The 56,472-nt window shown below is 39.5% G+C and carries 70 protein-coding genes; 38 read left to right on the plus strand and 32 right to left on the minus strand.

Annotated features, from left to right (window positions below; translation table 11 throughout):
• Window positions 1–41 precede the first annotated feature (41 nt).
• The 4 genes from PR833_RS12540 to PR833_RS12555 form a co-directional block, all read right to left on the minus strand.
• Entirely contained in the window at window positions 42–494 is a 453-nt protein-coding gene (locus tag PR833_RS12540; protein ID WP_419179810.1) for a lysis protein, read from the minus strand.
• Window positions 491–1,066 (minus strand): phage antirepressor N-terminal domain-containing protein, encoded by a 576-nt coding sequence (locus PR833_RS12545; RefSeq protein ID WP_150376629.1) that lies wholly within the window; start codon window positions 1,064–1,066, stop codon window positions 491–493. The genes PR833_RS12540 and PR833_RS12545 overlap by 4 nt, the downstream gene beginning before the upstream one ends.
• 195 nt (window positions 1,067–1,261) lie before the next feature.
• A complete protein-coding gene (locus PR833_RS12550) occupies window positions 1,262–1,678 on the minus strand; it encodes a structural protein (protein ID WP_150376627.1) in 417 nt (138 codons plus the stop codon).
• Window positions 1,671–1,988, minus strand: a complete 318-nt coding sequence (locus PR833_RS12555; protein WP_004916437.1) for a phage holin, lambda family — start codon at window positions 1,986–1,988, stop codon at window positions 1,671–1,673. The genes PR833_RS12550 and PR833_RS12555 overlap by 8 nt, the downstream gene beginning before the upstream one ends.
• Window positions 1,989–2,146: 158 nt before the next feature.
• On the opposite strand from PR833_RS12555, the gene PR833_RS12560 reads away from it, so the two are divergent.
• The gene (locus PR833_RS12560) at window positions 2,147–2,389 is read left to right on the plus strand and encodes a hypothetical protein (RefSeq protein ID WP_150376625.1); all 243 of its coding nucleotides are present in this window, start codon (window positions 2,147–2,149) and stop codon (window positions 2,387–2,389) included.
• Window positions 2,390–2,392: 3 nt separating this feature from the next.
• On the opposite strand, the gene PR833_RS12565 is transcribed toward PR833_RS12560, so the two are convergent.
• The 6 genes from PR833_RS12565 to PR833_RS12590 form a co-directional block, all read right to left on the minus strand.
• Window positions 2,393–2,608 carry a hypothetical protein gene (locus PR833_RS12565; protein WP_150376623.1) on the minus strand — a complete coding sequence of 72 codons (216 nt, stop codon included), beginning with the start codon at window positions 2,606–2,608 and terminating at the stop codon, window positions 2,393–2,395.
• Window positions 2,609–3,385: 777 nt separating this feature from the next.
• A complete protein-coding gene (locus tag PR833_RS12570; RefSeq protein ID WP_150376621.1) occupies window positions 3,386–3,883 on the minus strand; it encodes a hypothetical protein in 498 nt (165 codons plus the stop codon).
• A 170-nt stretch (window positions 3,884–4,053) separates the two neighbouring features.
• Window positions 4,054–4,833 carry an antitermination protein Q gene (locus PR833_RS12575; protein WP_150376619.1) on the minus strand — a complete coding sequence of 260 codons (780 nt, stop codon included), beginning with the start codon at window positions 4,831–4,833 and terminating at the stop codon, window positions 4,054–4,056.
• Window positions 4,834–4,844: 11 nt separating this feature from the next.
• The gene (locus PR833_RS12580) at window positions 4,845–6,737 is read right to left on the minus strand and encodes a toprim domain-containing protein (protein WP_150376617.1); all 1,893 of its coding nucleotides are present in this window, start codon (window positions 6,735–6,737) and stop codon (window positions 4,845–4,847) included.
• Window positions 6,738–6,782: 45 nt separating this feature from the next.
• Window positions 6,783–7,715 carry a replication protein gene (locus PR833_RS12585; protein ID WP_150376615.1) on the minus strand — a complete coding sequence of 311 codons (933 nt, stop codon included), beginning with the start codon at window positions 7,713–7,715 and terminating at the stop codon, window positions 6,783–6,785.
• 21 nt (window positions 7,716–7,736) lie between these two features.
• Window positions 7,737–7,991, minus strand: coding sequence for a transcriptional regulator (locus PR833_RS12590; protein ID WP_150376613.1), 255 nt, complete (start codon window positions 7,989–7,991; stop codon window positions 7,737–7,739).
• A gap of 110 nt (window positions 7,992–8,101) precedes the next feature.
• On the opposite strand from PR833_RS12590, the gene PR833_RS12595 reads away from it, so the two are divergent.
• From PR833_RS12595 to xis, 20 genes are all read left to right on the plus strand, one after another.
• A complete protein-coding gene (locus PR833_RS12595) occupies window positions 8,102–8,695 on the plus strand; it encodes a helix-turn-helix domain-containing protein (protein ID WP_223854723.1) in 594 nt (197 codons plus the stop codon).
• Between the two features lie 219 nt (window positions 8,696–8,914).
• On the plus strand, window positions 8,915–9,436 hold the full coding sequence (locus tag PR833_RS12600) for a helix-turn-helix domain-containing protein (protein WP_223854721.1): 522 nt from the start codon (window positions 8,915–8,917) through the stop codon (window positions 9,434–9,436).
• A gap of 10 nt (window positions 9,437–9,446) precedes the next feature.
• Window positions 9,447–9,686 (plus strand): host cell division inhibitor Icd-like protein, encoded by a 240-nt coding sequence (locus PR833_RS12605; RefSeq protein ID WP_150376609.1) that lies wholly within the window; start codon window positions 9,447–9,449, stop codon window positions 9,684–9,686.
• Window positions 9,665–9,859: a hypothetical protein gene (locus PR833_RS12610; protein ID WP_196712763.1), complete on the plus strand. Its 195-nt coding sequence runs from the start codon at window positions 9,665–9,667 to the stop codon at window positions 9,857–9,859. Before PR833_RS12605 ends, PR833_RS12610 begins: the two co-directional genes overlap by 22 nt.
• Window positions 9,852–10,028, plus strand: a complete 177-nt coding sequence (locus tag PR833_RS12615) for a hypothetical protein (protein ID WP_157849589.1) — start codon at window positions 9,852–9,854, stop codon at window positions 10,026–10,028. Before PR833_RS12610 ends, PR833_RS12615 begins: the two co-directional genes overlap by 8 nt.
• Window positions 10,028–10,213 (plus strand): hypothetical protein, encoded by a 186-nt coding sequence (locus PR833_RS12620; protein ID WP_060560726.1) that lies wholly within the window; start codon window positions 10,028–10,030, stop codon window positions 10,211–10,213. Before PR833_RS12615 ends, PR833_RS12620 begins: the two co-directional genes overlap by 1 nt.
• A gap of 2 nt (window positions 10,214–10,215) precedes the next feature.
• The gene (locus tag PR833_RS12625) at window positions 10,216–10,512 is read left to right on the plus strand and encodes a hypothetical protein (RefSeq protein WP_060560725.1); all 297 of its coding nucleotides are present in this window, start codon (window positions 10,216–10,218) and stop codon (window positions 10,510–10,512) included.
• 194 nt (window positions 10,513–10,706) lie between these two features.
• Complete coding sequence (locus PR833_RS12630; protein WP_060560724.1) at window positions 10,707–11,129, plus strand: hypothetical protein; 423 nt, start codon at window positions 10,707–10,709, stop codon at window positions 11,127–11,129.
• Between the two features lie 74 nt (window positions 11,130–11,203).
• The gene (locus PR833_RS12635; protein ID WP_060560723.1) at window positions 11,204–11,554 is read left to right on the plus strand and encodes a hypothetical protein; all 351 of its coding nucleotides are present in this window, start codon (window positions 11,204–11,206) and stop codon (window positions 11,552–11,554) included.
• On the plus strand, window positions 11,541–11,750 hold the full coding sequence (locus PR833_RS12640) for a hypothetical protein (protein ID WP_060560736.1): 210 nt from the start codon (window positions 11,541–11,543) through the stop codon (window positions 11,748–11,750). Before PR833_RS12635 ends, PR833_RS12640 begins: the two co-directional genes overlap by 14 nt.
• A complete protein-coding gene (locus tag PR833_RS12645; protein WP_053110952.1) occupies window positions 11,747–12,232 on the plus strand; it encodes a hypothetical protein in 486 nt (161 codons plus the stop codon). Before PR833_RS12640 ends, PR833_RS12645 begins: the two co-directional genes overlap by 4 nt.
• Before the next feature lie 9 nt (window positions 12,233–12,241).
• A complete protein-coding gene (locus PR833_RS12650; protein ID WP_060560722.1) occupies window positions 12,242–12,994 on the plus strand; it encodes an ORF6N domain-containing protein in 753 nt (250 codons plus the stop codon).
• The gene (locus PR833_RS12655) at window positions 12,994–13,605 is read left to right on the plus strand and encodes a hypothetical protein (protein WP_053110950.1); all 612 of its coding nucleotides are present in this window, start codon (window positions 12,994–12,996) and stop codon (window positions 13,603–13,605) included. Before PR833_RS12650 ends, PR833_RS12655 begins: the two co-directional genes overlap by 1 nt.
• Window positions 13,602–13,829 carry a hypothetical protein gene (locus tag PR833_RS12660; protein ID WP_150376605.1) on the plus strand — a complete coding sequence of 76 codons (228 nt, stop codon included), beginning with the start codon at window positions 13,602–13,604 and terminating at the stop codon, window positions 13,827–13,829. Before PR833_RS12655 ends, PR833_RS12660 begins: the two co-directional genes overlap by 4 nt.
• Window positions 13,826–14,074, plus strand: coding sequence for a hypothetical protein (locus tag PR833_RS12665; protein WP_150376603.1), 249 nt, complete (start codon window positions 13,826–13,828; stop codon window positions 14,072–14,074). Before PR833_RS12660 ends, PR833_RS12665 begins: the two co-directional genes overlap by 4 nt.
• Window positions 14,067–14,804: a hypothetical protein gene (locus PR833_RS12670; protein ID WP_150376601.1), complete on the plus strand. Its 738-nt coding sequence runs from the start codon at window positions 14,067–14,069 to the stop codon at window positions 14,802–14,804. Before PR833_RS12665 ends, PR833_RS12670 begins: the two co-directional genes overlap by 8 nt.
• Window positions 14,794–14,946, plus strand: a complete 153-nt coding sequence (locus PR833_RS12675; protein ID WP_004918367.1) for a hypothetical protein — start codon at window positions 14,794–14,796, stop codon at window positions 14,944–14,946. Before PR833_RS12670 ends, PR833_RS12675 begins: the two co-directional genes overlap by 11 nt.
• A gap of 1 nt (window position 14,947) precedes the next feature.
• On the plus strand, window positions 14,948–15,127 hold the full coding sequence (locus PR833_RS12680; protein WP_150376599.1) for a hypothetical protein: 180 nt from the start codon (window positions 14,948–14,950) through the stop codon (window positions 15,125–15,127).
• Window positions 15,124–15,441 (plus strand): hypothetical protein, encoded by a 318-nt coding sequence (locus PR833_RS12685; RefSeq protein ID WP_150376597.1) that lies wholly within the window; start codon window positions 15,124–15,126, stop codon window positions 15,439–15,441. Before PR833_RS12680 ends, PR833_RS12685 begins: the two co-directional genes overlap by 4 nt.
• A 17-nt stretch (window positions 15,442–15,458) precedes the next feature.
• A complete protein-coding gene (gene xis, locus PR833_RS20455; protein ID WP_223854887.1) occupies window positions 15,459–15,650 on the plus strand; it encodes an excisionase Xis in 192 nt (63 codons plus the stop codon).
• 11 nt (window positions 15,651–15,661) lie between these two features.
• Here xis and PR833_RS12690 read toward each other — a convergent pair whose 3' ends face one another.
• The gene (locus PR833_RS12690) at window positions 15,662–16,864 is read right to left on the minus strand and encodes a tyrosine-type recombinase/integrase (protein WP_150376595.1); all 1,203 of its coding nucleotides are present in this window, start codon (window positions 16,862–16,864) and stop codon (window positions 15,662–15,664) included.
• Window positions 16,865–17,362: 498 nt separating this feature from the next.
• On the opposite strand from PR833_RS12690, the gene PR833_RS12695 reads away from it, so the two are divergent.
• The 6 genes from PR833_RS12695 (at window position 17,363) to PR833_RS12720 (ending at window position 22,704) form a co-directional block, all read left to right on the plus strand.
• Window positions 17,363–17,818 (plus strand): DUF1097 domain-containing protein, encoded by a 456-nt coding sequence (locus PR833_RS12695; protein WP_014658006.1) that lies wholly within the window; start codon window positions 17,363–17,365, stop codon window positions 17,816–17,818.
• A 435-nt stretch (window positions 17,819–18,253) separates the two neighbouring features.
• A complete protein-coding gene (locus tag PR833_RS12700; RefSeq protein WP_004918358.1) occupies window positions 18,254–19,300 on the plus strand; it encodes an aliphatic amidase in 1,047 nt (348 codons plus the stop codon).
• Window positions 19,301–19,445: 145 nt separating this feature from the next.
• Window positions 19,446–20,459, plus strand: coding sequence for an AAA family ATPase (locus PR833_RS12705; protein WP_272526188.1), 1,014 nt, complete (start codon window positions 19,446–19,448; stop codon window positions 20,457–20,459).
• Window positions 20,460–20,462: 3 nt separating this feature from the next.
• Entirely contained in the window at window positions 20,463–20,948 is a 486-nt protein-coding gene (locus PR833_RS12710; RefSeq protein WP_004918354.1) for an AmiS/UreI family transporter, read from the plus strand.
• Window positions 20,949–21,512: 564 nt separating this feature from the next.
• Window positions 21,513–22,079 (plus strand): tetratricopeptide repeat protein, encoded by a 567-nt coding sequence (locus PR833_RS12715; RefSeq protein WP_004918352.1) that lies wholly within the window; start codon window positions 21,513–21,515, stop codon window positions 22,077–22,079.
• A 187-nt stretch (window positions 22,080–22,266) separates the two neighbouring features.
• The gene (locus tag PR833_RS12720) at window positions 22,267–22,704 is read left to right on the plus strand and encodes a universal stress protein (protein ID WP_004918350.1); all 438 of its coding nucleotides are present in this window, start codon (window positions 22,267–22,269) and stop codon (window positions 22,702–22,704) included.
• Between the two features lie 183 nt (window positions 22,705–22,887).
• Here the strand turns inward: PR833_RS12720 and PR833_RS12725 are convergent, their stop codons facing one another.
• Together PR833_RS12725 and agp are read right to left on the minus strand one after the other, a co-directional pair.
• The gene (locus PR833_RS12725) at window positions 22,888–23,427 is read right to left on the minus strand and encodes a GNAT family N-acetyltransferase (RefSeq protein ID WP_227698422.1); all 540 of its coding nucleotides are present in this window, start codon (window positions 23,425–23,427) and stop codon (window positions 22,888–22,890) included.
• A gap of 104 nt (window positions 23,428–23,531) precedes the next feature.
• Complete coding sequence (gene agp, locus PR833_RS12730; protein ID WP_004918346.1) at window positions 23,532–24,791, minus strand: bifunctional glucose-1-phosphatase/inositol phosphatase; 1,260 nt, start codon at window positions 24,789–24,791, stop codon at window positions 23,532–23,534.
• 289 nt (window positions 24,792–25,080) lie between these two features.
• Between agp and PR833_RS12735 the strand changes: the two genes are divergently transcribed.
• Window positions 25,081–25,521 carry a GNAT family N-acetyltransferase gene (locus PR833_RS12735; protein WP_004918344.1) on the plus strand — a complete coding sequence of 147 codons (441 nt, stop codon included), beginning with the start codon at window positions 25,081–25,083 and terminating at the stop codon, window positions 25,519–25,521.
• Between the two features lie 13 nt (window positions 25,522–25,534).
• Window positions 25,535–26,083 (plus strand): GNAT family N-acetyltransferase, encoded by a 549-nt coding sequence (locus tag PR833_RS12740; protein ID WP_080998005.1) that lies wholly within the window; start codon window positions 25,535–25,537, stop codon window positions 26,081–26,083.
• Between the two features lie 10 nt (window positions 26,084–26,093).
• Here the strand turns inward: PR833_RS12740 and PR833_RS12745 are convergent, their stop codons facing one another.
• The 7 genes from PR833_RS12745 to PR833_RS12775 all read right to left on the minus strand — a co-directional run bounded on the left by PR833_RS12745 (window position 26,094) and on the right by PR833_RS12775 (window position 33,843).
• On the minus strand, window positions 26,094–26,552 hold the full coding sequence (locus PR833_RS12745) for a YbaK/EbsC family protein (RefSeq protein WP_036943686.1): 459 nt from the start codon (window positions 26,550–26,552) through the stop codon (window positions 26,094–26,096).
• Between the two features lie 127 nt (window positions 26,553–26,679).
• The gene (locus PR833_RS12750; RefSeq protein WP_272526189.1) at window positions 26,680–27,360 is read right to left on the minus strand and encodes a hypothetical protein; all 681 of its coding nucleotides are present in this window, start codon (window positions 27,358–27,360) and stop codon (window positions 26,680–26,682) included.
• A 104-nt stretch (window positions 27,361–27,464) separates the two neighbouring features.
• The gene (gene fdnI, locus PR833_RS12755; protein WP_004918336.1) at window positions 27,465–28,118 is read right to left on the minus strand and encodes a formate dehydrogenase-N subunit gamma; all 654 of its coding nucleotides are present in this window, start codon (window positions 28,116–28,118) and stop codon (window positions 27,465–27,467) included.
• Window positions 28,111–28,992, minus strand: coding sequence for a formate dehydrogenase subunit beta (gene fdxH, locus PR833_RS12760; RefSeq protein WP_004918334.1), 882 nt, complete (start codon window positions 28,990–28,992; stop codon window positions 28,111–28,113). The genes fdnI and fdxH overlap by 8 nt, the downstream gene beginning before the upstream one ends.
• 12 nt (window positions 28,993–29,004) lie before the next feature.
• The gene (fdnG, locus tag PR833_RS12765; RefSeq protein ID WP_102780659.1) at window positions 29,005–32,052 is read right to left on the minus strand and encodes a formate dehydrogenase-N subunit alpha; all 3,048 of its coding nucleotides are present in this window, start codon (window positions 32,050–32,052) and stop codon (window positions 29,005–29,007) included.
• A gap of 533 nt (window positions 32,053–32,585) precedes the next feature.
• Window positions 32,586–32,909 carry a YnfA family protein gene (locus PR833_RS12770; protein WP_014657996.1) on the minus strand — a complete coding sequence of 108 codons (324 nt, stop codon included), beginning with the start codon at window positions 32,907–32,909 and terminating at the stop codon, window positions 32,586–32,588.
• A gap of 28 nt (window positions 32,910–32,937) precedes the next feature.
• On the minus strand, window positions 32,938–33,843 hold the full coding sequence (locus PR833_RS12775) for a LysR family transcriptional regulator (RefSeq protein WP_004918324.1): 906 nt from the start codon (window positions 33,841–33,843) through the stop codon (window positions 32,938–32,940).
• Between the two features lie 97 nt (window positions 33,844–33,940).
• Here PR833_RS12775 and PR833_RS12780 point away from each other — a divergent pair, with 97 nt between their 5' ends.
• Window positions 33,941–34,381 (plus strand): PACE efflux transporter, encoded by a 441-nt coding sequence (locus PR833_RS12780; protein ID WP_004918323.1) that lies wholly within the window; start codon window positions 33,941–33,943, stop codon window positions 34,379–34,381.
• Between the two features lie 78 nt (window positions 34,382–34,459).
• On the opposite strand, the gene PR833_RS12785 is transcribed toward PR833_RS12780, so the two are convergent.
• The 3 genes from PR833_RS12785 to ascF form a co-directional block, all read right to left on the minus strand.
• Window positions 34,460–34,627: a hypothetical protein gene (locus PR833_RS12785; RefSeq protein WP_154611539.1), complete on the minus strand. Its 168-nt coding sequence runs from the start codon at window positions 34,625–34,627 to the stop codon at window positions 34,460–34,462.
• 218 nt (window positions 34,628–34,845) lie between these two features.
• Complete coding sequence (locus tag PR833_RS12790) at window positions 34,846–36,276, minus strand: 6-phospho-beta-glucosidase (RefSeq protein WP_272526190.1); 1,431 nt, start codon at window positions 36,274–36,276, stop codon at window positions 34,846–34,848.
• 43 nt (window positions 36,277–36,319) lie between these two features.
• Window positions 36,320–37,759, minus strand: coding sequence for a PTS cellobiose/arbutin/salicin transporter subunit IIBC (gene ascF, locus PR833_RS12795; protein ID WP_036943678.1), 1,440 nt, complete (start codon window positions 37,757–37,759; stop codon window positions 36,320–36,322).
• A gap of 356 nt (window positions 37,760–38,115) precedes the next feature.
• Between ascF and PR833_RS12800 the strand changes: the two genes are divergently transcribed.
• Window positions 38,116–39,129, plus strand: coding sequence for a LacI family DNA-binding transcriptional regulator (locus PR833_RS12800; RefSeq protein ID WP_061064183.1), 1,014 nt, complete (start codon window positions 38,116–38,118; stop codon window positions 39,127–39,129).
• A gap of 220 nt (window positions 39,130–39,349) precedes the next feature.
• On the opposite strand, the gene PR833_RS12805 is transcribed toward PR833_RS12800, so the two are convergent.
• From PR833_RS12805 to PR833_RS12825, 5 genes are all read right to left on the minus strand, one after another.
• On the minus strand, window positions 39,350–39,613 hold the full coding sequence (locus PR833_RS12805; RefSeq protein WP_014657992.1) for a DUF2798 domain-containing protein: 264 nt from the start codon (window positions 39,611–39,613) through the stop codon (window positions 39,350–39,352).
• Window positions 39,614–39,855: 242 nt separating this feature from the next.
• Window positions 39,856–40,392, minus strand: coding sequence for an aminoglycoside N-acetyltransferase AAC(2')-Ia (gene aac(2')-Ia / locus PR833_RS12810; RefSeq protein ID WP_004918308.1), 537 nt, complete (start codon window positions 40,390–40,392; stop codon window positions 39,856–39,858).
• 102 nt (window positions 40,393–40,494) lie between these two features.
• Entirely contained in the window at window positions 40,495–41,082 is a 588-nt protein-coding gene (locus PR833_RS12815) for a YcxB family protein (RefSeq protein ID WP_230089751.1), read from the minus strand.
• A 166-nt stretch (window positions 41,083–41,248) separates the two neighbouring features.
• The gene (locus PR833_RS12820; RefSeq protein WP_004918303.1) at window positions 41,249–42,262 is read right to left on the minus strand and encodes a LacI family DNA-binding transcriptional regulator; all 1,014 of its coding nucleotides are present in this window, start codon (window positions 42,260–42,262) and stop codon (window positions 41,249–41,251) included.
• A 75-nt stretch (window positions 42,263–42,337) separates the two neighbouring features.
• Window positions 42,338–42,889 (minus strand): D-lyxose/D-mannose family sugar isomerase, encoded by a 552-nt coding sequence (locus PR833_RS12825; protein ID WP_014657989.1) that lies wholly within the window; start codon window positions 42,887–42,889, stop codon window positions 42,338–42,340.
• Between the two features lie 211 nt (window positions 42,890–43,100).
• On the opposite strand from PR833_RS12825, the gene PR833_RS12830 reads away from it, so the two are divergent.
• The 5 genes from PR833_RS12830 (at window position 43,101) to PR833_RS12850 (ending at window position 49,278) form a co-directional block, all read left to right on the plus strand.
• Window positions 43,101–44,138, plus strand: coding sequence for an NAD(P)-dependent alcohol dehydrogenase (locus PR833_RS12830; protein WP_014657988.1), 1,038 nt, complete (start codon window positions 43,101–43,103; stop codon window positions 44,136–44,138).
• Between the two features lie 3 nt (window positions 44,139–44,141).
• The gene (gene xylB / locus PR833_RS12835) at window positions 44,142–45,653 is read left to right on the plus strand and encodes a xylulokinase (RefSeq protein ID WP_171830838.1); all 1,512 of its coding nucleotides are present in this window, start codon (window positions 44,142–44,144) and stop codon (window positions 45,651–45,653) included.
• The gene (locus PR833_RS12840) at window positions 45,650–47,152 is read left to right on the plus strand and encodes a sugar ABC transporter ATP-binding protein (RefSeq protein WP_004918294.1); all 1,503 of its coding nucleotides are present in this window, start codon (window positions 45,650–45,652) and stop codon (window positions 47,150–47,152) included. Before xylB ends, PR833_RS12840 begins: the two co-directional genes overlap by 4 nt.
• 42 nt (window positions 47,153–47,194) lie before the next feature.
• On the plus strand, window positions 47,195–48,235 hold the full coding sequence (locus tag PR833_RS12845; RefSeq protein WP_272526191.1) for an ABC transporter permease: 1,041 nt from the start codon (window positions 47,195–47,197) through the stop codon (window positions 48,233–48,235).
• 83 nt (window positions 48,236–48,318) lie between these two features.
• Window positions 48,319–49,278, plus strand: coding sequence for a substrate-binding domain-containing protein (locus tag PR833_RS12850; RefSeq protein ID WP_376738367.1), 960 nt, complete (start codon window positions 48,319–48,321; stop codon window positions 49,276–49,278).
• A gap of 38 nt (window positions 49,279–49,316) precedes the next feature.
• Here the strand turns inward: PR833_RS12850 and PR833_RS12855 are convergent, their stop codons facing one another.
• The gene (locus PR833_RS12855; RefSeq protein WP_004918288.1) at window positions 49,317–49,682 is read right to left on the minus strand and encodes a hypothetical protein; all 366 of its coding nucleotides are present in this window, start codon (window positions 49,680–49,682) and stop codon (window positions 49,317–49,319) included.
• 284 nt (window positions 49,683–49,966) lie between these two features.
• On the minus strand, window positions 49,967–51,328 hold the full coding sequence (locus PR833_RS12860) for an alanine/glycine:cation symporter family protein (protein ID WP_004918286.1): 1,362 nt from the start codon (window positions 51,326–51,328) through the stop codon (window positions 49,967–49,969).
• Between the two features lie 462 nt (window positions 51,329–51,790).
• On the opposite strand from PR833_RS12860, the gene PR833_RS12865 reads away from it, so the two are divergent.
• Window positions 51,791–52,981: a TPM domain-containing protein gene (locus tag PR833_RS12865; RefSeq protein ID WP_042116439.1), complete on the plus strand. Its 1,191-nt coding sequence runs from the start codon at window positions 51,791–51,793 to the stop codon at window positions 52,979–52,981.
• 184 nt (window positions 52,982–53,165) lie between these two features.
• Here PR833_RS12865 and PR833_RS12870 read toward each other — a convergent pair whose 3' ends face one another.
• Window positions 53,166–53,924 (minus strand): YnfC family lipoprotein, encoded by a 759-nt coding sequence (locus PR833_RS12870; protein WP_004918281.1) that lies wholly within the window; start codon window positions 53,922–53,924, stop codon window positions 53,166–53,168.
• 955 nt (window positions 53,925–54,879) lie between these two features.
• Here PR833_RS12870 and PR833_RS12875 point away from each other — a divergent pair.
• Window positions 54,880–55,260 (plus strand): nitrogen fixation protein NifS, encoded by a 381-nt coding sequence (locus PR833_RS12875; RefSeq protein ID WP_230089752.1) that lies wholly within the window; start codon window positions 54,880–54,882, stop codon window positions 55,258–55,260.
• Between the two features lie 166 nt (window positions 55,261–55,426).
• On the opposite strand, the gene PR833_RS12880 is transcribed toward PR833_RS12875, so the two are convergent.
• Window positions 55,427–55,879, minus strand: coding sequence for a hypothetical protein (locus PR833_RS12880; RefSeq protein WP_230088470.1), 453 nt, complete (start codon window positions 55,877–55,879; stop codon window positions 55,427–55,429).
• Between the last annotated feature and the right edge of the window lie 593 nt (window positions 55,880–56,472).

The following is a 56,472-nucleotide window of genomic DNA, read 5'->3' on the forward strand; positions in this document are numbered from 1 at the left end:
GGCTATCTCTAAATAAGCACCTTTAATCAGTTCAGAGTAGGTCATCGTAAACACTCCGTTCTAATGTAGTCTTGCAACCCTTTAATCATCTGTTCTGACTCTGCAATTCGCTCTCTGAGTAACCAATAATTTCTGACAGCGGAGTCAGTAGGTCTGGCGGTGGTTGCATCATCCATGCCGGAGGTTGAATTGGTTTCGCCTTTCGGACAACTGGCTCTGATGTACACCCGCTCAGGATTGCGCTCAGCAGCAATACGCAACTGGTCAATTTCAGCTTTTGCATTTGTGAGTTCCGTTGTGTGTTTGGTGTCGAGTTCGTGAAGGGAGTTAATGCGCTTTTCGTAGTCTTCATTAATGGCAACTTGTTCTGATAACTGCTTGGTTAACTCATCATTTGAAGCTTTTAACTTGTCAATTTTTCCACTTTGCCAACCAATGAAGACGCACAGAGCAAAGGCAATTACCGCACTAGCAATCATTACCTTGAGCTTCACAACTCCCCCCTTGTTATTTTACCCCTGCCTGTTTCCATCAAAATGAACTCAAGCACCATTTCACCCGCTTTTTCTTTTAAAGTCTGAATCCTTCTTTCATGCTGGGGCTTTATCCCCTTCCAAGCATTCAGCCCTTTTCCAAACTTACTGGCGATCGCTTCATCCCGTTTATAATCCGCACAAGCCTCGTTAAGTTGCTCCATGACGCTAAGTTTTCGAGGATTGATGGCTTGCCCTGTTGTCCAGTATTGATAAAGTACATCATCACACTCTTCTTGATACTGAATGACTTTATCGCGGATTTCAGATTTAACTTTGTTAGGGTTGATAGTGTGAAGCCAGCCAGCAAGTTTGCGTAGAGCCAAGCAAAGCATTGATTGCTCACCGCCTTTTGTAGGAATGGTGATTTCCACCATTCCTTTGGAAAATCTCGATTTTATCTTGCTAAACTGACTTTTCCAGTCTAACCCCATCCCTTCAACAATAGGCTTCATAGGAACATACGGCTCATTGTTATACTCAACAACATAAAGCTCGTTATCATAAAACGGAACAGTAATCGTATTTGTCATAGTGTCTACCTTATTTAATAATGAGCCCTGCCACATAGGAAATCAGTCCACCAAAGCGACACCAGCTATAACTGATTGCCTCAGGACTCATTTCTAAATATGGGCTTGGTGTTTGTGATAATGCGCATGTGGTACGCAAACATAAAAAAGGCCTCGCGATTGCGAAGCCCATTTAGTCAGTAGAATTTAAAACTTTTACAGCAAGCTCCACGCCTTTTCGAACGTAGTATCATCATATGGCTGCGAGCCGTTTTCATGACGAATGATTGCCTTGGCCAGTTTAATTGCGGTTGACTTATCATCAAGACTGATAACATCAGCAGTCGATACACCCAACTCTTTAGCTACACCGTTAATATATGCTCGGGTATTGTTTTCATTTGTCGGCGCCCATCGGTTAATCAAGCCTGATACGGTTTTTAATCCGTATTTACGCTGGTAGGTACGAAGTAGTGCCATCAATGCACGAATACCATAAACAGGGCTTTCAAATCGACAGAAGCGAGGTTCAATACTTGGGTCATGCGGCAATTGCCCTTTCCAATTATTGGCTTTGTTGTAATCAATGTTACCAGGGTTGTTATTGCGAATGCCTCGCGCTTGCTTAGTCATTGTTCACCCCCGCCCTGCCTTTAATAATTTTACTCAGACCATCCACGCCGACATACCCAATGAAGACACTCGCTAGGTAAGCCAACTCATGGTTAAGACCAAGCAGTGTTAGAAGGTCTTTTACAAACCATGCAAATAGTGCACACATAGCGCCATCAAATAGCGTCTTCTTCCAACCGCCGCCGTTGTACTTGCCGCGTAGAATCGCCATGCCTGTTGCTAGTGATGCGCTAATACCTTGCTCCTTATGAGCAGCAATAATTTGAAATACGTTATCCCAGAACTCGGGGTTTTCTTTCATATGATCCATACTCACCCCCTTTACTGGAGGAATTGGTTAATAGAAAGCCACCATTAGATGACCGGATTTGGATTAATGAATTTAATCAGCATTTGAGATAAGTTAAATGTTCAGCCCTATGTAACTTACCGAAGCGATGGCTGATTAACTTCGGTGTGAGGACTTTTATGACGATTACTGAAAAAGATAAAACACTTAGAGAAATACAAGATGAAGTTGCAGCACTTCGAATTGCATTCGGATATCTCGGATGTGTAATTCCACGTGATAATGCAGTTACGCTCGCCGATTTAATTGTGGCAATGGCTGATCATCAAGGGTTTGATGATAGCGTAAAAGAAAAACTAAAATTCCTTGCTGAGCAATTAAAAGGGAATGCTCAAGAACAAGGTAAGTTTGTTCAATTGTAATTACTAAGAACGGAGCTTCATTGGAGGTGCTGTTAATTTATCTACAAAAATAACATCATCTCCACCTTCTGGCGATTTACCCATTCTATCGATTAAGGTGGAGATAACCTCGCCTTGTTGATGTGATGCAAGCTCTAATGCTGCCACCCGTTCTTCTAGGCTTAAATTACCATTAGTAACAATAACGCCTAAAAATTCACCTTCATTTTGATTGCTCATAACTACCTCTCTTAAATAGAAAGCCGCGCACAGTTCATTAGCGAGGGTAAAGGTTAGCAGTCGAGTCTGTGGCGGCTGTATACGAAAAAGGCCGCACTAGGCGACCTCTTGAATGTGAAACTTGCAAGCAATCCTTACAGCTTTAATTGGCGATATGGGAATTCCCATAACGGAACAATATCAACCAGTTATAAATAGAACATCAGATAAAACCTGTTTCTTTTTTTAAATTGGTTGGTTAAAATAACTGCGACTAAGTATTTTGGCTGTTCTTGCTCATCGGGCGTTGCTCTCAACGATCCTTTGCCACCATCCTAAAAAGTTGGTGGCTTTTTTTATAATCCCGTTTTCTTAACACTCTTCATCTGACAGCTTATCGCGCTCGGTGTAAGGGCTGGCTTTTTGTCCAGTACGGCAAACGACCAGCAAGTACGCGAAAAAGGTTGCAGTAGCTGGTCAATGGCTTTACGTCTACGCCTATCATTTCAGGCAACAAAAAACCCCGCCGAAGCGAGGTCTTGAATTTGTTTAATGCGACTAGGTATAGAATGTCCATTATTAGAAGATGATAAGCCAATTTTATGCAAAAAACAATTCCTAAATAGAAAAATTTGGCTTTATTCTAACTCCCTGTATATCTCCTCGTATTTTGGCCAAATATCCAATATGTTGATTGAACAATTTCTAAACTGATTTAAATTGTAAGTAAAACCCATGAATTCCGCGCATTGAACGTTAGTGTTTTATAGAAATATTATGGATGATAAACTTAACAATCTACATGTTGAATACATGACCGTATTTTTTACATATATCTTCTTTTAGTTTAATCGCATCCCCTTTTATTTCTCCATACAATTTTTTTGCGTAGTCAAAGAGTTCCTCGGTCTCATAAAGAGAATAATTATCCTGCGCATCAGATAGTTCTCTTTTTATTTCAATCAACTTGACTGAAATAGTTTTAAGCCTGACGGCAAAGTTAATACCCATCAAACTAAAATCCGTATCTTTATTTAAACTAAATGCAGGATAATCTTTTACATTGATATAATAACGATCATCGCCTTGTTTCTGGTATATATCAGAGCTCATATATCTATCACAAGAACGAATAAACGACGATAACTCCACTATTATATCAATGACTAAGTTATGTTCAGCTGCTTTTCTTTTTTGTCGCTCTATTCTTCCTGAGATCCAAAGCATAATAAACTGGCCAATAATTGTTATGAATGCACCTAACGCTGTATTTGCCAAACCAACCCAAATATCCATACCTGTCCCTCGCAATAAATTTAAGATTTATATTAATCATTAACAGGAATAATATCTACACCTTAAAAATATGCTTGACAGATTGCTAATTTAGTTCGATTTTTACACAAAAACATAACTAATTATTACATTAAATGTTAATAGTTCAAGAGCACCACCTCTTGTTATGTTTATTTGGTTACTTTGTTAAATGCCTGTTCAGCGATGCTCTCTTCAATAATGCATTTACTTATAAGTTTTTCATAAAATGGTTTCCAATTGCGTGACCACGATGATTGAGTCAAATCAGGTACTAAGTGCTTTATCGCATTAAATGCCACCGACGACGGTACACGCTTAAAGCCCCGGCCAGCACACCGAGGGCAATCTTTAAACACTGGCACACCTTGTAACTCGGTTTGTGCTTCATCTAATACCTTTCCCCGCCCTTTGCAGCGACAACGGTTAGTTAGCTGACCTTTTCCGTTACAGTCCTGACATAGCTCACCAACTAGCTCCTCTCTGATATTTGGATCAACAATCGTTTCGCCTTCAAGAGTAGTGATGCCGGGATGTTTGACAACATCTTTCATTTTGTAGATCAACCCTTTCCCGTTACATACTGAACACTGACAAACTGAACCAGCTGAACGGGCATAATCTTCAAATGCCATCTTGGCCAGAACTATTAAACAGTGACCTAATTTCTTTCCAGCTGCTTTGCGAACTAATTTAGGCGCTACTTTAAGTGCATATTGGGTCAAGGCTTCCACAGTCGAAAATTTATCCTCTTCGCTGATGTCATTTTTAGCCAGAAAGGCTGTCATGCCGAACTTAGCTTGTGATTCAGTCATCCCCATAGCAGCCATGATATCCGTTCCCGTTATTCGGTCAGGGGAGGTGCAACCTGCTACATTGCCAAATGTCGGTGACTTAGGGTGAAAGTTTTTCAGTGCATTTTCGAGTTTCATTAAGCCACCTCTCAGCGCTCAGTTACATACATCGCTCGCCAATCCTCATCATAGTGAGAGGCAGGCATGTTGCTAATGTAGTTATAAGGGTCAGCATCCTCTTGAGTTAAAAATTGGTGTGAACGTTTGTTTAAATACAACCCAATTGCCCCCTCCCATCCCTCGCCATTTCGTTGTTTTTCAATAAATAGCGTTGAGGCTGACATCTCTAGTTTTTCAAGATCTTTGTCTGTGAGCATGACGCCAGACTCTTTTTTTTGAACTACTCGCTCACGAGCCTTGTTGCGCCAAATAATCATCAAATTATCCGTGAGGTCAGTAATTGCCCCTGTGCCTTTGACGTCCATCTTTCCTGTGGGCTTTTCTTCGCTATCAGATTTACGGCTATGAGTGACTAAAATGACATGGCTGTTAGTTTTGTTTTTAAAATCACACAGCGCATCAACAAAGGCTTTTTGCCCGTTGTAGTCTTCTTCCCCAATACCGCACTTCATCAAACTGTCAATGACAAACAGTTTTACACCGTATCGACGATGAGCATATTCGAATATCTCAAGTAAGCGCTCCGCTTTGGCTGTACCAGTTAAACCAAACACCCAAAGACGATCATCATAAAACCCAAACGAGGAATCTATTTCCATTATCGGCGGCTTTTCAGAGCACGTGGTTTGTCTTATTAACCGCTTTAATAACTGACCTGGCTTAAGCTCTAAAGATGCTACGCAGACACGAGTTTGCTGGCGCATAGCCTCAAGCATAATATGCCCAACAACTTCCGTTTTGCCATGACCATTTACCCCGTTGATAACAGTTAACTCAGCCTCTCGGAAGCTAAAGTTATAATTGAGCGGCTCCCACGGCGTTCTGAACAAGTATTGTTCTTTTCCGTAAAACGCATCAACAGCATCTTGATAAAACTCCCGAGCGCTATAGAGTTCCTCGGGATCGAAATATGCCGCTGTTTCAATGTAGCGAAATAACTCATCTTCGGTCATGCCTGCCTGTAGGCATTCATTGATGTCCTTTTTCGGCAATTTAAGCATGCGACAACGATGCTCACCCAATCGACTGGCGATTTCTTTTGCGGCGATCTGCCCAACTTCGTCATTATCGAGTGATAACCAAATTTCGGTAAAGCGATCTAGGTTGTGGTATTCAAATTCAATCCACTGCTGTTTTGCGCCCCTTCCGCCTCCGAATGGCACCGACAGGGCTGGTAGTCCGTACTGGTGATAGCTCATGCAATCAATTTCACCTTCGCACAAAATCAAAACTCTGGCATTATTTGGCATTGCCTGCCAACCAAATAGGCAAGGCTCACAGTTAGCCTCAGCCGTGATGACTTTTTTCCCATTCGGACGCTCAATACCGATGCGCTTTACTTGCAATAACTCACCGTCTCGCTTGTACGGGAATGCAATTGCAGGAAGCTCGCGATTTTCATCATGCGACCAGACGACAGCATCACAGACGCCAAAAGCTTCTGCGGTTGCCTTGCTAATGCCTCGCCCTTCTAGATATTCGAAACAGTTCGTTGTCTTACGAACATGCTTTGCGAGCACCTTGCGATCAGGTTTTGAAAATGCCTTTTTTTGCTTGGCTGCAAAATGGTGATTTGTATCGTGAATACCGAGAAATTGTTTAGCTTCCGCCATCGCTTGATGCAAACTGCAATTACGAACAAGCACCCACAAATCGAGCAGGTCACCACCCTCCCCTGTAGCAAAATCAGACCAAACTCTTTTGCCTGCTAAGTTGATCTTTAAACTTTTCCCTGCTTCACCGTGGACATTTCCAGCAACCCACTCCTGCCCATCTAAACGCGCATTAGGTGGTGGCAGCAAATACTTAGCCACCCGTTCAACATTGTCCCATAATTTCTCTGATAACTCATTCAATGTCATATCAAAATCCTTAAAACCAAGCCTGCAAATCCGTACCAACCCCTGCTATTCGTCGCGGATATAGATCCCATCCCCAAGATGAATTAATCCACCTGCAGGGCGTCGAGGCTGTGTTTTCGTGCTTTGCTGACCTCGCTGGAAAGTTTTGGCATTACGAAGCCATGTATTTAACGCTAAACTCCAATTAGCGTAGGTGGATCCCTTACTGCCGTGATGGTCGCGGAATTTCAAAAATTCTTCCTGCAAGTCAACACCTAACTCACGAGCCAGCTCCTGATGCTTTTCCGTTGGGGCAAAGCCCTCTGGCATGGTGTGTTTTTTGGTTTTGGTTTTTTTGGGTGACGGCTGAGATTTTTTGTTAGCCGCGTTTTCGCGGTTATAAATATTCTCTGTAGTAATCTCTGTAGTAATCTCTGTATATGTATCACTTTTCAACGTAGGTGCACTTACGTCAGAACGTAATAGGGGTTCCGTTTCAACGTAAGAGGTGTTACGTTCAGATGTAACAGGTATTCCATTTTTTGCATCTTCATCCACCAGCTTTGGAGCATCATTCGTGATGGCATAAATAGCTTCGGGAACAACTTCAACGTACAGAACATTATTCAGCGTCGTTCCTTCTGGAGTGGTAACTGTTCGCAATTCCAGTGTAATTAATCCTGCTGCTCGCAGTCTCTTCAGAGCATCCGTAGCTTCTCGTTTTGAAAACCCAAATTGATTAGCAAATGCCTGATAACTACGCTGCAACTTGTCGCCATGGAAACGCTTGCGCCATCCCATAAGCTCACCAGTTACCTCATCTCTAATCTCAGATGGGCGATACCAGTAGACAATATCAGATAGTAAAATAATGGCTGTAGAATCAGGCTTACCGCTAGGTAATTTAATGTGTTGCCACCAATTTGAAGGAATGACATTCCCAGACAAATTTAGTTTACCGATCTGGTTAACCGCATCGGTTGGTGTGAGCTTATTCATTGATAATCTCCCCGAAAAACATTATTCCATCTCGGTATGTTGTGTGTCTGGCTCATGTGACTTTCCAAAAAGCTCTGGTAAATCAGGACGGATTTCGTAAGCTTTCACCGCACCTTTTGTTAAATTAACAATTAACGGCACTAGCCTTGGTGAAACCTTTTTCTTATTGTTCAACCAATCAGAAACAGTGGACTGAGATACTCCGATAAGTTTTGCAAAGTCTAATTGAGTAATACCAACACTATTAATCGCTTTATCTATAATTTCATTTTTCATAAATCCCCCAAATATTCCCTAGGCGATTCTAGCGTATAAATAAACAGTATTCAATCGCCAAAGCGATTAATGTATAATATCGCCATCGCTATAGTTTAATGAGGTTAACAATGAGTCTTTCTGAACGACTAAAGTCAGCAATGAAAAAATCAGGATTTACACAGGCCTCCCTAGCTGAAGCTGTAGGGATGGCTCAATCGAGTGTCTGGAAATTGGTATCTGGAGAAGCGTCATCCAGTAGAAGATTAATAGATATTGCAAGGGTTCTTGGTGTTGACCCAGAGTGGTTACAGCATGGAGGTGATTCTGAATCCCTTAAAAACAAAGCATTACCGCCATTTGAAGTGATGACTGGAAAGTATGCTGAGCTGACTGTGATTAGAGAGGGCAAGCCTACTAACAATAAATTTCTTATACCTACTAATATATTCAAACCTTCATTAAAAGCCTATGAAATTGAATCAGATACCGGAATAAATGAAATCACTAAAGGAAGCATCGTTGTTATCGACCCCAAAGAGCTTCCATCTCAAAATGATCTGGTGTTGGTTGAAATAAATAAAAATATTAGTGCTTATAGATATATTAAAAATGCAGCTAATGACTACTTGTCAGTCGATGATTCTCGCATTCCATTAGTTTCGGTTGGTGATAATATAAATTTATTGGGTGTGATTATACTTCTCTCAAAACAATATAAATAACAATGCCTTGTTTTATCTAATCGATAGCGCCCTGGTCTATTTCTGTAATAGAAATTAATTTCCTTTTTTCTCATCTCGCCCTCATACTGTTTATTTATACAGTATGAGGATAATCTTACATTTCCCAATAAACGTCAACACAAAAAAATATCGCTTTGGCGATTGACTTTCAAAAACGCCCTGTCTATTATTATAAAAAAATCGCTTAGGAGATAATAGATGAATGGAGCATATGACTTATTAATGAGAAAAGCATGCTACATGTCCACCCTTGTAGAGCAAACTCAATGCATTAGTCTTCTCATGTTATCAGGAAAGCTTTCAGAAACTGAAAACGAAGTAATTGAAGCAATATTACAGGAAAAATTTAGTGCCTTAGTTGATACATCAGCCAGCATTCAATCAAGTATTGCGTTTGATTTTCCACTAAAAAATGAAATTAACACTGAAACGCAGGATGTAGCCTCCAAAAACACTTTCGGAGATCGCCTAAAGTTTGCCCTCAAAGAACAAAGCATGACTCAAGCGGAATTAGCCAAAAGCGTTGGCGTATCACAAAGCACAATTAGTCAGGTAGTAAACGGGAAGGTGTCAGGGGTATGTCGCACTAGTGTGATAGCTAAGGCATTAGGTATTAACCGCAACTGGTTGGCTTATGGCGAAGGTGAAATGTTAAAAGCCCAACCGGAAAGCTTTGAATTGAAAGCTGCTCGGATAAAATTTTCTGACTCTAATCTATGAGGTTTAAAAAATGCCGATTATACATTATACATCAAATTCAAACGCCCTGAAACCTGATATCCGTACAGGTCTATTTAAGTTCTGTTTCTTTGCTGTAAAGCGTAGTGATCTGACTGACAAAGGTTGCCGCAAGGATGTTTATGCAACGGATTTGAAATCAGCAAAATTACAACTTGTTCGTGATTATGTTTTATCACTGGCATCACAAATACCAGCAGGAGCCGTGACATGTCACACGAAATTGAATTAAGTGTTGCCGCAAAAAAAAGCGCTCAATTGAATGCGATACTGTTTCAACTCAATAGCCAATTTGTAGGGGATCCAGTAGTGGATAGTTTAATTGAGTTGGCTTACGAACTATCAAACCCTGTGGCAGGTTGGTTAATTGAAGAAAATGCACAACGGGATAATGGACATGGATAAAGTAGCCCCCCAAGTACAAGTTAGTGAATGTATGGATGTATTTAACCGAGTGAAAGTGTTTTTAATTGCAGCTCAATATTTAAATAGAGACAACAGCGAAAAACATATTGCCAGTCAATTAATCGCTCAATGTGAAGCTGAGATTGATGATATTTTGGAGAAAGAATAGTGAATGACAATATTCAATTAAGAGATGCAGCTAACACTGAATTAACCTACGCAAAGGCCATTATTAATTTAATTTTAGATTCAGGATTTATTGATAATGAAAACACCCTAAATACTTTGTCTGTAGCCTTATTATCAGTGATTCGCGCCCATGAGTCATTAATTAAAATTAATCTTGGGAAGTGAAAATGAAAACTAGCGATACGATAAAAATAAAAGATTTTAAAAACTACTCAATCGAGCAACTTAGAGGAATTTCTATTAATAACGAAATGACATCAGAAGCATTAATTGAAGGTGTCGGAGCAATTGGTACCTTATTGTTTGACTCTTCATGTAGTGACAACGACCCTTTATCAAAAGACGTTCTATGTAAAATAGGTTTATTGATTCAAGAGTCAATCATTATTGCTAAAGCATTAGATGATAATGTTTATTATTCTAGTGAGGAAATTAAACGGCGTTCTGCCCCCCAATCAAAATAGTAAGTTATCAGAAAATAAGTTACATGATGCTATTGGGGATATTAATAATGTCGAGCTTTCTCTACATCAACTTAAAAGTGACATATACGAAAATGAACCAGATACCCCAACGCTATATGCACAATTAGATTTAATGGCAAATACATTAAGTAAAACACTCAATGATTTAGAGACTCTTATTAAGGAAATTTAAAATGACAAACAAAGCAAAGCCTATAGAAATAACAACAGGTCACGATATTCAGGTTATTACTCGTGAGGTTTATTTTGTTCAACCTTGCAATAAAAGCTATTTCACCGAGGATGCCGCTATCAATAAATATGCACACATCCTTGCTAGTGATGAATTCAGTAAGCTAGGCAAGCCAACTAACGAACCAGACATTAAAACACAGTTGCCTGATGGTACTCCGGCCTTTAAGCGCGGCGCCATGCTGCCAGAGTATATCGATAGACAGGCAGAAATATATCGAGATTTAAAACAAAAGCTTAAAAAAGAAAAATATATTTTACAGTTAGAAAAGGAATGGCAAAAAGCAAACACAAGATTCGAAGAAGCAAGGGAAGATGTAGCAATAAAATACAGTAGACTGCAAGAAGCAATAACCAATAAATAATTAAAAAATCAAGTTAAATTTAAATCAGCGTCAACGCTGAGGGAATCCCTTTATCTAAACTTAGGAATAATTAAATGGAATATAAACTATTAATAGGCAAAAGGAGAATGACTTACATCAACTGTCTATTAGATTACTTTAAACATGAAGGTAAAAAGCCCCAATTTAAAGCAGTCGTTAACAATGAAGAAGTCATAATCACATTAACTAACGAAAACCTTAATAATTTCTTTCGTGATGTATATGAGGAGTTGGATTGCAAGCATCGCTGTAAGTATTCAGACAAGGATATATACGATACTTACGCATTACTTTATACGAAATACGGAAACATAACCGAACTAGGAAAATTATTAATCGATGTAATTACAAAATATATGCCTGCTTATTTAAATGGGGAGCCGTATGTATATGACGAGATTTGACCAATTAATGAATGAAGGGAAAGAGCTAGAAGCAAAGAAATTATATCGCCGTGCTGCAGATAAATACAACCAAGCCTTTTCTATTTCAATCCCCGGCAGTTCTGATGGTTTGAGTTATCAGGAAAAGGAAAGCAAGGCAGCAGCTGACCGTTGTTTATCTAAAGCAAGAATTAAAGTGACGGAGAGTTATTTATGAAAAGTGAAAATATGGCCGTAACTCAACTAATAGAAATTTTAAAAGAAAAAGTACCAGACTGCCCTGCTTGGATGCTCGATGAGTCTCGTGCACATGATCAAGCACTAACGCACCAGGAGCTAACAGAGTTCGCTGAATGCGCAGTTAAGCGCAAACGCTACATTCAGGCCGCAAAGTACCTTATTTACTGCAAGGAGCGATTTGGACTCAGCGCCAATGGAGACTATCAGTTTTCTTATAAAAACTTTGACGTCTACCTAGATATTGAAGTGATTGAAACCTTATTGATCCATCAAATTGAGCAACCACTATTAGCTGAAAATCCAGAGGAAAAATATATTGCCGTGTGGCGTTTTTATACAAATAACGAAACTAAAGAAACTGAAACAGGTATTACATGGCTGTTTAATTTCATAGATGACGTTTTTATTAAAGGCTTTCAGCTTTTGAATTCACCTTTATCAAATAGCTCAGTTCACTAGGGAAAATATATGAACAACTTAATTACTATTAATAAAACTCAAATGCCCGTAGTTGAGTATCAAGGTCAGCGTGTTGTTACTTTTTCAATGATTGATTTGGTACATGCCCGACCAGAGGGAACAGCTCGTGCCGCTTTTAATCGTAACCGTGAACACTTTATTGAAGGCGTGGATTTTCATGAACTGACTGCGGACGTAATACGTACGGAGTCACTTTCATCGGTTTTCGCTCCTCGCACACCAAAAGGGCTCGTATTGACTGAAACGGGTTATTTAATGTTAACCAAGCCATTCAATGATCCTATTGCATGGCAAGTACAGCGTGAGTTGGTCGGTAGTTACTTTCGCCCACAACAAACCGCTATTAGTGAATTAGAAATGATCGCCCGAATCGCCAGTCATAATGCCCAGCAACAACGTCAAATTAATCGCATTGATGAGAAAGTTGAACAGATGCATGAGACTGTCGAGCAAATTAAGCAAGGTTTCATCCCTATAGGCTATGTCTCCTACCCTGTTATATCAAACAAAGCAGGAATAACAAAAGGTAAGTGTCGAACTCTTGTTAACCAGTTTGATGTACCAGAAAAGATTATCAGCGCCCTCTCGCCTGATGGCGTTCCTTTCAAGATGAAGGTCGTTCTAGAAGATGACTTTATGGTTGTATTTCATTCGATGATGTGTGAGGCAGAGAAGCGAGGTACCCGTTGGTATCACCCGAAAATGGGATTGTTTCAGGTAATTGGTTGGGAGGAAAAATAATGAAAGCAAAACTACCACATATTGATGCTGACTTAATCCGCGCGGCTTTAACTTTGATATCCGTAAATGATGACCCACGCATGGTAACAAAGGTTGTTCACATTAATAACCAGTACATAGAAGCAACTAACGGGCATGCATTAATCAGAATGAAACACAACGCAGATTTCGACCAGGATGTTGCTGTTCAGTTTGTATGTTCAGTACCTGATGAAGCTGAGTTTCTTGATATCAATAGCCATGATGATGGAAGTCACACTGTTACTTATTACCGTCAGGATCGGGATGAAGAGTTTAGACCATTTGAGAAATCAGAATTAGTTCTCATGCAAGAACACTACCCTGATTTAACTCCATTACTAACCAAAACATTTAAAGAGGGGAAAACGCCTATTTTAGCAACCCGCTATTTAGCCCTGCCTTATCTGATGTTTGGCATGGGTAGTGTTGGTGTTTTGCCTAGCGAAGACGATCGCTCCGCGCTGTTTGCCATGGACGCCTTAACATCAGAAATGTATGGCGAGCCTATCTTAATCACTATGGCCATGGAAAAGGATACCCACAAATTATCTCAATCCTTATGTGACCAAATAATGGGGGCTGAGCAATGAAAATTGAATATGTCACCAGCAAAACAGGCAACACAGCCAAAGTAGTGATTCTGTCTTTCATTACCGAGCGCCGAAAACTGAATCGCATTATCGACACAGTAAAACTATGGACGCCAGTTCAAGAATCATCAACAGGCTTCTTTTTTCGAGTGACGACGATTTACGGCAAAGCAAGCCACGTTTTAAGGGCATACAAAATCATTTGTTCGGAGGAAAGCAAGTGATTGAACAAGATACCACTGAACATGAAATGGTTGATTACGATGATGTGATAGTTCGAGTCACTCACTATGTGGATGATGGTTGTGATTGGACTGCTCGAATTATTCACGGCATCAGGCAGCGTTTTTATATCAGGATGGGCATATGCCCTCCTTTGCCACCAGCACCACAAGTTTGTGAACCTAGGTTGATCCCAAATACAAAAAAGAGAAAACAGAAACGAGTAAGAAAGGTGAGTGATGAGTAATAACCCATTAATTATCGATGCTCTTGAAGAAGTCGGTCCATGTGATATCGACACATTAGCCCTGCACATGGATCAAAGCGCCCAAATTGTTAATGCAATGATGACCAATCAAATGCGAAAAGGTACGGTAAAGCTGGTCAATGGATTGTATCAGCTTACTAATCAGCCAGAACCAAAAACAATTAAGAGCCCTATTGCTTCAAAATTTTCATGTCAGGCTAGCGATGAGCGTCCTAAGATTGAAATCTTAAGAGAGGTTTTGCAACAAAGCACACAGGCTATGACGGCTGCTGAATTAGCCAAAGCAACGGGAGATTCGGCTAATAACATTGGTGACCGTTTAAAAACTGATATCAAAAATGGAAATGTGGTTAGTCAGGTAAAAAACGGCTCAAGAGTTTACCAGTGGGTTGAAGCCAAAGAGGAGAAATCGCCTCTTTTAGAAAATACCTCCGACAACCAATTGATATCACTTAATTCTGTCACAAAGCCAGAATTTAAAGGTGAGAAAAATCACCTTACACCAGAGCAGCACGCCTCCGTTTCAAACGGAACCCTGAACGTACCAAACAGCAAGCAATTACGTGCCGAACTAGTGAAAATTGATGATGAGCTGATTCAGATAAACAGCCGCATGAGCGAATTAACAAAAGTGCGTCAATACAAAAGTGAAATGTATGAGTTAGTCGTGAGGCTTGAGGGGTTAATGGGGGTCGGTAATGATGAGTAAATTTGGGCTTTTCTTCATCTACTTAATCGCTTTTGTATGCACTGTCGTCATCGGCATGGCAACTGGTATGCCTAAGCCAGCGGTTTATGCGCTGGGTCTTTGGACTGGCTTCATAGCAAGCCTTCTAATTGAAGAGGCCTGATATGAGTGAAATTAAAGATACCCGAAACTGGAAGTGTTTCTTTGGTATGCATCAGTGGGTAGCTATTAGCAAAAATCCTTTTAAGGAAAGCTATGGTGATGGTGAATTCAGTGAAGGAACGCTCTATCACCTTCAATGTGTTCATTGCGGAAAAATTCAAGGTAAGAAGGTGATGCTATGACAACGCTTGATTTTAACCTCGTCAATATCATTAAAAATGCAGGCGGGGATCCGAGTGATGTAACTGAGGCTGTTTGGAATGCCGGCTATCATAAAATGAATTTCACCACTGAGGAAATCATTCAAATGACCACCAGCCAGATAGCTGAATGCCTTTATTATGACGTCCCGCAAAATGTATGGCCAAAAACAGTTGAAAGTCTCAGTAAGGGAAATTTAAACGCCATTATTGATGATGCAATGTGGGTAGGAACTCCAGCTGAAGTTGCTGCAGAAATATTAATGAACGGGTATAGAAAAGGAGGTGCGGAGTGATTCGTGATAATGCATATATGACAACAAAAGATGTATGCAATCATCTTCGTATTTCATCTAGAACATTAAACCGCCTAAGAAATAGAGCCGCACTACCATTCCCAGCCCCTGACTGTAGCTCCAAGGGCTCAAAAAACCGATGGTTCAAATATAAAGTATTGGAATGGCAAACGAAAGATTCGGAACTAAGTAAAGCGAGTCGAAAATGAAAATAACGCCCCTACCTTGGGGCGAATTTCGTTATTAACTCCAATTTATCCCACCACTTTTTATAAGCCTCTCTCATTTCATTCATATAGCTGTATTTATCATAAACCCCCCATACCCCGGGTAATTTATGACCTAGCATTGTTTCTGCGACATGGGGCGCGGTTAATTCTGAGAAATTCGTTCTAGCGGTGCGTCTTAGGTCATGCATAGAAAAATGAGGGATTATTACATCATAACTTCTTTTGCAGTATCGAATAAGATTTTTAGGAAATGATAGGTGGAAGTTAAAAGATATAACACCCGTTCCTGAGTTAAAAATTACTTCACTATCAGCTAACTCGATAAGCCTTTGTATAGCAGGAACGGAGTCTTCTATTATTGGTCTTATTAATGGCATTCCTGTTGAGCCTCCTGTCTTATGGTTCTCTGCAGGAACTACCCATATCATTTTATTGAAGTCAAAATCGCTTTTTTTGGCTAACCGAAGCTCACCAACACGACAACCATAGTAAAGGCATAAAAACACAAACAAAGCGTTTTTCTCTTCCATTCTTGATTCTTTGCTAGCTTTTAAAATGTAGTAAATCTCTGAGTCGTCTAACGTGCGTGAACCTTGCCCCTTTTTAACACCGAAATCTTTAGGGCTAAGATTTAATAGCGGGTTTAGAGCTATCATGTTCCGCTTTCTAGCCCACTCATAACATTCAGCGGAGTAATTTAAAATGCGCTTTGTGATTTCTGAGTACTTTTTAGACATCCCATCTAAATAAGAAACCCATATTTTTGTAGTTAACTGTTCTGGTGAATACTTACCTAACTTAGGGAATACGTGTATTTCAAAAGTTCTCAATACGTTCACTGAACTTACCTTCCCTTTAAAATGCATCTCATGCCACTGTCGATATAAGTCTTCAAATGAGCTATTCTGATTGATAGTTTCAATTTCCAAGGACTGAACCAGTTTTGGGTTTTGCCCCTCACTTAGAACTTTTGACCAGTACAAAACTTTAGATCTAGCTTCTTTGAGTGACATTACAGGGTATCTCCCAATAGTCATCTTATCCTGCTTACCTAAGAATCGGTATCGATAGAAAAAAGACACCACGCCATTTTTAGAAATGCGCACCCATAAACCGTCACGGTCTGACTTTTCGATAACCGATGATTGTTTTTTGCCATGGTTTGTTCGCAAAAATGTATCTGTTATTGCCATTGTTGCCCCATTTTACAATTGTCACCAAGTTTTGATGGACACACTGGTGGACACACTAAGTATGTCTTATGGTGGCTTAACCTGTCTTGGCTTGTCAATGGGGATTTTATTAAATCATTAAATAACAATTGATTACATGAATAGTTTGACTGGGGTTGTCTTTTGTTGTCATGGGTGTAAATGTTGCCGTTGATGATAACGGAAAACCAACACCGTTATTTGATATGGAATAGTGTATATCTAGGTAGCAAGCTGTCAATCGAACCCGTTCAACAGGCACTCACCTGCTACCTAGCCGTCTAAAAACAACACGTTCAATCTAGATAGGAAAATTTCCGCGTATATCTTGATCAAATGCTTTTTTTTACTTGATTAGCTAATGATAGAATCCCCTCCCTTCGATAACCTCTCCCGATAGATGGCTCGATAAACATGTCAAGAGAATGACGGGTTCATTTTCTATTCTGGTTTAACTTTAATCATTATTTAAGAATCACTGTGAAAATACTTTTTTCTATTTCTTTAACAACCGCGATTTTGTCAGCCGTTTGGGCGTGGTTAGCGAATTCGTTAGGGCTGATTGGGTGGGCTGGTTTTTTAGGCTGTACCGCTTATTTTGCTTATCCAAAAGAAGGCATTAAAGGGTTGTTCATTACCTTCTTCACTACCGCCAGCGGAGTCGCATGGGGTCTCATTATGCTCCACAGCGATACCTTGTTTAATGGTATTCCTAATTTATTGGAATATTTGATCACGGGTATTGTGGCTTTTATGATGTGCATTCAAGCAAGGCAGCAATGGCTATCATATATTCCCGGCACATTTATTGGCGCATGTGCTCTTTTTGCCTCTCAAGGCGAATGGACAGCCGCCCTTCCTTCATTATTGGTGGGGGTCTTATTCGGTTATTTAATGAAAAAAAGTGGCTTATGGTTATCTGAAAAATTAAAGTGACATTTCAATTTTACGGGGTTGCCGTTTTATCATGACATTGATCAGTTAGTTGTGCTGATTTTTTACAAATAAGAACGACAACCCTCTACTAAAGATTAAACTTTGAAAAACAGCTAAGCGCGCCCATCATCAACATTTATCATTAATTTAAATCAAAATCACAATATAAAAATAAATTTATTACACAAATTTTCGTTATTATCCCCCATTACCTCTTCTGTGATTGACCAAGTAAAACCCCATATAAACGATAAAACACACTCTCTAAGAAAAAATTAGCTAATAAAATCAAACAATTAAATAACCCCACAAAATTCATTATAAAAATGCGACGTAAATCACATTTCGGCGCCATTTACTCCCCCCACTTGTAACTTAATAACTATATTTACTTAGTCGTAAAACGAACATCAAAATGACACAAAGGGGAAACTTATGAGACATGGTGATATTTCAAGTAGTCCAACATCAGTGGGTGTTGCGGTTGTGAACTATAAAATACCTCGTTTGCATAATCGAAAAGAAGTTATTGAAAATGCAAATAAAATCTCAGATGTTATTGCAGGAATGAAAACCGGTTTTCCAGGACTTGATCTGATTATTTTTCCTGAGTACAGCACTCAAGGCATTATGTATGATCATGAAGAGATGATGGAAACGGCAGCAACTGTACCGGGTGATGAAACACAAATTTTTTCAGCTGCATGTAAAGCAAATGGTGTGTGGGGCGTATTTTCAATCACAGGTGAACAGCACGAAGAACATCCCTTAAAAGCCCCTTATAACACACTTATCTTAATTGATGACAAAGGGAATATTGTACAAAAATACCGCAAAATTATCCCGTGGTGCCCTGTCGAAGGTTGGTATCCAGGCGATAAAACTTATGTTTCAGAAGGACCTAAAGGGTTAAAAATAAGTCTAATCATCTGTGATGATGGTAATTACCCTGAAATATGGCGTGATTGTGCAATGAAAGGCGCTGAGTTAATTATTCGCTGCCAAGGCTATATGTATCCTGCCAAAGAGCAGCAAATTATGATGGCAAAAACCATGGCGTGGGCAAATAACTGTTATGTCGCCGTGGCGAATGGAACAGGTTTTGACGGTGTTTATACCTACTTTGGTCATTCCGCTATTATTGGTTTTGATGGTCACACATTGGGCGAATGTGGTGAAGAAGAGATGGGCGTCCAATACGCGCAACTTTCCGTCACGGAAATTCGCGATGCGCGTCGATATGATCAATCACAAAACCATCTCTTTAAAATATTACATCGTGGTTACACCGGTATTTATCAATCAGGTGATGGTGATAAAGGTCTCGCAGAGTGCCCGTTTGAGTTTTATCGTAGTTGGGTTCTAGATGCAGAAAAAACTCAACAGCAAGTTGAAAGCATAACCAGAGAGACTATTGGTGTTTCAGAGTGCCAAGTTTACAATTTACCAACCGATGGCAATAAAATAAAAATTGTAGGCTAATGAATAAACTATAAATTTACTAAATATAAATTGTTATTTTTAAACGTTGTCGTATGCGTCAACAACGGGGAATATTATCGTATTTTATATAAATAGTTTTTCTTGATTTACTACTTAATAAATTATCACTATTTAGGAATAATCCATGCCCTTTATTAATGATATGCTAGCTGAAAGTCATAAAGAAAAACACATTTCAGAGCCACAAAAAAAGATGGGCCATTTCCGGTTTATTTTTGATCCTGATAAAGTCATTCAATATATTGAAAATACTATTATTGGCCAAGAGGAGGCTTTAAAACAGTTAAAGGATATTCTTTATTGTATTAAAACCAATATTTTTGATCCCGAAAGGCCACTAAGTACCATGCTATTTCTTGGGCCAACTGGTGTTGGTAAAACAGAAACAGTGATCGCTTTAGCAAAAGCACTCAATAATGGTAAAGCGCATTATTGTCGCATAAATATGAATACGTTGTCTCAAGATCATTATGCCGCGTCTTTATCTGGTGCACCTCCCGGTTACGCCGGGAGTAAAGAATCATATTCCTTGTTTGATATAGATAAAATCGAAGGAAGCTATAGTACACCAGGTATTGTCTTATTTGATGAAATAGAAAAAGCAAGCAAAGAAGTGATTAGAACACTGCTCAATATTCTTGACACTGGTGAATTGAGCCTTGCAAATGGTCAGAAAGTTATTAACTTCAAAAATGCCATTATTATTATGACTTCCAATTTAGGCTCTAGAGATATTTTAAATGAAAAACAGGGGTTAGTACATTTATTCACTAAAAAATATTATCAGCAAAAAATACTAAAATTGTTAGAAAATAAATTTGAACCTGAATTTATTAACCGTATCGATAGAAAGATTAGCTTTAATAAAATAGATTCAGAACAAGCGAGTAAAATTATTGATATTAAACTTTCAAAACTCAATAAAAGAATCGCTAAAAACGCCGTCACAGTAGTACTGGATACTGCAACAAAAATGAAAATAAATTCAATGTGCGATCGTCGCTACGGGGTAAGAGATATCAAGCGAATATTTAAAATTCATATTGAACCATTAGTTGCCGATGTAATATTACATGAAAAAAGCAGAGAGCACATAGAATTTACTGTCGAAAAAAATCAATTCTCCCTCAAGAGGTGATAAATGAATGGCCTATTACTCATTTTTATTGGTAGCGTTTTAATCATTAACGGTATTTCTATCATTAAAGGATATGACAATAAAGAAACAGGAATATTCAATGGCATTATTGGTTTTTTCTGCTTAATTGGCAATATTGTTTTAATGGTAAATGCTAAAGAAAATACTGCATACCTTGCCATTGCCCAATCAATGTTATTTACATTCACTTATATTTTTCTCAGTTTTATAAAGATATATTCACTAACAGGGAAACTATTTGGTTGGTACTGCCTTTTTGTCTTTTTTAATGCTTTATTCTACGCCTACTACACAAGTGCTGATGCTCGAATGATTGCACTATGGTTGCTTTGGGCTATTCTATGGTTTCTATTTTTCTGCGTATTTTCACTTAATAAAACCATTAAATATCTTGGTGAGTTAACTTTGGTAATCGGTATTGTGACTTGCACCTTACCAGGGCTAATGATGGTAACTAACACCTGGTAAAATAACGTCTAAATAACAACATCCCCTAAATTGCTAGGGGGTGTTAACGATTTTTAACTTATATTTAAATAATTATACGTTTAAGAAAATGCCTAAAAATAACCGGCTTTAAATGCCGTTTTTAAGGGGTTGTTAATTGATTTTTATTTATTCTTTACCATGCTTGATATTTCAAAAAAACTATCCCAATCCAGCATTAGCAAAAAAAACCAGCATATCGAAAAATACTATATAATATGCTAATTACAATATAATAAACTTATAAAATACTCCCACTCCGTCACCATCTGAATTTAACTCACCCCATGCCTTGTTTTATATTAAAAATACACATAATCTGCGTGATATCGCTTCATCACATTGAAATATCTTCCATCATATAAAAAACGTTAAAACACATTGATATTCTATGTTTGGCGACGTAGAGTATTTAACGTAAAATTTATTGGTTAACCCTAACAACGATTGTTGATAATGTTATTATTCGCTTGATCTATGTCTTCATATAAAAACGAATCACTATCTTTATCTTGCTCACTGACACAATAAGATATTAATAGCACTATGTATAAAATCTACTCATTACTGTTACTTTTCATTCTTTCTATTCACTCAAGTTTCGCGGAAGTTCCAAAAGAGACGTTAAGAATTGTGGAGAATGAAGCCAAAAAAGGTGATATCAAAGCGCAAGTTATGCTAGGTATTGGCTATTACCTAGGCAAAGAGATAAAACAAGATTATCCTAAAGCTAAAAAATGGTTAACTATGGCGTCCAATAAGGGTAACGCAGATGCACAGCTTTTTTTAGCCGATATGTACTTAAATGGTAATGGCGTTGAACCTAACATTGAAACTGCAATCAACTGGCTTGAAAAATCCGCCAATCAAGGCAATGCAGAAGCCCAGAATTACCTTGGGCAGATATACTATCAAGGCGTTGGAGTGAAACAAAACTACATTATTGCTTTTGATTGGTTTAAAAAATCAGCCGATAAAAAGTTCCCACCAGCACAATACCAAGTCGGTAAAATGTATGAAAATGGTGAAGGTACAGAAATGGATGATAAAGCGGCGAGCGAATATTTAAATAAAGCCTGTAAAGGTGGTTTAAAAGAAGCTTGTAAAAAGTAATCTATTCGTTTGATTCACTGCTACAAGCCGTAGCAGTGACACTTTCCTCCCCTACTTTCAACACAGAACAGCTATCCCCTTTCATTTTTAACCAAAATAGCTAATTACATTTAAAATATTAATGATTAATTTCAATATGCTTTGAAATGTTCTAAACTTATAAAATAAAAGATAAAAAGGAGGATTTATGTACAAAACTATTTTAGTTCCGATCGACGTTAGCGAAGATGCACTGACTGATCTCGTCATACCCCATGTTAATGCAATTCAGAAATTAAATGACGCTGAAGTTCATTTCCTTGCTGTCACAGCACCTATTTCTAACTATTTGCGCTATGGTGGAACCATTCTTCCTAGTGATTTCCCTGACGAAGAAAAGCAAGCCGAAGTGATTCTCGATGAATTAAAAGAGAAAGTTAAACGCTTCTCTATCCCAGAAAATAAGATCCACGTCACCTCTTCTGTCGGCTCCGTGAAAGATGAAATCTTGGCTATCGCTGAGGAAATCAATGCAGATCTCATTTTAATCGGCTCTCGCCATCCAAGTATGTCAACATACCTGTTAGGGTCTAATGCAGCATCTGTCGTACGCTATGCAAAAACTTCAGTTTTAGTCGTTCGATAATAAAAATGCGATAGCAAAAAATAGATTTTTTAATAAAATATTCAGCCTTTAAACTCATCAAGATCATCTTTTTACGATGATATCAAGAGATAATAAATACACACAATTTATAAGACTATTACACAAGATTATCAGTTAAATTGAAGGCTCATAAACATTTTCGTGGCTTTCACGCCCTGCTTTTTAGCAGGGTTTTTTCTTCATTAACGATGATAGTTTCAATCGAAAACGCTTAAAAGCCACCCCATCAAAATCCACCTCTCCCTCTTCGATAAAACCATAGCGCCTAATTGCGCCCAGTTTTTTTCGACTTAATGGGAGGTGGATAGTTATCGACGTTAATGACAGTTGAGCCGCCGCTTGCTCAACTATTTTTTTAGCAATATTTTTACCGTATCCCCAGTAATCTGGATGAAGCACTAACGCTAAATCTGCGTCTCCATTTTCATCTTGAAAACCACCCCAGCCGCCAAATACGCCATCAAAAGTTAATGCCCACACACCAAAGCCATGTGTTTGCCAGTGTTGCTCTTTCTGTTTGACCCATTCCTTGCAAAAAGTCTCATCAAATTGATTATCACCTAGCGGCATATGCGCTAATACAAGCGGGTGAGTATTTAATGCGATGATGTCATGACAGTTAATTTGACTTAAACGTTGTAATTGGATATTCATTTTGTCCAGTTTTATCGATTTATCTTGTGTAAAAACAAATGCTAACACACACACGGGGGTCCATTCCGTGAGTTTTAACATGCGAAATATAAAGTATATATACAGATGATATTTATTGCCCGCAAGACCACGGGCAATAAATAGAGGCTATTTTAGTTTGATTGATCTAATGCTGATTTCATCACTTTTTGGAAATCTTCCCAAGAGCAGTATCCATTTTTATCTATTGGGCAATTTTTCATTTCTAGCGTGACATGTTTTGGTGGCGTTTCTAAAGACAGGTAACTATTATTTCTAAGTTGCTCTGCTGTTTGATATACATACTCCACTTTAACATAGTCTTTCTTATCGCTCTTATCATGCCAACGTTGGAAGACCAATTTTCCACCAATAGGCGTATATTCATATTGATCAGGTAGTTTATAAGGTTTGAAATCCATTGCTGACATTAAGGAAGCAATATTTGAGTCATGCCCAACCAACATAATAAATTTAGCAGTCTCACCTTTATCAGCGGAAACAAAGCCCTTATTGATATAATTTAATAATGGGTGAGCCACATTCTTCGCAATCAATTTGGGGGAAAATAGCGTTTCCTGATAACCATTTTTAAGGGTATTTAATTTAGTCCATTTATCATCCGTGTTGACCATACCCCAAGCCACTTGTGATTCAGGAAAACCCTCATAGTATTGCAAATCGATAGCATCTACTGCCGAGTTCGCTATTTTAAGTGAGCCAACAACCCCCGGTTCTTTATTCGCTTCAATAATAAAACTGTTTGTTTGCGATGAAAGCTCGCAGAGTTTATCGGTCTTACATTTCTCCGAATTTTTAATGTCGAGCACGGTATCCAATTCATCATAACCAGGTTTAAGGTTGAGGCCCTTTAAATGCTCCTCCATGGCTAATAATGCTTTTTGTTTAAACTCAGGGCTATCGTTAGTAATGATTGGATTAAAAACAGGATCCATCTTACCTATTTCAGGTTGGTGGTGGATCTTCACTGTGCACCCAGGAAATGCGCCCGCAGTGAAAAATTGAGCCGTTGCAATGGTTCTTTGTAAGCTATTCGTGTAAACGAAAAGATCTTCATTACCCGTTGGGCATAATTCATCGGGAACTAATTTATTTTGCTCAATCCATTCTCTAAAGTAGTGCCCCATATACACTTCTAGTGCACCACCTTTTGTTGTTAAATAGCCACTTTGCGCATCCCAAGCTGGCCATTTTTTATCGGTAACTTCGGTTAAGATCCCCGTATTCACAATCGGTGTGCGCAAATTATGACGACTTAATAATAAAACTTGGTCAAGTTGCATATTTTCGACATTATCGGTATTTGCAAGTACTGGAGTCATTGGGGTAAGCAATGCGGCTGATAAACAAACTGTTAAAACTTTATATTTCATCGAAAGCTCCCTACCATTTTGTTGTTGTATATTATCGTTATGATTCCTGCCGTTAATATTCTATAAAAACAATCCCATTATGATTATTTTTCTATAAAATTAACATTCCGTTATAATGAAGTAACTGACTTTTTTTTCTGCGATTAATATCTCAAAAATAGACTTGGCCTGCTGTTTTTCCCTCAATTAAGGATAAATACGCTATTTCTATGAAAGCTATTTTAAAATTGCGCTACGGCATATTAATCAATACACTCAAAGAAACGACATTGGGCTAAAGGCATCATTCATGGGTATTCAACCTGCTACTCCTGCACAATACCAGCAAATTATGGCTGTTTGGGAGTCATCCGTCAGAGCAACGCACGATTTTTTACCTGAAAATATATTACAGACGTTAAAAGTGGCAATCCGTGAACAATATCTTCCCCAATTGGCAACTTATGTCTCAATAGATGAAAATAACCAAATAAGTGGGTTTATTGGCGTTGATCAACATAAACTTGAAATGTTATTTATTTCAGCGGCTCATCGGGGTAAAGGAATAGGTAAACAACTCCTCAATTTTGCCATAAAAGAGCTGGGCATTAATGAAGTTGATGTCAATGAGCAGAATCCACAGGCTGTTGGTTTCTACCAACATATGGGGTTTACACAATTTGCTCGTTCTGAAACGGATGGTGAAGGTAACCCCTTCCCCATTCTCCACATGCAATTAACCACAAAATAATACAAGGTTTCACATGTCAATCATAGAACTTGAAACGCCTCGCTTACGTTTAAGACGCTGGGCCGAACAAGATAAAGAGCGTTTTTTTGATATGAATAGTTCACCGGAGGTAATGCGCTACTTCCCTTCGGTATTAAATAAATCACAAAGTGATCAAATGATGGACACGATTATGGAACGATTTGCCACCCAAGGAGGATGGGGCATATGGGCCGTTGAATTAAAATCGAACCATTCACTGATTGGGTTTGTTGGATTAAATATTCCAGAATATCCGCTTCCTTGCTCCCCTTGCACAGAAATCGCATGGCGATTACTTCCGCAATATTGGCGGCAAGGCTATACAACAGAGGCGGCCAAGACTGTTATCCAATTCGCTTTTAATCAACTTAAACTAAAAGAAATTGTCGCATTCACTGCGGTCGCCAATACCCCTTCTGAAGGCGTGATGAAAAAATTAGGGATGACCAAGGAGGCTGAAAACTTCGCTCATCCAGCACTCCCTGAAGGCCATTGGCTACAAGAACATGTGTTATATCGCCTACAAAACCCTTATTTGTAAATCGATACAACTATTGGCAAATATCTATCCAAGCACCTTTGGTCAGCTCGAGCATCCGTTGAGGCGATATTCTCAGCGCACTGTTTACAGAGCCAGCAGCAGGCAGTACCTCACTGTATTGTTGCAATGAAATATCGCAATATACAGGGAGTTCGGAAGGCAAACCAAATGGACAAACACCCCCAACAGGGTGACTGGTTAGCTCTACCACCTCATCGGCTCTGAGCATTCTCGCTTTCGAGCCTAAAGCCTGTTTAACCTTTTGGTTATCTAATCGAGCTTCTCCAGCACAAACCACAAGCACAACCTCATTTTTCACTTTCAATGATAAGGTTTTCGCTATTTGGTTAGGCTCAACATTATGAACGATGGCAGCTTGCTCAACGGTAGCCGTCACGCCATCGGTTTCAATAATGTCGATATCCGGCGCATGTTGAGCCATAAAGCGTCTAACAGATTCAATACTCATAGTCGTACTCTTTTATTGTTGTTTGCAAGTGATTGTTAATGTATGTCGCTGACTTCGCTCCGATAATTGAAGTCGCTGTTCTAAGCTATGCTGCTTTTTATGTTTGTTTTTCAGAAAAAGTGCTGTTTCAGTTCAATGGGTCACACGCACATTGATTTGCTGAATAACGAAGCGCAAGGTTTATATGGTGATACAGTTCATTGGTTAACCTATCATATTCTGCTTCTAACCCTTTTTCATAAGCTAAAAATGGGGATGAATCATTCCATGACCCCATACCACCGAATACCCAAGCGCCACATGCCACATCAAATAATCGTTCACAAAGCATCTCATTATCTTCAACTGGCTTTTGGAGTTTTTCTGCTTGCGATTTAAAAATAGCAGCAAATCCTGTTTCACCGATTTGTTCAGCTAATTGTTCAATTTTTTGCAGCGTCAGCAAAAATGCCTGCAAGTTATTCCCTTCATTTTGCAATGATGACAGAGATTGCTCTGATACTGTCTCAACAAATATGGCACTTTCATCTGCCCATTCTAAAGTTAAAACTATTGAAGTAGGCTTATCGCAAGTGATGACGATTTGTTGCTGTTGATTAAAATAGTATTGGCTGTTTCTTGTTATATTTAAATAACGGCGTAACTGTTCGATAAAATCATCTACCTGAATTTCTCGGATAACTTCTGCGCCTTGTTGGTTACATAAAACCCAATATTTCACATAAGACATTTTACGTAATAATGAACGGTCTTTTTCTCGTTTTAATGCTCGAACGGAACAGTAAGCAATATATTGGTCAGCCCGCATGTTTTTTTCCTCTGCATATGCACGAACCATTAACACTAACAAAAAAATCGCCAAAAAAAAGCCACCGCATTATTGCAGTGGCTTTGAATTAAAAATGGAAAGCGTTACGATTTGTTTTTTTCCGTTTCCGCCTCTTTTGCTTCAATTTCTCGATACCAACGAGGGTGATGTTTTTTCGCCCAACGACGACTGACTTTCCCTTCAATCATCCCCTTAATCGAGCCTTTAACCCAAAATGCCATATACATATGGATCAGAATAGCGTGAATTAAGATGATTGCCGCCGCCGCATGGATAAATAAACTCCAGCGTACTAACCACATTGGGAATAAATGCGCAAAATATGGACGCCAGATAATGATCCCTGTTGCTAAGAGTACAAAAATCATACTCATGATGCTCCAGAACATCATTTTTTGTCCTGCGTTATATTTGCCTACATCTGCAACATGGTGTTCGTTACCTTTAAGAACCTCCACAATGTTCTTGATCCAAGGTAAATCTTGTTTATCTGGAATGTTATGTTTTACAAAACGGAAAAACATAAACATCAACACCACAAAGATTAATACGCCAAAGAATGGATGTAGGATCCGCCCCATTTGTGGTGTACCAAAGGTTTCAGTCAACCATTGCAATGTTGGGAAAAAGAGCGCTATCCCAGACAAAGCAACTAAAAAGAAGCAGATAACCACGGTCCAGTGGCATGCTCGGTCAATAAACTTTGTCCGAACAATCATTTTGCTCTTTTTACTCATGACCATCTTCCTCCTCTTCATCATCCACTTCTTTATTAGGGCCAACTCCAACATAGTGGAAAATCAACCCTGCAAAAGTGGCAATAAAGCCGACTACTGAAAGTGGTTTCAAGACTGCCTTCCACAAGTTAATCGGTGTATCAATTTGTGGATCCTTTGGTAACCCATGATATAACTCTGGATTATCCGCATGTTGGAGTACATACATCACATGTGTACCGCCCACGCCTTTAGGGTCGTAGATCCCTGCGTTTTTAAAACCACGTTTTTGTAGTTTATCGACACGCTCAGAGGCATATTCCAACATCTCTTTTTTAGTACCGAAATGAATAGCCCCTGTTGGGCAGGTTTTCACACAGGCTGGCTCTTGGCCTACCGCGACTCTATCCACACACAAAGTACATTTATAAACTCGATTATCTTTCGGGTTTAAACGAGGAATATTAAATGGGCATCCCGCAATACAATAACCACAACCGATACAGTGCTCAGATTGGAAATCCACAATACCATTTGCATACTGGATAATAGCGCCTGCTGAAGGGCAAGATTTTAAACAACCAGGATCCGTACAGTGCATACAGCCATCTTTACGGATAAGCCATTCTAACTTGCCATTTTCAGTCGTTTCGCTAAAACGCATCACTGTCCATGACTTAGCGCTCAAATCCAGAGGGTTGTCATAAACCCCCACACAATGGCCGACCTCATCACGAATGTCGTTCCATTCCGAACACGCCACCTGACAGGCTTTACAACCAATACAGGACGTTACATCAATGAGTTTCGCAACTTCAAACTTGTCATCACGCGCTTGTGGTGGAGGCGTAATACTGTTGGTCGCGGAACGTTTAATAATGTCTTGAGATTGCATTCGTTCCCTCCCTTACGCCTTCTCTATATTAACCAAAAACGCTTTATACTCAGGTGTCTGAGAGTTTGCGTCACCAACGGATGGTGTTAACGTATTCGTAATGAAGCCTTTTTGCGTTGCACCTTCAAAGCCCCAGTGGATCGGTACCCCAACCGTTTCTATCGGTTTACCATCGACCATCAACGTTTGTAAGCGCTGTGTCACAACGGCTACTGCTTTAATGAAGCCACGTTGACTGCTCACTTTGACTCTATCGCCATTTGCAATACCTTTTGCCTTCGCCAAGGTTTCACTGATCTCAACGAATTGTTCAGGCTGCACAATCGCATTTAAACGCGCATGCTTCGTCCACGTATGGAAATGCTCCGTTAAGCGGTAAGTCGTTCCGACATAAGGGAACTGCTCATGGTTTCCAAGGCGCTTTTTATCGTCCTCAAAAATACGTGCCGCTGGGTTAGAAACGACATTTGGATGTAGCGGGTTCGTACCTAATGGGGTTTCAAACGGCTCATAATGTTCAGGGAATGGCCCTTCCGCCATTTTATCAATTGCAAATAGACGGCCTAAGCCTTCAGGTTGCATGATAAATGGCCCAGTACCGACTTCAGGTGCCGAAGCATTAAAGTCAGGAATATCATTACCGACCCATTTTTTCCCATTCCACTCGATCAACATCCGTTTTTTATCCCATGGCTTACCTTGTGTATCACAAGATGCACGGTTATAAATCACGCGGCGATTCAATGGCCATGCCCACGCCCAACCTAATGTATTTCCGAGTCCTGATGGGTCACTGTTATCACGGTTTGCCATCTGGTTCCCTTTTTCGGTCCAGCAACCAGTATAAATCCAGCAAGACGAGGCCGTAGAGCCGTCATCGCGTAACAGCGCGAACGAGCTAAGCAGTTCACCTTTTTTGGCTTGCAAATTACCGTCAGCATCATACAAATCGACCAATGCAACGCCATTGTTCTCTTTCGCAACTTCTTCTGATTCAGGATGGAATTGGCGTTTGTAATCCCAACGCATCTGCATTAATTGATCACGACCTTTCCCGCCTTCTTGCTCATAAAGCTCGCGGATTTTATATAAAATACCGGTTAAGATCTGGCCGTCATTACGTGCTTCACCCGGTGCGTCTGCTGCCTTCCAGTGCCATTGCAACCAACGGCCTGAGTTAGCAATCGAACCATCTTCTTCGGCGAAACAGGTTGATGGCAAACGGAACACTTCAGTTTGGATAGATGCCGTATCAACGTCATTCATCTCACCATGGTTTTGCCAGAAATTAGCCGTTTCCGTCACCAAAGGGTCAACAATAACTAAGTACTTCAATTTACTTAAGCAGCTAACTACTTTGTTCTTGTCCGGGAACGATGCAACAGGGTTAAAACCTTGGCAAATATAGCCATTAACTTGATCTTTACTCATCATGTCAAAATACTTCATGACATCATAAGCCTGATCCCATTTTGGCAACCAATCATAGCCCCATTGATTATCTTTTTGCGCAGCATCACCATAGAAAGACTTCATCAAACTGACAAAGAATTTTGGATAGTTACTCCAATAGTTAACCTGATTTGGCAACGTTGCTTTTGGTGTATTAGCAGCTAAATAGCTGTCTACTGTCACCATTTTTTCAGAAGGCAAAGTGAGATATCCCGGTAGACTTGTTGATAACAAACCGAGATCCGTCAGCCCTTGAATATTTGAGTGACCACGCAGCGCATTCACCCCACCACCAGCCATACCCATATTGCCGAGCAGCAATTGGATCATCGCCATAGTACGAATATTTTGTGCACCAACAGTATGCTGAGTCCAACCTAACGCATATAAGAACGTTGTTGTTCTATCGGCAGCGCTGGTTGAAGCCAAAATTTCGCAGACTTTTAAAAAGTCATCTTTTGGTGTACCACAAATTTGTTCGACGATTTCGGGTGTATAACGAGAAACGTGCTGTTTGAGCAAATTCCATACACAACGAGGATGTTGTAAAGAGTCATCACGCAACGCATGACCATTTTCATCAAATTGATAGTTCCACGTGGTCTTATCATAAGCGCGTTTTTCCGCGTTATAACCACTAAATAGACCATCTTCAAAGCTGAAATCATCCCTTACCAAGAGTGCCGCATTGGTATAGTGTTGTACGTACTCTTTATTAATTTTGTTATTTTCTATCAGATACAGTAGTACCCCTGACAAGAAGGTAATGTCAGTACCTGAGCGAATAGGCACATAGTGATCAGCCACTGATGCCGTACGCGTAAAACGTGGATCAATGACAATCAGTGTGGCATCGTTGTTATTTTTCGCTTCAATTGCCCAGCGGAATCCAACAGGATGTGCTTCCGCAGCATTTCCGCCCATCACAACGACGACATTAGCATTTTTGATATCAACCCAGTGGTTGGTCATCGCACCGCGACCAAATGTTGGAGCAAGACTTGCTACCGTTGGTCCGTGTCAGACACGCGCTTGGTTATCAACCGCTAACATCCCGAGGGAGCGTGCAAATTTCTGAGTTAACATACCGGTTTCGTTGCTCGCCGCAGATGCACAAAGCATCCCTGTCGATAACCAACGATTTACCGTTGTTCCTTGTTCATTTTTTTCGATGAAATTTGCGTCTCGGTCATCTTTCATTAACCGAGCAATACGGGTGAAAGCTTCATCCCAACTTATACGCTGCCATTTATCAGAGCCTGGTGCGCGATATTCAGGATAACGTAGTCGATTTTCACTATGGATGTAATCAAGTAGGCCCGCCCCTTTAGGACATAAAGCTCCACGGTTAACAGGATGATCAGGATCTCCTTCAACATGGAAAATAGCGGATTTAGCATTCATGGCACCATCGCCCATGCTATAGATTAATAATCCACACCCTACAGAACAGTAAGTACAAGTATTACGAGTCTCTTTAGACCGTAGTAATTTATATTCACGTACATTGGCCATTGCCGTTGCTGGCATAAAACCTAACGCTGCTACAGTAGTACCTGCCATCCCGCCGGCACAGATTTTAAAAAACTTTCTGCGACTGACGTTCATTGCTTCCCTCTTTATATTTATTGTCATTACCCTAAATAATCCAAGCATGCGATAGGTGGCTAACAACGCTATTTCGAGACAAAGATAAATTCTATAACTCGAATTAATCGGTGCAGTCCAACACTAAGCAACTTGAAACAAAATGGGTATAAGTCGGTCGCAGAATATCAGCGTATGATAATTATATATTGCCTAAAATCAATGAATGTGAAAATAAAAGGTAAATTAATATTAACTGAGTAGTTAATCTCCAATTAAATATACTACCAATAGAGTAGCTATTTTAAATATTGATACAGATCAATTAACGATAAATTTATAAATTGCAAAAATATAATTCAGATCAAAATATAAAAACCACAAGACCAAACAAAAATAAAACTTAAACCAAATAACGCGCTATTTATCATTATTATTAAATTTAACTTTAGGAATACGTAATTTTACTTTAATTCAAATAATCATCCAACTAAAAACAAAAATCCCTTTTCATTAATAAGCGTTAATTAATTATATTAATTTAAAATTAAACGCTATTTCCAACCACTAATAATAATACCAGCACCAATAAATACTACTACAGCCCCCACCCAGTCCGTTGTGTTTAATGATACACCATCGACTATACGCAACCATATCAATGCAGTTGCAATATAGATCCCCCCATATGTTGCATAAATTCGCCCACTTGCTTCAGGATGGAGCGTCAGCAACCAAACAAACAACATTAAACATAGTGCAGCAGGCAAAAGTAACCATGCACCACCTTGCTTTTTCATCCATAAATACGGGAAATAGCAACCTGCAATCTCAGCTAACGCCGTTAAAAAGAATAAACCAATAATGTTTAGTGACATAAAAGTATTCTCTACATTAGAACCGTTTTCAAACACGGGAAGATTGCATTAATTGATTATTTGCCTTTAATAATTCAATACATTCCTGTGCACCACGCTTTAACACCTGACCTTTCAAGCAAACAATATGTATCGGTAGCTCTAAACCATTCGGCGTATTTTTAAACTCTAATCGTTTCAGTGAACCCTGCTGTAATTTATCTTTAATTAAAGAGAGGGGTAAATTTCCCCATCCCATTCCAGCTTCAACTAATCCCAATGCCATTGAAAAATTATCTGTTCGCCAATAATTAGTCGCAACCACAGCACGAATATCGCTGAGCTGATGCTGAAAACTAGTAATAATTATTTGACGAGTCTGCACGAGATCTTCCATATATAAGGAAGCTGAATGCCCAATTGATGGATGTTTTGATGAGATGGTTGCGACTAAAGACTCATAGCCAATACAGTGAAACTGTTCTTGTGAATTGACCGATATACCACCAAATGCAATGGCTAATTGAATATGATTTTGATGCAATAAAGGTAAAATATCATCTTGAGGCGCGGTCATTAATTCTACATGCATTAATGGGTAGCGCTGACTCAATATTTTTAGCGCATCAAATAATAAATCAGGGTTAATTCCTTCCGCAATTCCAATCGTTAACGTACTTTCTACCCCTTGAGTCAACTCGCGAGAAAATACATTCAACTGCCATAGATTATCCACAATATTACGTGCATAAGGTGCTAAGGCCAGCGCTTTTTCGGTTGGTTTAGGCTCCCTTGTATGCCTTTCAAACAACAAAAAGCCCAACTCCGCCTCTAAATTGGCGATAGCCATACTCACCGCGGACGGCACACGGTGTAATGCCCTTGCCGCTGCTGAAAAAGATCCTTTTTCTAATACCGTTAAAAAGATCATTAAATTATCACTGTTAAATGGCATCTCTAACCTTTCAATAATATTGATAGTAGCTGACTTTTATTATCATCAATATTGATTTAATTTACCAGACCTGACGACACAGTAAATGAGATAAAACATGCAAGGTATTAAGCGTAAAATTGTTTTTATCACCGCCTATGAAGTGATTGGCTGGGTGATTTCATCATTAGCACTCGCATTTCTTTCGGGGAATTCAGCGGGTACAACTGGGCCATTGGCTTTGGTAATAACCACTATCGCCGTTAGTTGGAACTTTATTTTCAATGTCGCTTTTGAATATTGGGAATCCAAACAGAAATCCCGAATTCGCACATTTCGCCGCCGGTTTGCCCATGCGGTTTTATTTCAATTAACCTTGGTGATCTTTCTAATTCCATTGATTGCTTGGTGGCTATCAATTAGCTTGTTACAAGCTCTGATATTGGATTTTGCTTTAATTATTTTTATCCCTATCTACACATTCTTTTTTAATTGGGCCTTTGACAAGATATTTGGGCTTCCGGCATCTGCCTTGCCGCAACAGGAGCACAGTCATTAATGAGCTAACTCAAATAGCCATCCTAAATAAGGATGGCTATTTGGTTGTTGACGAAATAGTTAGAATAACCCGCAAACACTAGCCAATCATATTATCATTCACTGACCATCCCATCATTACTCCACCCACTTCTTCAATAGAGTGACTGTTGTCGTTCAAACAATGCCGCTTTCTACCTTCCAGCCAACTGAATGAGAGAGCGTTTTCCCTTCCTTTGAAGCGGATAACATTCCTCGCTGGTAACATGCCTCCATCATTTCATGGGTATACAGAATCAAACTCGCGCAATTCCTTGGCGACGATAACTTTGATCAACAACCATCGCTTCAAGGTAATTCACCGAAATGAGGCCACTATGAATTGCCCTATTTCTCTGTAACGGTCATAAATGACTTTTTTGGCTACACTAGAACGTTTTTACCGTTTTAATAGCCCCTAGTTAAACACTGAACTAGGGGATTCTATTATTCCAGATCCTCCCCATGACTCGCGATGACTTTTTGATACCAGTAGAAGGATTTTTTTTTCTTTCGTTCACGTGTTCCCCTACCTTGATCGTCAAGATCAACATAAATAAAGCCATAGCGTTTACTTAATTCCCCAGTGGACGCAGCAACCAAATCAATACATGACCATGCTGTGTAGCCGATTACCGGAATACCATCCCCAATAGCCTCAGCCATAGCACGAATATGGCTACGTAAGTAGCTAATCCGATAATCATCATTAATTTCGCCGTCTTCCGTCACTTCATCTTTTGCACCGAACCCATTTTCGACTAAAAAAAGTGGTTTTTGATAACGGTCATACATCATATTCATCGTGATACGTAAGCCCAAGGGATCGATACCCCATCCCCAATCACTAACCTTGATATAGGGGTTTTTCAAGGACTTAACGACGTTGGCTTCGCTGCTATTCTGCTCGCTCATTTCTGAGGAAGTGCAACGGGAAGTGTAGTAACTAAAAGAGACAAAATCGACGGTATTGGTGAGAATCGCTTCATCTTCTGGCTCTACAACAAGCGAAATGTTCTTCTCTTTAAATAAGCGAGTCGCATAAGCTGGATAATATCCACGTACCTGTATATCCGTGAAAAAGAGGTTCTCGCGATCTTTATTCAGTGCCGCCCATACATCATCAGGACGACATGACCAAGGATAAAATCCCCCTCCAGCTAACATACAGCCAACTTGGTTTTCAGGATTAACTTCATGCGCAATACATGTCGCTAAAGCGCTGGCCACTAACACATGATGAGCCGCCTGATATTTAACCTGTTCAGGATCTTCATCAGCCTTGAAAACAAGCCCTGCGGCAGAAAAAGGGCTGTGCAACATAATGTTGATTTCATTGAAAGTAAGCCAGTACTTTACTAAGCCATTAAACTCTTCGAAACAGGTTCGCGCGTAGCGGCTAAAAAAATCCACCATTTTTCGGTTACGCCATGAACCATACTCAGTCACCAAGTGCATGGGAACATCGAAGTGGCATAAAGTAACGAGTGGTTCAATATTGTATTTCTTACACTCATTAAACAGATCACGATAGAAAGCAATGCCTTCAGCATTAGGCGCCAACTCATCACCATTAGGATAAAGCCGACTCCATGCGATGGACGTTCTAAACACACTAAAGCCCATTTCCGCGAACAGTGCGATGTCTTCTTTATAGTGATGATAAAAATCAATAGATTGGTGACTGGGGTAATATTCATCCTTACGTAAGCTATAGCGTTGTTCCAACCCCAGTTTAACCGGCATCCGATGACAACCATAAGGGATCATGTCCACCGTGGTCAGCCCTTTTCCACTTTCACGGTATGCTCCCTCAGCTTGATTGGCTGAGATAGCTCCCCCCCAAAGGAAATTCTTGGGGAATTTTGCTGTGGACATACGTGTTTCTCCTGATTTATTCATTCACTCAGATAATTATTTGTTACGAACGAGATAAAGCCTGTGCTACCTGTTTTGGTTTATCATCCTGTTTTTCAACAGGAATATCTTCAAACCCAAGTAGCAGTGTCACAATAAATGACATTACCACCGACAAGATCATGACTCCAAATACCCAAACGATACTCATCGGATTTTGTGGATCAAAAAACTGTACGCTGGTGAATAGACCCGGAGCGGCCATAGAGTGACTTGCTAAACCACCGATTCCAGCAATTGCACCACAGAAAAATCCAGTGATTAAACAAGCGATTAAAGGTTTCTTAAGACGTATTACTACGCCATACAGTGCAGGCTCTGTGATCCCGGCGACAATCGCTGAGGCCGCAGCGGCAAGTGCCGTCTGACGTAATTCAGGGTTTTTCGTCCGCCAAGCAACCGCCAGCGATGAGCCACCCAATGAGAGATTGGCACCGATTTCAGATGGCATCACCATGCCTTCTTTTCCTGTCTCAGCAATTGTCTGAATAATGGTTGGAGTAAATACTCTATGCATACCCGTCATGACAAGCAGTGGCCAAATAGCTCCCATAATGGCGACAGATAACCAACCAAGATAGTCATGAATAGTGTAAACCAGCGCTGAAATGCCACTCCCAATCCAGACCCCCATCGGCCCAATCAGGATAATGGCAATCGGCGAAGCTATCAGCACAATGAGCATCGGTTTAAGGAAATTTTTTGTAACCGCAGGGGTGATTTTATCAATCCACTTTTCAATATAAGAGAGGATCCAAGTCATGCATAATGCAGGGATCACAGTATAGGTGTATTTTACTGGAGTAATTGAAATTCCAATAAAATCGACAGGTTGACCTTGCGCTGCTTTAGCCATTAATTCAATAAATGCTGGATGCACCAACACCCCTGAAATAGCAATGGCGAGCGACATATTGGTTTTGAATTTCAGTGCAGCAGAGGCGGCAACCATAATCGGTAAGAAGAAAAATGCCCCATCACCAATGACATTGAGCAAAATAAATGTGGAGGAACTTTTTGTCAGAATACCAGACATCTCGAGGATCATGGCCAGTAATTTTACCATTGACGCGCCAATAATCGCAGGGATCAGCGGTGACATCGTGCTGATTAAAGCATCGAGAATACCGCTTCCTACACGGCGAAAGGACCAGCTTTTTTTAGCGATAAGTTGAGTTTCCTGCACAGCTCCTTCTGGTAGCAACTTGATCACTTGCTCATAAACCTTTGAAACTGTATTACCAATGATGATCTGATACTGTAAGTCCATCTTCACTACACCCAGCACACCATCGATACTTTTTAAGCGTGCAAGGTCAACAGGCTTATCGCTTTTCAATACAAGCCGCAGACGGGTCATACAGTGAGTAATAGCAGTGATATTTTCACTCCCGCCAATAGCATCAACAATTGCACGGGAAACAGCCACATAGTTCTTTGACATAATTAAATGCTCTCTTGTAATCACACTTTTCATTCAGCGGTATGCAGCTATACCCGTAACGAATACATATTCTGGTTTTTTGTAAACGCACCTAAACCTATGTATTAATAGATATTTAATATCATTGCTTAAGTGTTTATATTACTGGGCAACAAATAGGTAACCGGTTACATATAATATTTAATATATTTGAAAGTAGTTCAAGACGTTTATTATTTTAATTGTTTTTATGTGACAGTTTTCACGTAATAGGATTGGGTTTTGGCTGGGATCCGCTTTGGTAGTGACATAGACCTCTGCATCTCCCTATATAAAAGTGTAAAATGATTTTGATATCAATTTGTCAGGATAAAGATATGTCTACAATGCAGGAAGTAGCGAAACGGGCAAACGTATCAAAAGCGACAGTTTCGCGAGTACTATCTGGAAAAGGCTACACCAGCGAGGAGACCAAAGTACGGGTCTATCAAGCCATTGAAGAAACCGGCTATCGTCCTAATTTACTAGCGCGTCACCTTTCAACCAGCAAATCCGCCTGCATTGGTTTGGTGGTGACCAATAATCTTTATCAGGGCAGTTATTTTAATGAAATCCTGTCACAAGCAGCAAAAAAACTAGAGGACAACGGCCGGCAACTGCTCCTTGTTGATGGAAAGCACAGTGCAGAGGAAGAGCATGCTGCGATTCAATTTTTGCTCGGATTGCGTTGTGATGCGATTATTGTTTATTCACGCTTTCTGAGTATTAGCCAGATAGATGAAATCATTGATCAACATACCCAACCGATTATGGTTGTGAACCGTAAACTGAGAAAAAATCACAGTCACTGTGTTGTCTGCGATCATAGGGGCGCCAGTTTTAATGCGACACAGTATCTCATTTCCCGAGGGCATAAAGAAATTGCCTTTATCACTGGTTCAATGGACTCGCCAACCGCGATTGAACGCCTGTCTGGTTATAAAGATGCCTTATCTGCCAATGGTATTGATATTAATGAGTCACTAATTATTTCTGGTCACTGGACACCATCTTGTGGTACTCAGGCCGTAATAAAATTACAGCAGCAAGCGACGCCTTTCACCGCTATTCTAGCCAGTAATGACGATATGGCCATTGGTGCAATCAAAGCGTTGGATGATGCGGGTATAACCGTTCCATACCACGTTTCCGTTATCGGTTTCGATGATATTCCATTAGCCCCCTTCCTAAAACCTGCTTTATCCAGCATTAAAGATCCCATAAGTGCAATGATTAATGAGGCGATCCATCGCACTATTTCGATGCTTGATGGTGGCTATTTTTCAAAAGAAAACATCTTTACGTCTGAATTGAAAATAAGGGATTCAGTCGCTGATGGCCCTTATTTGTAGCGACCCACTATTGATCTCGTATGAATTTGGTGGCTATCAATGAGTTTGTTACAAGCCCTGATATTGGATTTGGCTTTAATTATGTGTATCTCTATCTACACATTCTTTATTAATTGAGCCTTTGACAAGATATTTGGCTTACCCAAAACCAGCATTACCACAAGAAGCGCAGATAACTTAATAATACCAATACGCCATCCATCATAAGGATGGCGATTACTTAACTCTTAACAAAAAATAGAGAGAATCTTTTCGCTAGTGGCAGAACGACCAGTACGGTAGGAAAAGCAATTATCCATGATAACATCCAAGAACTTAACCAAGGTGCTAGCATTTCACTATTCAACCCTAACGCTTTAACTGTACTGATTAAAGAAACAATACCACTCATCACTAATGACAAGAAAAAAGGGATCAAAAAGATCAGTGCTCTGGTGGGAAGTTTAGGTATTCCAAAGAGGGTATTTTTATTTTGTGAAGACATCGTGCAGACTCCAAATAAGACGAACACAACAGCATATAACTGTTGCATGACAAGTTATATGCGTTGATTAACGTAAACGCTTACGAGTCCTTAGACTAAAAATCAGCCTGTATTCTATATATAACAATTTTGTTGTCAAACTGGATTACCATTTAATGGTTTTATTTTTATCAATAAAATGAAACTAACCTAAATATTATTAACAGTAATCCAGAATAATAACGCTATATTATCAATATTGATTACCACTGATCACCGCCACGAAAATCACAGTAAAGCGAAGCGGTAAAATCAACCTCACCATCCGCTTTCCAGCCCATGACTCCGCCTTCTTCTTCAATAGAACGGATATAGCTCCCTTGTTTCAATTCAAACAACTTACCTTTCCAGATTTGCCATCCAACCGAATGATACAATTTTTGTCCATCATCTGAAGCCGACAGCAGCCCTAATTGATAACACGAAGCTATAATTTTATTGGTTTGCAGCATCAATTGCCGCCCAATACCTTGGCGACGATAACTTTGTTCAACTACCATCGCTTCAACATACCCTACAGAGATAGGCGTATTATCTAGGGCCATATGGCGTTGAATAATTGCAACATGACCAACCAATTTTTGTTGATCAAAAGCCATGACGTGCATTCCACCTAAAGTGTGCGCGAAATCGTCATGCGAAAAATCGCCTTCAAAACCTTCAATTAATAAATCGTAAAGCGCTTCTTTTTCACTCAGTGTCAATTGGCTGGTATGCAGACTGCGGTATTCTATGCCCATAAAAACCTATATTAAAGTCGATTAAAGATACCGATACATTATAACGCCATTGAACCACCAAAAAGCGAAACAATCGTGCACTTTTCTTCACTTAACAGCTTATTATGGCACCGTATGTCGCTCGATTTGCTTTTTAATAAACGAATAAAGTTGCTGAAACTCTTCTTGTGAAGAAAACACTCGTGTAGGGAAAATAATAAAATCATTATCTCCAACATGGACAAATATCAAATCTTCTTGCACATCAACCTTGTTAACTCGAGGCCATAACACCTTATACATACTGTTATCTTGGATGAACTCAATAAAATAACGGTTAATTTTAATATGTCTAATATATGTCTCATCATTTTGCTCTTTGTGTTCATATTTTTTCATAAAATATTTTTCTAACACACTAGAAAGAAGGAGCGCCATCACTGCTATGACAATAAATGCTAGGGCTGTGCCACTCATTCTTTGTAAGCGAGCCATACTCGGGTCTATCTCTGTCGATAACAACAGCAATAATGCAATAGCAAAAAAGAATAATAAACCGATGACAAGACTATACAAGCTTAGATTGGCTATATTAAGGACCCAATGATAGGGTTTAGCCACGCTTATCACTTTGTTTGCTTTTATATACTTTTGTATTTTTCGTATTTCAGAAATAGAAAGTGAAAACTTGATGTCATAACGGTCTTTCATCTCACTAATGCCCCCAAACATTGGCTTTTAGTCTATTTTGGCAAGTATCACTATAGAGATATAAAAATGATATTTCCTCATGAAATATCACCCATAATAGTCTTATTCAGACACGTTAAGTTATGATAACAACAATATTTTCACCATTCTATGAAAGGAAAATTGACTAAACCGTATTGGTGAGTTTACCTCTAACAATAACCTTTGCTGGCTTCGCTGTTTCATCCGATGCCCTTCTCACCGCCATGTTAATCACTTGCCAAGAGATTTCTTGCAAATCGTGCGAGATACAAGGGAAGTTAAAACCATAAATTGATGAATAAGAGACCTCATCAATACTAAACAGTGAAACATCATCACGTAATGAAATTTGATGCTTAATACAAGCCTTGATGATCCCCAAAGAAATCTGGTTATTACAGCCGACAAAGAAATCAGGGGCACTGTTTTTTTGTAGATAGCTATCCGTCACTTTATAAGCTTCATCCATCAGAAAATCTGCATATAAAATTTCAACCTTATCGACACTTCCTTGTAATGCAGCTTTAAGCCCTGTCACCCTATCCCGTGCGACATTAGAATCTTCGGGTCCTGAAACAATGACAACACTTTTTGCCTCTTGTGACTGTATAAAACGCCCGGCTTGCAAACCACAGTCTAAATTATCAATATAAACACCACTACAGTGCTTAATATCAACTTCTCGGTCGACTAAAATAACGGGGATATTTAGCAGCTCAAGCTGCCGAAAATAATCGGGCTTATAAAAACGATCAGACGAAACCACAGAAAGAATGATGGCGTCAACATTATAACCTATCAACTTTTCAATGATACGCGCCTCATTTTCCTTTGACTCATAAGAATCAAAAACCAATGTGTCGTACCCTACTTGATAGGCTTCTTGTGTCATCAACTTCGCTAAACCACCAAAAAATGGGTTCCCCATATCGGGGCTAACAATACCAATCGTTTTTGATGACTTAGCACGTAAATTGCGCGCTACGGCATTAACGACATAACCGATTTTGTCTGCCGCCTCTAAAATCCTTTTCAGCGTCTCGGGATGAACTTTATCTGGCTGAGAAAAAGCGCGTGATGCGGTGATTTTGCTGACATTAGCAAGCGCTGCGACATTTTCTAATGTCACTTTCTGTGACTTATGATCGGCCAATTTCATCTCCTTATTAAATTAAGTATCATTTCGTACCATTATAGTATCATTTAATCGTTTCAGTCATGCAAAACCGTAATATTATTCGATCCCTTCTAAACGTCGTACTCTTGGGTCGGTAAAAATATCAAATTCATCACGACTTTCACTTGAGAACTCAGAAACAACCGCTCCCATACTGCCAGCTTTAAACCAATGTAATGTATTAGGTTTTATCGTATACTGCTCTCCCGGTTTGAGTAAAATAAAGCGGTCACACTGATACCACTGCTCATCACCTTCTGGTTTAGGGCAAATCGGTTCCCCCGATTCATTTTTATTCAATGTTAACGAATCATCATCAACAAATAGGTATACTTCCCCCCACCGACAACGAAAAGTTTCTTGCTTACCCATTGAAGAGCCAAACGGTGGATGCCGATGCTCAGGGCAAACCTGATGGGGAAACAGCACCAACTCTTTAGCACAATAACGTTCGCTATTACAATAAGTTAACAGTTGTAAGCCTGAACGTGGATAGTCTGGTAATCCAAAACTGGCGATCTCAATTCGTGCTTTTTCTTCTTCTGTGAGACGGATATGTGCTTTTTCTAGGAAATTAACGACTTGCTGCCGATAGTGTGCTTTATTCATGCTCTGCTCTCCTCAATGATACCGATAACATTATAACGGCATCACCCCCTCAAAAAATGTGATCAGGTAGCCTATTCTTCCGCTTTTGTTTACAAAAATGCCACTCATTTAATGAAACTATAACCTGCGTCACATAAAAATAATAAAATTCGATCTAATATCCGCATCATAAAAATGATATCGATACCATAAAAATGAGCCAGAGGTAATCATGAAAGCATTAGTACTCGAAAAAGCAGGGAAAATTTCTATTCAAGATTGGCAAAGTCCTGAAGTCCTTGGAGAGGATGATGTCGAAATTAAAATTCATACCGTAGGCATTTGCGGTAGTGATGTTCACTACTACCAACATGGTCGTATCGGCCCCTTCGTCGTTGAAAAGCCAATGATTTTGGGTCATGAAGCATCCGGCGTAATTACCGCTGTTGGTAAAAATGTCACTCATCTAAAAGTTGGCGATCGCGTATGTATGGAACCTGGTATTCCTAATTTACAATCCACGCAATCGCGCGCTGGCCTGTACAACCTCGATCCTGCTGTACGCTTTTGGGCGACTCCTCCTGTTGATGGTTGCCTACGCGAGAGCGTTATTCATCCCGCTGCGTTCACTTTTAAATTACCTGAAAATGTCTCTTTTGCTGAAGGCGCAATGGTTGAACCACTCGCTATCGGTATGCAAGCCGCGACCAAAGCTGAAATCAAGCCCGGTGATATCGCACTCGTTATTGGTGCGGGAACTATCGGTATTATCACCGCGTTGTCTGCACTCGCTGGCGGCTGTTCAGATGTCATCATCTGTGACCTCTTCGATAAAAAACTGGAAGTCGCTAAACAATATTCAGGCCTACACCCTATCAATAGCAAAGATACTCAAGCTATCGCCGATAAAGTTAATGAACTCACTGAAGGTAATGGGGTGAATGTCTTATTCGAATGCAGCGGAGCGAAAGCGGTGATCGCTAATATCACTGAGCATATGGCACCGGGTGGAACTGCCGTATTAGTTGGTATGCCAATTGATCCTGCGCCTTTAGATATTGTTTCAGCGCAAGCGAAAGAAATTACGTTTAAAACCATTTTCCGTTACGCAAACATGTACCCACGTACTATCCGCCTACTCAGTTCCGGTAAGCTCAACGTAAAACCTTTGTTGTCAGCCACTTATAAGTTTAAAGACAGTGTTGAGGCTTATGAGCGTGCAGCTGAAGGCCGTCCAACCGATATTAAGATTGTGCTGGAAATGGAGTAATACATGACATTGTATGCTGGGATCGATTGCGGTACACAAAGTACCAAAGTCGTTATCGTGGATAGCGAAAGCGCACAAATTTTGGGTGAAGGCTCTGCGCCTCACCCACTCATTAGCGAAGCATCTGGGCGCCGTGAACAGCATGCTTCTTGGTGGACAGACGCACTTGTCAGTGCGTTTCACCAAGCGCTCAATAATGCCAGTATTGATGGTAAAGAGATAGCCGCAATCGCCGTTTCAGGCCAACAACATGGTTTTGTGCCTTTGGATACCCAAGGCAATGTGATCGCACCGGTTAAACTGTGGTGTGATACGGAAACAACGGCAGAAAACCAAAAGATCATTGATGCTTTAGGTGGCACTGACGGTGCGTTATCTCAACTCGGACTCATGCCTCAAACAGGTTATACCATTTCTAAAATTTTATGGTTGAAAACTCACCACCCTGAACTTTGGGAACAGTTAGAGACGGTATTACTGCCACATGATTACCTCAATTTTTGGCTAACGGGCGTTCGTGTGGCTGAATTTGGTGATGCATCTGGTACTGGCCTGTTAAATATTCGTACCCGTGAATGGGATGTTCATACCATCAATCTAATTGATGATTCAGGCCGTCTACAACGAGCTTTACCTCCACTTGTCACTGCTGAAACCTGCATTGGCACCGTACTTCCTGAAATCGCCCATAAACTTGGCATTTCGAGCCAAACGAAAGTGGCATCAGGCGGGGGTGACAACATGATGGCTGCAATTGGTACTGGTAATATTATACCGGGTATCATCACCATGAGCTTAGGTACCTCTGGCACACTATTTACCTATTCGAATACACCTGTTGTCGCCGATTCAGAAATGATTGCCGGTTTCTGCTCTTCAACCAATGGTTGGCTGCCTTTGATTTGCACAATGAATGTCACATCAGCCACCACGACGATACAAAAATTTTTGAATCTTGATCTTAATGGTTTTAATCAGGCCTTAGAGCAAACAGAGCCGGGTGCTAATGGGTTACAAATACTGCCATTTTTCAATGGCGAACGTGTTCCTCAACTGCCTCTCGCTAAGGCGAGCATCCATAATATTGATAGTAATAATTTAAATGCACAAAATTTGAGCCTTGCTGTCGTAGAAAGCGCCACTTATGGTTTGCGCTTTGGCATTGATTTATTCCGTAAACAAGGGATACAAACCAACGAAATCCGCCTAACTGGTGGCGGGGCTAAAAGTGCCAAATGGCGTCAAATTGTCGCGAACATTATGAATTCCCCTGTTATTTGTGTGACTAACAGCGAAGCTGCCGCACTGGGAGCGGCTATTCAAGCTGTTTGGTGCGACACCTTAACAGAGCAAGATAATAAAACAGAATTATTAGCAAAAATTTGCCAGCGTTTCGTTCACCTTGATGAGAGCACGCTGGTCAATCCTGATAGTGAAAAAGTTTCTCGCTATGAAGCTTTATATCAAGACTATCTTTCGTTACTCCAAACTGAATATCCAGAGGTGGCTGTATGACAAACTCAGCGGGCATTCAGGCGGATGAACTTTTACATATTACTGGGGTTAAAAAATCGTTTGGGCCAGTCGTTGCGCTGAAAAATGCGCAATTTAGCCTGAAAAAAGGATCTATTCATGCTTTATGTGGCGGCAATGGCGCGGGTAAATCGACCTTTTTAAGTATCCTAATGGGGTTCATTCAGCCTGACTCAGGCGACATTTTTGTGAAAGGAAAACGGTGTCACTTTCATCAACCAAAGGATGCACTCAATGCCGGTATAGCGATTGTTCAACAAGAACTGAGTTCGATTCCTGATCTGACAATTGCAGAGAATATTTGGTTAGGTCGCGAGCCTAAAAAACTCGGCTTCGTTGATTTCAAAAAAATGAATCAACTGACGGCAGATTTAATGGCTGACCTACATTTTGATCTTTCGCCAACAGAAAAAGTGCGCAATCTCAGCGTTGCTGAACAACAACTGGTGGAAATTGCTAAAGCACTTTCTCACTCAAATGCTGACATCATCATTATGGATGAACCAACATCCGCAATAGGTGAAGAGGATGCGCAAAAAATCTTTGATGTGATTACGCGTTTAGCTCAAAAAGGCAAAGGGATTATTTATGTTTCCCACCGCCTATCCGAGATATTCCAAATCGCGGACACTTTTTCGATTTTCCGTGATGGCACATTTATCACTGAAGGGGCGATTGCCGATATTACTCGCGAACAATTAATTGAGCATATTATCGGTGGCGAATTTAAAGATGAATTCGCCAAATTCAACCAACCAACTAATGAAACTATTTTAACTGTCGAACAATTAAGTTGGCTCAATAAAATAAAAAATATCAGCCTCACCCTGAAAAAAGGCGAGATCCTTGGAATATATGGGCTGGTTGGGTCGGGCCGTAGTGAGTTTCTTGATCTTATTTTTGGTATTGAACACGCCTCATCGGGAACCATTAAAATTAATGACATCCAATTAGGGAAACACTCCCCTCAAGATGCCATTAAAGCGGGCATTGCTTATGTCACTGAAGACAGGAAAGAAACGGGGTTAATGCTGGGTCGTTCAATTAACGAAAACATTAATATCGCTTCATTCTCTGATATTAGCCGAGCGAGTTTTATCAATGAAAAGAAAGAGCAAGCTCGTGCAGATGACATGATCAAACTCTTCAACATTAAAACACCAGATGCCGATCAACTTGCAGGAAATCTTAGTGGTGGTAACCAACAAAAGGTTGTCTTAGGCCGTTGGGCGCTTCTCGACCCTGAAGTGATGCTACTTGATGAACCAACCCGTGGAATCGATGTGGGAGCCAAAAAAGAAATCTATCGTTATATGTCGGAGTTCGCTTTAAAAGGCAAAGGGATCATCATGGTTTCTTCTGAACTGTCAGAAATTATCGGTATGAGCGACCGCATTATTGTATTCCGTGATGGTGAATTAGCTGGTGAGTTATCGGCAACTGAAGCAACTCAAACAGAATTAATGAAACTTGCTGTTTAATTCAGCACATTGGTTTTTATTCAAAAAATAAAGAGAAAAACTATGAATAGTACTTACTCTACGCCAACAACGGGGATATCCTTTTTAGCCCGCAATAAGAAAAACATGCACAAGTACGGCATTATCATGGCTTTCTTTGTACTTTGCCTAATTGTTGCTGTGATAGGTGAAGTGCAAGTTGCGCGCGGCGAATGGACTAACAACTATTTTCTTAGTCAAGACAATATGTTGATTGTCTTACGCCAAATATCAATTAACGGTATCTTAGCGATTGGCATGACCTTCGTCATTATCACCGCGGGGGTTGACTTATCGGTTGGCTCAGTCCTCGCTCTGAGCGGTATTGTAGCAGCGCGTTTTGCAACCACAAATGCAGGCCTATCCATTGGCGACACCGCGAATGCCGTTATGATGCCAATGATCATCGCATTAGGCATTGGTATCATCTGTGGTCTCATTAACGGAACTATTTTAGCAAAATTCAACCTACAACCGTTTATCGTGACCATGGGGATGCTCTCCGCTGCCCGTGGCTTAACCCTATTAACTACCGACGGCAACCCCGTATCACAACTCAATAATGACTTTAGATGGTTAGGTAATGGCTATATCTTTGATATCCCCGTGCCCGTCGTCATATTAATCGTGATCTTTGCACTCGCTTGGGTATTGCTAAATAAAACAACATTTGGCCGTTATGTCTATGCGGTTGGTGGCAATCCTAAAAGTGCAAGAACATCCGGTATTAGTGTCATCAAAGTCAAAGTGCTGGTTTATACCCTGTGTGGTGCATTAGCGGGTATTGCTGGACTGATCCTTACCGCAAGAACTGGCTCTGCACAAACCAGTGCCGGAGGAGCCTATGAACTAGATGCTATCGCTGCCGTCGTTATTGGCGGAACCAGTATGTCTGGTGGCGTTGGTACACTGGTTGGCACCTTCTTTGGTGTGCTAATTATCGGCGTTATGAACAATGGATTAGATTTGTTGGGTGTCCCCTCTTATTACCAACAAATCATTAAAGGTGCGTTGATCGTCATCGCAGTTCTGCTCGACCCTTCACGTAAACAAAGACGTGACTAATTAAAACAACACTGACCCTCACTGTGAAAGGTATCATAATGAAAAAAATGACTAAAATTGCAGCTCTTACCACTGCACTATTCATGAGTAATATGGCGCTTGCAGCCAAAGAGGAGCCTGTCAAAATTGCTATTTTGATGTATGGCATGAAAGCTGAATTTGTTCAATTAATGGAAAAAGCCGCCAAAGAGCACCCTGCGGTTAAAGAGGGTGAAGCGGTGATCACCGTTTACGATGGGCGCTATGATCCGATGGTGCAAAACAACCAAGCGGAAACAGCAATTCAGACTAAAGCAGATGCTATCATCATCAACCCAATGGATTATGAAGCGAACATTGATGTCGTCACTATGGCAAATGATGCCAAAATCCCTGTGATCGTGACTAACGCACGCCTCAACACGGATAAAATGACCGCTGAAGTTGTTTCTGATGACGTTTTAGGTGGTTATATGGAAGCAAAAACCGTCCTCGATAAAATGAACTGTGAAGGTAATGTTGTGATTATCGAAGGCCCTAAAGGGGGTAGCGGTGAGATCCAACGTGGTGAAGGTAACGATAAAGCTATCGCTGAATGTGGCCCCGGAAAAATTAAAGTATTAGAACGCAAAACGGCTAACTGGTCACGTGCAGAAGCAATGCCACTCATGGAAAACTGGTTACAAAAACACCGTGGCAAAATCAACGGCGTCATCGCTCAAAACGATGAAATGGCTTTAGGTGCTATCGAAGCCATTAAAGGTGCCGGCCTTGATGTAAATAGCTTTGCTATTGCTGGTGTGGATGGTGTTTCTGATGCAATCCTAGCAGTGCAGAACGGAGAAATGGTTTCTATCCTACAAGATGCCAATGCTCAAATGCAGGGCTCGATTGATATCGCAATGAAGTCAGTCAAAGGCGACAGCTATCAACCCAAATCAGCTATTTGGAAACAATATGCCGATCAACTGCAATGGAATGACGGTAAAGATAAACGTTACCAAATCCCTTGGACTGTAGTCACAAAAGACAATGCGCAACAACTGTTAGACGCACGTAAGTAAGTTATTTTTATCGCCACTCATACTTTGGGTGGCGATATTCAGCTCACATTATGAACAATCGGTAATTTCGTTATTTCCAATTCCGCTTCCCCTATTTTCGTGCATTCGACCTTTTCCCCATCCTTATAAATAAAATAGTAACGTTTATGATCCCCTGCCTTTTTCACTAATGAATCACCATTTAAGAAATTATAAATTTTATAGTTTACATTGTGTTCGTTATAACTAATGGCCGGGTGAGAGACAATAAAGCGGCTTCCCCACTTCAATGTGCTAATTAAATAATTTGTATGTAGTACGGTCATCACTCCCCTTTCAGGGCATTTAAGATCATATTCTTTCATCGCTTGCACGGGTAAGCAAATCGCACACAACATCGCAATCGAAATCCCCTTTTTTAGCATTTTCCCTCCGTATTATTAGCTTATTAATATATTACTCGCATCACCACTCGGGTTTTTATGAAAACATTGCCTCTACACAATTGCAATATTTTTCCTGTGAAATCATAGTGCTATTCTATTTATAAATAGAAAAAATCGATATTACATATAAGAAATATAGGTCTAACAGGGAAAGGCGTTGGAAAAGAATTAGGGGCGAATAAGAGCAAAATAAAAAACGAAAATACCCTACCACCTAAATGTTGAGATGGCCTCACAGAGCGTGAGGCCATCAGTGATATTATTTATTTTTCCATATCAATGCTGTCGGCATTGACATCTTTAATATGATCCCGCGTTAAACGGTAAACAACCGGACTTAACAATAATAGAGCAATCAAGTTCGGTATCGCCATCATCGCGTTTAAGGTATCTGCAAGTAGCCAAACAAAATCAAGAGATTGGGTTGCACCAATCGGTAATGCAATAAGCCATAACACCCTAAAGACCTTAATTGCCCTCACCCCAAATAAATATTGCACACATTTTTCACCGTAAAAACTCCATCCTAGGATAGTGGTAAAAGCAAATATGGCTAACGCAACGGCAACAATATAATTCCCACCGGGGATCGCTGATTGGAAAGAAGATGCGGTTAGTGTCGCCCCTGTTTCACTTGTTAACCATCCACCAGTAATAATGATAGTAAGACCTGTTACCGAACACACGATAATGGTATCGATAAAAGTACCTAACATTGCGATCAACCCTTGGCGGATCGGGTTTTGAGTTTTTGCCGCAGCGTGAGCAATAGGTGCACTTCCCAAACCAGCCTCATTGGAAAATACGCCACGCGCAACACCAAAGCGAATTGCCGCCCATACAGCAGCACCTGCAAACCCACCCTGAGCCGCAACCGGTGTAAATGCTGAGGTAATCACTAAAGAGAATGCAGCTGGGATCTCCGTAAAATTGAGCCCTAATACCAATAAACCTGCACCAAAATAAGCCACGGTCATGAATGGTACGAGTTTCCCTGCAACATCAGAGATACGACGCAATCCACCAATTAACACAGCACCAACTAAGATTACAAGTGCCCCAGCAGTCAACCATTTATGCACGCCGAAGTTACTTTCCAGCACATCGGCAACAGAGTTCGCTTGTACAGTATTCCCAATTCCAAAACTGGCGCAAGCACCAAAAAGAGCAAATAATGTACCTAACCAAATCCATTTAGGCCCTAAACCATTTTTGATGTAATACATTGGGCCACCAACATATTGTCCATACTTATCGACTTCTCGAAAACGTACCGCAAGCACAGCTTCTGAGTACTTTGTGGCCATACCAACCAATGCCGTGATCCACATCCAAAACAGCGCGCCTGGCCCTCCCATCACCACAGCGGTGGCAACCCCTGCGATATTACCAGTACCGATTGTCGCCGATAATGCTGTCATTAACGCATTAAAAGGCGATATTTGCCCTTCACCCCTATCCTCATTTTTCTGAAACAGTAACTTAAACCCTGTACCCAATTTACGGATTGGCAAAAATGCCAATCGGAGCTGCATATAGATCCCAACACCGAGGATCCCAATCAACATGGGAACTCCCCACACAATACCGTTAAGTTCTCCTAACCAAGCTGTTATCAGTTCCATTCTGCCCTCACATAAGCTGTATTCACTTTATTCTTTATCCGTCTGTCACAATTCAATAACATTTCTGTATAAAATTTAATAAAGACGATAAATCTATTAAGTGCGAGAAAAAAATGTCTTAAATAGCAAGATAAGTTAAAGAATGTGAGTAATGTCACCTCGTTGCGATTAGAAATTAAGCTTTTGTTAGACAATATGTGAGCTTTGCTACTCAAGAGTTCAAGAGTAGCCTATTAACATTTAATGATATGAATGACAGGTTTTAACGAATATTCTTATTTTATCGGAACAATATTCAATGATTAAATTAATTTTAATTTAATCATTATTTCTCAAAACGCTATTCCATCCTATGAAAACGATTACAAATTAAATAAGATTATGTATTATTCAGTCAGTATATGCTGACGTTATATGACTATCGAATATAATGAAATTCACCCTTTCAGAAAGGATTCCACGATGATTGGCAAAATTCAGCAAACAAAACAATGGCTATGGGGATTGTTTTTCTTATTGTTCTCTATTCCCACTTTTGCGAATACACTTTCTATTCCCACGATGACCAGTCACGTCGTGGATGAAGCACATTTATTAACAACAGAACAGCGCGATAGTTTAGCTCGACGGTTAGCGCTATTTCAGCAACAAACTGGGTCGCAAATTGCCATTTTAATCGTAAAGAGTACTTCCCCATTAGATATTGAAAGCTATGCAGAAAAAGTATTCAATCAATGGAGGATTGGTCGTATAAATATTGATGACGGTGTTCTTTTACTCGTCTCTGTCAATGACCGTACAATGCGTATCGAGGTGGGTTATGGGTTAGAAGGGGCAATCAGCGATAGCCTTGCAAAGCGTATTTTAGAATATGATTTTATACCTGAATTTAAGCGCGGTAATTATGCAGGAGGTCTCAACCGTACTATTGATTCCCTAATCGCCTTAATAAAAAATGAGCCACTCCCTGACGCCAAAACTCCCAGCTTTTTTATTTCTAAACAACCTGCTCCCTTTGGTTTATTAGATGCTTCACTTGCTATCGTACTAGCGGCAAGCGCTTATATCTGGCTTTTTATCATATATCATCTTATTAAATTACATAAACTTAAGGCTGCAATTCCAATCGCTATCATTCTCTTGTTAACTGCTTACACTGGCGGCTTTAATAACCCCGCAGGTAATGGCATGAAGTTTGGAGAAGATTTTTTATATACAGAATTACCACGTTGGAGCCAATTCCTTTTTCTCAAAATACTACCCACCTGGATGGTGTTCATCCTCGCTTTCACTATGTTTGTTGCGATATTTCTACTTTTATTTTTGGCTGTTGCTATTATTTATAAAATACTTGGCCTCATTATTAAGTCAGAAAAAAAGCGTCTTTCGATTACTATTGCCTTCTTATTTACTGGTTTTATTTTTCTATTTGCACTCGTCATATCAGAAGGTGATTTTGTTATTTCATCCGTTATTTCAAGTAGTGTTGGTTGCATCATTGGCATTGGTCATTATTTTGGTTTTATCAATGTGTACATTGGTGGGAGCAATAATAATGGCCGAGGCGGCAGTAGTGGAAGCCGAGGCGGTGGCGGATTTAGCGGAGGTGGTGGCGGGAGCTCCGGTGGAGGCGGCTCTTCAGGGTCGTGGTAAATTTCCTTAAGACTACGCCATAGTAGCCATTCACGGGATACGCCTAACACGAGATTTCAAGTTAGGTTGCTAAAATAACAATTTATACCCTCTTATAACTGGCTTTTAAAAATTAAAAGCCTGTTATACTCTGAGAGGGCGATTCTTGGACACAGACTAAAGCTCCTTTATAAAAATTTCGCTATCAATAGAATGACACTTCCGTCGTACTATCTTTGATTAACTTAATGTCCTGACCATTTTCATTTATTGTTAGTTCAAAATGACACTTATGTGCAATATTTTGGCTATTGTAATCACATTTAGAGTCTACTTGTAAAATAGTCTGACCTAACACACGAATTTTCATTAACAGATCAAATGGCTTAGTGATATCTTTCCCATATGTAATAATGGTTTCAGATATTACTTTATTATCTTTGTAATATTTTATCGTTGTTGGTAGTTTAAACTCATTATAATTATTTTCGCTAAACTTTGTTTTATTATCTGCCAATACAGAGCCGATAATAATCCCTTCTTTGTTATATCGATATATCAGTTTTCCATTATTATCCTTTCTTGATAATATCGTACAGTTATTACCGATTTCCATTTCTACAGGGCCATTATTATCCCTACCAACTAATTTATTTTTAACTCTCTCAACAAAGAGATAATTATGTACACCACTGAGGTATTCATCCTTTTTTTGGTTTAAAGCAAAACTATCTATGCAGCCATCACGACCAATTTTTAACAATGACTCATAGTTAATAGACTTGTCTTTATTGTAAACGACGGACCTAATTTCTTTAACATTTCCTTTAACTGGATTAAAATCATAGAGTTGTGCCATGTTGAACACAACAGGATTATATTGTTGCTTTTGAAATGCCAAAGATTCAGAAGCGATAAAAAAAGTAATTAGCGGTGTAATTGCCAATAGGTATTTATTACTCATTTTTAATTTTATACCTCTAAACGACTTGTATGCTGTGGTTTATTTTCAATAATCATTAATTTAATTTATTATCAATATAATATTTTACATAAAAATCAGTTAGTTAATAAAAAACATTACACGTAATAATAGCATGTATGCTCCTAAATATGCTAATGGTAACCACCTAAATAAATAAGATTTATCTCATCTTTTCGAGCCATCCGATGAGCAAATTTGAGTAAAACTTAAGCAAAAAGACACTTGAATTAGGAAAAATAACTTTTAATTATATTATACTTACGAAATATTCCAAGCACTGTAAAAATATCTTTACTCTTATAAATCCGAAGTCATAGTATGCATAGAAACAGGTACTGTTGTTAAGGTTAAATGGCTTTAATTTTCACACCCCAGAATATTGATATAAGTAAAAATAACTATATTTTCATTTACTCACCATCAAGCGTAATAAAATAGCTTATCGCTCATCATTTAATTTGATAAAAAAATTACTACTCATTAACATAAATGTTCAATGCACAATCATTATAAATCGATAACATCAGAACATGTGCAAAGTGAGATGAGTGATGATGGCATAGCGACAAAATCATCCTTTCCGTAATTCCCCGTCTTATCACACACCAACCTATATCATACGGTACTTTTTATGGTCGAAGTGATTTGCGCAGTTCAGAAGATTAGGTACCTAAATGTGAAGAAATTGCCATAACACTATTCACCTCTTTATATGGCAATATGGCGCCACCCGACGTTTATAGATGAAGAGCACACCGAGGACACGTCTTGATCGCTTATGTATCCCCTCTTTAGCTATAGAGGTGATGTTTTACAAGCAAAGGTCAAAAACAGTTATTTCAATCCATCAGTAGGATTGAAACTAGCATAAATTTATATCAATGATCCTAGTCAGTGTGGTATGTTTATATATTACGATATTGATAATTCAACAATGGAAAAGAAAAAAATATACTTTATCTATATGCCTAGCCCTATACTTGGCAGAAACCCTATACAAAGGGTAACAGGTTCCGGTATTTTCGGCGCTTTGTTTAATTTATATACCGAAGATAACTATATATTAGCCCTACAAAAAGCGATAGCACAGAAAAATTTAGACTGGCATGTTTACCGAGATGACACCGAATCAGATATAAAAAAACTTATTGAACAAGGTGCTAGACTTCTGGTCTGCGCCCCAGGTTTGAAATACATGTTTTATAGAAAAGGATTCGACAGAAAAAACATTATTTATCTCGACACTTTAGAATATGCGAATAATGTCACAACACCTGTTATAGATAGAATTGTCGAATTAGAAAATTTGCAGTGAATATACGTTTATTCATCTTTATTTACGCATGTGGAAGTACCATACACCATCTCTAAATCAACATATAAATGTACTGTTTTTTCAACAATATAAAACACCAACTCTATCAACACATCTATCATTAAGACCTTAAATTAAGGTTGTTTCTTAAGAAAATAAGAAGGAACTAGTTAAATTGAAAATACTGTTTCATTTTTTTTGAAAAACACAAAAATGCAGTTAACAGCAAACATAATGCAGTTTCCTCATACTTCCCCCAAAGTGCCCCCAACCTTTCAAGATCACTATCATAACGAATAGGACCTTCTGGGATGCTGGCCCACCCACCACTAAAATTAGAATATAAGAATGAAATAAGAAAACAAAACCATCCTAATAAGGTAAATATTCTGGCTAACCGATTTCTTTTAAATGATAAATACAAAGCAGCAACTTGAATGACAAATACTAATAACATGATTGCGTTAAAGAAGTAAGTTTCAATTTTCAAGTAAAGAGGAATATTCATCTTGTAAACAACAAATAAAAAAGATGTGTTTTTTAACAAATAAAACAAAAATGAAGATATATTAATTATAATAATTATCTGAATTATCCATAATGAAATAGGTTTTTTCACTTAATATCCTTATCAGCTTACGAAAAATTTTAGACAAGAATACATGATATTTAACTTACTGTCACCATTTCGTATTTCATAACTTCCTTTCATTAGTGGGCTGTAATTTTTTCATAATCTAGCTTCAATAAATGATAACTTTCATATTGAGCCAGTACATTCCTATAACATTTTAATTATCGTTATTTGACCAAAGGAGTATAAAATCAATTAGATAACCTACTGACTGGCATTCATTTAATATGTTTAAAAAAGTCGCTAGGAAAGATTTTATTCCTCTGCCCCATAGGTCATTATCAGATTACGTTTAAAAATACCAAACTTACATCATCTATAAGATACGTATATGAGATAACACGAAGATATGAATATACTCTACAAGTGACGGCTATTTGTTGTTGTAAACTTCAAGTCATGACCTATAACAGAAGCCCATGTGGTAGATTTATAAGGCCACTTCACTATAGTGACCTTTTGTTAAACTCTCTGAAAATTATTTTTGCTCGCTTTTTTCAGTAGGATCAAACGGTAGACCGTTAGCAAAAATAAAGGATAAAGCAACAATCAAAAATGTAGCGACCACGAATAATTTG

Origin of the sequence: Providencia sp. PROV189, assembly GCF_028480065.1 — a bacterium.
Classification (GTDB): Bacteria; Pseudomonadota; Gammaproteobacteria; order Enterobacterales; family Enterobacteriaceae; genus Providencia; species Providencia stuartii.

Coding starts and splice junctions, on each gene's coding strand:
- PR833_RS12735 (WP_004918344.1), top strand. CDS start 25,081: ATGGGTATTCAACCTGCTACTCCTGCACAATACCAGCAAATTATGGCT.
- PR833_RS12705 (WP_272526188.1), top strand. CDS start 19,446: ATGCCCTTTATTAATGATATGCTAGCTGAAAGTCATAAAGAAAAACAC.
- PR833_RS12575 (WP_150376619.1), bottom strand. CDS start 4,833: ATGAAACTCGAAAATGCACTGAAAAACTTTCACCCTAAGTCACCGACA.
- PR833_RS12800 (WP_061064183.1), top strand. CDS start 38,116: ATGTCTACAATGCAGGAAGTAGCGAAACGGGCAAACGTATCAAAAGCG.
- PR833_RS12855 (WP_004918288.1), bottom strand. CDS start 49,682: ATGCTAAAAAAGGGGATTTCGATTGCGATGTTGTGTGCGATTTGCTTA.
- PR833_RS12875 (WP_230089752.1), top strand. CDS start 54,880: ATGGAAAAGAAAAAAATATACTTTATCTATATGCCTAGCCCTATACTT.
- PR833_RS12580 (WP_150376617.1), bottom strand. CDS start 6,737: ATGACATTGAATGAGTTATCAGAGAAATTATGGGACAATGTTGAACGG.
- PR833_RS12640 (WP_060560736.1), top strand. CDS start 11,541: ATGACGAGATTTGACCAATTAATGAATGAAGGGAAAGAGCTAGAAGCA.
- PR833_RS12830 (WP_014657988.1), top strand. CDS start 43,101: ATGAAAGCATTAGTACTCGAAAAAGCAGGGAAAATTTCTATTCAAGAT.
- PR833_RS12820 (WP_004918303.1), bottom strand. CDS start 42,262: ATGAAATTGGCCGATCATAAGTCACAGAAAGTGACATTAGAAAATGTC.
- PR833_RS12715 (WP_004918352.1), top strand. CDS start 21,513: ATGTATAAAATCTACTCATTACTGTTACTTTTCATTCTTTCTATTCAC.
- PR833_RS12550 (WP_150376627.1), bottom strand. CDS start 1,678: ATGACTAAGCAAGCGCGAGGCATTCGCAATAACAACCCTGGTAACATT.
- PR833_RS12720 (WP_004918350.1), top strand. CDS start 22,267: ATGTACAAAACTATTTTAGTTCCGATCGACGTTAGCGAAGATGCACTG.
- PR833_RS12740 (WP_080998005.1), top strand. CDS start 25,535: ATGTCAATCATAGAACTTGAAACGCCTCGCTTACGTTTAAGACGCTGG.
- PR833_RS12870 (WP_004918281.1), bottom strand. CDS start 53,924: ATGAGTAATAAATACCTATTGGCAATTACACCGCTAATTACTTTTTTT.
- fdxH (WP_004918334.1), bottom strand. CDS start 28,992: ATGCAATCTCAAGACATTATTAAACGTTCCGCGACCAACAGTATTACG.
- agp (WP_004918346.1), bottom strand. CDS start 24,791: ATGAAATATAAAGTTTTAACAGTTTGTTTATCAGCCGCATTGCTTACC.
- PR833_RS12805 (WP_014657992.1), bottom strand. CDS start 39,613: ATGTCTTCACAAAATAAAAATACCCTCTTTGGAATACCTAAACTTCCC.
- PR833_RS12600 (WP_223854721.1), top strand. CDS start 8,915: ATGAATGGAGCATATGACTTATTAATGAGAAAAGCATGCTACATGTCC.
- PR833_RS12685 (WP_150376597.1), top strand. CDS start 15,124: ATGACAACGCTTGATTTTAACCTCGTCAATATCATTAAAAATGCAGGC.
- PR833_RS12595 (WP_223854723.1), top strand. CDS start 8,102: ATGAGTCTTTCTGAACGACTAAAGTCAGCAATGAAAAAATCAGGATTT.
- PR833_RS12635 (WP_060560723.1), top strand. CDS start 11,204: ATGGAATATAAACTATTAATAGGCAAAAGGAGAATGACTTACATCAAC.
- PR833_RS12675 (WP_004918367.1), top strand. CDS start 14,794: ATGATGAGTAAATTTGGGCTTTTCTTCATCTACTTAATCGCTTTTGTA.
- fdnI (WP_004918336.1), bottom strand. CDS start 28,118: ATGAGTAAAAAGAGCAAAATGATTGTTCGGACAAAGTTTATTGACCGA.
- PR833_RS12645 (WP_053110952.1), top strand. CDS start 11,747: ATGAAAAGTGAAAATATGGCCGTAACTCAACTAATAGAAATTTTAAAA.
- PR833_RS12560 (WP_150376625.1), top strand. CDS start 2,147: ATGACGATTACTGAAAAAGATAAAACACTTAGAGAAATACAAGATGAA.
- PR833_RS12655 (WP_053110950.1), top strand. CDS start 12,994: ATGAAAGCAAAACTACCACATATTGATGCTGACTTAATCCGCGCGGCT.
- PR833_RS12610 (WP_196712763.1), top strand. CDS start 9,665: ATGTCACACGAAATTGAATTAAGTGTTGCCGCAAAAAAAAGCGCTCAA.
- PR833_RS12700 (WP_004918358.1), top strand. CDS start 18,254: ATGAGACATGGTGATATTTCAAGTAGTCCAACATCAGTGGGTGTTGCG.
- PR833_RS12585 (WP_150376615.1), bottom strand. CDS start 7,715: ATGAATAAGCTCACACCAACCGATGCGGTTAACCAGATCGGTAAACTA.
- PR833_RS12775 (WP_004918324.1), bottom strand. CDS start 33,843: ATGCCATTTAACAGTGATAATTTAATGATCTTTTTAACGGTATTAGAA.
- PR833_RS12750 (WP_272526189.1), bottom strand. CDS start 27,360: ATGCGGGCTGACCAATATATTGCTTACTGTTCCGTTCGAGCATTAAAA.
- PR833_RS12555 (WP_004916437.1), bottom strand. CDS start 1,988: ATGGATCATATGAAAGAAAACCCCGAGTTCTGGGATAACGTATTTCAA.
- xis (WP_223854887.1), top strand. CDS start 15,459: ATGACAACAAAAGATGTATGCAATCATCTTCGTATTTCATCTAGAACA.
- xylB (WP_171830838.1), top strand. CDS start 44,142: ATGACATTGTATGCTGGGATCGATTGCGGTACACAAAGTACCAAAGTC.
- PR833_RS12680 (WP_150376599.1), top strand. CDS start 14,948: ATGAGTGAAATTAAAGATACCCGAAACTGGAAGTGTTTCTTTGGTATG.
- PR833_RS12785 (WP_154611539.1), bottom strand. CDS start 34,627: ATGTTACCAGCGAGGAATGTTATCCGCTTCAAAGGAAGGGAAAACGCT.
- PR833_RS12565 (WP_150376623.1), bottom strand. CDS start 2,608: ATGAGCAATCAAAATGAAGGTGAATTTTTAGGCGTTATTGTTACTAAT.
- PR833_RS12815 (WP_230089751.1), bottom strand. CDS start 41,082: ATGAAAGACCGTTATGACATCAAGTTTTCACTTTCTATTTCTGAAATA.
- PR833_RS12825 (WP_014657989.1), bottom strand. CDS start 42,889: ATGAATAAAGCACACTATCGGCAGCAAGTCGTTAATTTCCTAGAAAAA.
- PR833_RS12605 (WP_150376609.1), top strand. CDS start 9,447: ATGCCGATTATACATTATACATCAAATTCAAACGCCCTGAAACCTGAT.
- PR833_RS12630 (WP_060560724.1), top strand. CDS start 10,707: ATGACAAACAAAGCAAAGCCTATAGAAATAACAACAGGTCACGATATT.
- PR833_RS12615 (WP_157849589.1), top strand. CDS start 9,852: ATGGATAAAGTAGCCCCCCAAGTACAAGTTAGTGAATGTATGGATGTA.
- PR833_RS12770 (WP_014657996.1), bottom strand. CDS start 32,909: ATGTCACTAAACATTATTGGTTTATTCTTTTTAACGGCGTTAGCTGAG.
- PR833_RS12790 (WP_272526190.1), bottom strand. CDS start 36,276: ATGTCCACAGCAAAATTCCCCAAGAATTTCCTTTGGGGGGGAGCTATC.
- PR833_RS12845 (WP_272526191.1), top strand. CDS start 47,195: ATGAATAGTACTTACTCTACGCCAACAACGGGGATATCCTTTTTAGCC.
- PR833_RS12590 (WP_150376613.1), bottom strand. CDS start 7,991: ATGAAAAATGAAATTATAGATAAAGCGATTAATAGTGTTGGTATTACT.
- PR833_RS12625 (WP_060560725.1), top strand. CDS start 10,216: ATGAAAACTAGCGATACGATAAAAATAAAAGATTTTAAAAACTACTCA.
- PR833_RS12745 (WP_036943686.1), bottom strand. CDS start 26,552: ATGAGTATTGAATCTGTTAGACGCTTTATGGCTCAACATGCGCCGGAT.
- PR833_RS12865 (WP_042116439.1), top strand. CDS start 51,791: ATGATTGGCAAAATTCAGCAAACAAAACAATGGCTATGGGGATTGTTT.
- PR833_RS12545 (WP_150376629.1), bottom strand. CDS start 1,066: ATGACAAATACGATTACTGTTCCGTTTTATGATAACGAGCTTTATGTT.
- ascF (WP_036943678.1), bottom strand. CDS start 37,759: ATGTCAAAGAACTATGTGGCTGTTTCCCGTGCAATTGTTGATGCTATT.
- PR833_RS12650 (WP_060560722.1), top strand. CDS start 12,242: ATGAACAACTTAATTACTATTAATAAAACTCAAATGCCCGTAGTTGAG.
- PR833_RS12670 (WP_150376601.1), top strand. CDS start 14,067: ATGAGTAATAACCCATTAATTATCGATGCTCTTGAAGAAGTCGGTCCA.
- PR833_RS12860 (WP_004918286.1), bottom strand. CDS start 51,328: ATGGAACTGATAACAGCTTGGTTAGGAGAACTTAACGGTATTGTGTGG.
- PR833_RS12660 (WP_150376605.1), top strand. CDS start 13,602: ATGAAAATTGAATATGTCACCAGCAAAACAGGCAACACAGCCAAAGTA.
- PR833_RS12780 (WP_004918323.1), top strand. CDS start 33,941: ATGCAAGGTATTAAGCGTAAAATTGTTTTTATCACCGCCTATGAAGTG.
- PR833_RS12710 (WP_004918354.1), top strand. CDS start 20,463: ATGAATGGCCTATTACTCATTTTTATTGGTAGCGTTTTAATCATTAAC.
- PR833_RS12570 (WP_150376621.1), bottom strand. CDS start 3,883: ATGGATATTTGGGTTGGTTTGGCAAATACAGCGTTAGGTGCATTCATA.
- PR833_RS12850 (WP_376738367.1), top strand. CDS start 48,319: ATGAGTAATATGGCGCTTGCAGCCAAAGAGGAGCCTGTCAAAATTGCT.
- PR833_RS12840 (WP_004918294.1), top strand. CDS start 45,650: ATGACAAACTCAGCGGGCATTCAGGCGGATGAACTTTTACATATTACT.
- PR833_RS12690 (WP_150376595.1), bottom strand. CDS start 16,864: ATGGCAATAACAGATACATTTTTGCGAACAAACCATGGCAAAAAACAA.